Annotated in this window: 48 protein-coding genes; 4 read left to right on the top strand and 44 right to left on the bottom strand. The window is 35.1% G+C overall.

The genetic code is table 11. From position 1 onward, the window contains the following. Positions 1–46: 46 nt before the first annotated feature. Complete coding sequence (locus NEH75_RS04825) at positions 47–898, bottom strand: DegV family protein (RefSeq protein ID WP_055242824.1); 852 nt, start codon at positions 896–898, stop codon at positions 47–49. A gap of 27 nt (positions 899–925) precedes the next feature. Then, positions 926–1,792, bottom strand: coding sequence for a DegV family protein (locus NEH75_RS04820; RefSeq protein WP_055275168.1), 867 nt, complete (start codon positions 1,790–1,792; stop codon positions 926–928). Positions 1,793–2,126: 334 nt separating this feature from the next. Here NEH75_RS04820 and NEH75_RS04815 point away from each other — a divergent pair, with 334 nt between their 5' ends. Then, a complete protein-coding gene (locus tag NEH75_RS04815) occupies positions 2,127–2,768 on the top strand; it encodes a YigZ family protein (RefSeq protein WP_082411186.1) in 642 nt (213 codons plus the stop codon). A 39-nt stretch (positions 2,769–2,807) separates the two neighbouring features. Here NEH75_RS04815 and NEH75_RS04810 read toward each other — a convergent pair whose 3' ends face one another. The 26 genes from NEH75_RS04810 to NEH75_RS04685 form a co-directional block, all read right to left on the bottom strand. Next, positions 2,808–4,076, bottom strand: coding sequence for a replication-associated recombination protein A (locus NEH75_RS04810; protein ID WP_055242820.1), 1,269 nt, complete (start codon positions 4,074–4,076; stop codon positions 2,808–2,810). Between the two features lie 239 nt (positions 4,077–4,315). Beyond that, positions 4,316–5,311: a rod shape-determining protein MreB gene (mreB, locus tag NEH75_RS04805; protein WP_055242818.1), complete on the bottom strand. Its 996-nt coding sequence runs from the start codon at positions 5,309–5,311 to the stop codon at positions 4,316–4,318. 163 nt (positions 5,312–5,474) lie between these two features. Further along, positions 5,475–6,197, bottom strand: a complete 723-nt coding sequence (locus NEH75_RS04800; protein WP_055242815.1) for a M23 family metallopeptidase — start codon at positions 6,195–6,197, stop codon at positions 5,475–5,477. A 53-nt stretch (positions 6,198–6,250) separates the two neighbouring features. Next, a complete protein-coding gene (gene spoIID / locus NEH75_RS04795) occupies positions 6,251–7,231 on the bottom strand; it encodes a stage II sporulation protein D (protein WP_055242812.1) in 981 nt (326 codons plus the stop codon). Between the two features lie 72 nt (positions 7,232–7,303). Further along, positions 7,304–7,519, bottom strand: a complete 216-nt coding sequence (locus NEH75_RS04790) for a hypothetical protein (protein ID WP_055242809.1) — start codon at positions 7,517–7,519, stop codon at positions 7,304–7,306. A 394-nt stretch (positions 7,520–7,913) separates the two neighbouring features. Beyond that, positions 7,914–8,315: an ATP synthase F1 subunit epsilon gene (atpC, locus tag NEH75_RS04785; protein WP_237252482.1), complete on the bottom strand. Its 402-nt coding sequence runs from the start codon at positions 8,313–8,315 to the stop codon at positions 7,914–7,916. A 23-nt stretch (positions 8,316–8,338) separates the two neighbouring features. Then, positions 8,339–9,742, bottom strand: a complete 1,404-nt coding sequence (atpD, locus tag NEH75_RS04780) for a F0F1 ATP synthase subunit beta (RefSeq protein ID WP_055242805.1) — start codon at positions 9,740–9,742, stop codon at positions 8,339–8,341. A 16-nt stretch (positions 9,743–9,758) separates the two neighbouring features. Beyond that, entirely contained in the window at positions 9,759–10,616 is an 858-nt protein-coding gene (atpG, locus tag NEH75_RS04775) for an ATP synthase F1 subunit gamma (RefSeq protein ID WP_055242803.1), read from the bottom strand. Positions 10,617–10,636: 20 nt separating this feature from the next. Further along, on the bottom strand, positions 10,637–12,136 hold the full coding sequence (gene atpA / locus NEH75_RS04770; RefSeq protein ID WP_055242801.1) for a F0F1 ATP synthase subunit alpha: 1,500 nt from the start codon (positions 12,134–12,136) through the stop codon (positions 10,637–10,639). 17 nt (positions 12,137–12,153) lie between these two features. After that, positions 12,154–12,696: a F0F1 ATP synthase subunit delta gene (locus tag NEH75_RS04765; RefSeq protein ID WP_055242799.1), complete on the bottom strand. Its 543-nt coding sequence runs from the start codon at positions 12,694–12,696 to the stop codon at positions 12,154–12,156. Next, entirely contained in the window at positions 12,689–13,189 is a 501-nt protein-coding gene (atpF, locus tag NEH75_RS04760; protein ID WP_055242797.1) for a F0F1 ATP synthase subunit B, read from the bottom strand. The genes NEH75_RS04765 and atpF overlap by 8 nt, the downstream gene beginning before the upstream one ends. A gap of 68 nt (positions 13,190–13,257) precedes the next feature. Next, positions 13,258–13,542, bottom strand: a complete 285-nt coding sequence (gene atpE, locus NEH75_RS04755) for an ATP synthase F0 subunit C (protein ID WP_055242795.1) — start codon at positions 13,540–13,542, stop codon at positions 13,258–13,260. A 52-nt stretch (positions 13,543–13,594) separates the two neighbouring features. After that, the gene (atpB, locus tag NEH75_RS04750; protein WP_055242792.1) at positions 13,595–14,278 is read right to left on the bottom strand and encodes a F0F1 ATP synthase subunit A; all 684 of its coding nucleotides are present in this window, start codon (positions 14,276–14,278) and stop codon (positions 13,595–13,597) included. 132 nt (positions 14,279–14,410) lie between these two features. Beyond that, on the bottom strand, positions 14,411–14,815 hold the full coding sequence (locus tag NEH75_RS04745; RefSeq protein WP_055242790.1) for a hypothetical protein: 405 nt from the start codon (positions 14,813–14,815) through the stop codon (positions 14,411–14,413). Then, a complete protein-coding gene (locus NEH75_RS04740) occupies positions 14,812–15,006 on the bottom strand; it encodes an AtpZ/AtpI family protein (protein WP_262941193.1) in 195 nt (64 codons plus the stop codon). Before NEH75_RS04740 ends, NEH75_RS04745 begins: the two co-directional genes overlap by 4 nt. Positions 15,007–15,044: 38 nt before the next feature. After that, positions 15,045–15,674 carry a uracil phosphoribosyltransferase gene (gene upp / locus NEH75_RS04735; protein WP_055242786.1) on the bottom strand — a complete coding sequence of 210 codons (630 nt, stop codon included), beginning with the start codon at positions 15,672–15,674 and terminating at the stop codon, positions 15,045–15,047. A 212-nt stretch (positions 15,675–15,886) separates the two neighbouring features. Then, positions 15,887–16,327, bottom strand: coding sequence for a ribose 5-phosphate isomerase B (rpiB, locus tag NEH75_RS04730; RefSeq protein WP_055242784.1), 441 nt, complete (start codon positions 16,325–16,327; stop codon positions 15,887–15,889). 227 nt (positions 16,328–16,554) lie between these two features. Further along, positions 16,555–16,980: a hypothetical protein gene (locus NEH75_RS04725; protein WP_238581151.1), complete on the bottom strand. Its 426-nt coding sequence runs from the start codon at positions 16,978–16,980 to the stop codon at positions 16,555–16,557. A 99-nt stretch (positions 16,981–17,079) separates the two neighbouring features. Further along, entirely contained in the window at positions 17,080–17,775 is a 696-nt protein-coding gene (locus NEH75_RS04720; protein ID WP_055242877.1) for a stage II sporulation protein R, read from the bottom strand. A 76-nt stretch (positions 17,776–17,851) separates the two neighbouring features. After that, entirely contained in the window at positions 17,852–18,457 is a 606-nt protein-coding gene (locus NEH75_RS04715) for an L-threonylcarbamoyladenylate synthase (RefSeq protein ID WP_055242782.1), read from the bottom strand. A gap of 127 nt (positions 18,458–18,584) precedes the next feature. Next, positions 18,585–19,436: a peptide chain release factor N(5)-glutamine methyltransferase gene (prmC, locus tag NEH75_RS04710; protein WP_055242780.1), complete on the bottom strand. Its 852-nt coding sequence runs from the start codon at positions 19,434–19,436 to the stop codon at positions 18,585–18,587. 803 nt (positions 19,437–20,239) lie between these two features. After that, the gene (gene prfA, locus NEH75_RS04705) at positions 20,240–21,304 is read right to left on the bottom strand and encodes a peptide chain release factor 1 (RefSeq protein WP_055305540.1); all 1,065 of its coding nucleotides are present in this window, start codon (positions 21,302–21,304) and stop codon (positions 20,240–20,242) included. Positions 21,305–21,408: 104 nt separating this feature from the next. Then, the gene (gene dnaB / locus NEH75_RS04700) at positions 21,409–22,770 is read right to left on the bottom strand and encodes a replicative DNA helicase (RefSeq protein ID WP_055242773.1); all 1,362 of its coding nucleotides are present in this window, start codon (positions 22,768–22,770) and stop codon (positions 21,409–21,411) included. A 39-nt stretch (positions 22,771–22,809) separates the two neighbouring features. Continuing rightward, entirely contained in the window at positions 22,810–23,253 is a 444-nt protein-coding gene (gene rplI / locus NEH75_RS04695; protein WP_055242771.1) for a 50S ribosomal protein L9, read from the bottom strand. Next, positions 23,250–25,235: a DHH family phosphoesterase gene (locus NEH75_RS04690; protein WP_055305539.1), complete on the bottom strand. Its 1,986-nt coding sequence runs from the start codon at positions 25,233–25,235 to the stop codon at positions 23,250–23,252. Before NEH75_RS04690 ends, rplI begins: the two co-directional genes overlap by 4 nt. 19 nt (positions 25,236–25,254) lie before the next feature. Continuing rightward, a complete protein-coding gene (locus NEH75_RS04685) occupies positions 25,255–26,172 on the bottom strand; it encodes a DUF2232 domain-containing protein (protein WP_055305538.1) in 918 nt (305 codons plus the stop codon). A 2,116-nt stretch (positions 26,173–28,288) separates the two neighbouring features. On the opposite strand from NEH75_RS04685, the gene NEH75_RS04680 reads away from it, so the two are divergent. Beyond that, a complete protein-coding gene (locus tag NEH75_RS04680) occupies positions 28,289–28,456 on the top strand; it encodes a hypothetical protein (protein ID WP_172676274.1) in 168 nt (55 codons plus the stop codon). A gap of 707 nt (positions 28,457–29,163) precedes the next feature. Here NEH75_RS04680 and rpsR read toward each other — a convergent pair. The 4 genes from rpsR to ychF form a co-directional block, all read right to left on the bottom strand. Beyond that, on the bottom strand, positions 29,164–29,397 hold the full coding sequence (gene rpsR / locus NEH75_RS04675; RefSeq protein ID WP_006784586.1) for a 30S ribosomal protein S18: 234 nt from the start codon (positions 29,395–29,397) through the stop codon (positions 29,164–29,166). 53 nt (positions 29,398–29,450) lie between these two features. Next, the gene (locus NEH75_RS04670; RefSeq protein WP_055243504.1) at positions 29,451–30,017 is read right to left on the bottom strand and encodes a single-stranded DNA-binding protein; all 567 of its coding nucleotides are present in this window, start codon (positions 30,015–30,017) and stop codon (positions 29,451–29,453) included. Positions 30,018–30,048: 31 nt separating this feature from the next. Continuing rightward, the gene (rpsF, locus tag NEH75_RS04665; protein ID WP_055243505.1) at positions 30,049–30,336 is read right to left on the bottom strand and encodes a 30S ribosomal protein S6; all 288 of its coding nucleotides are present in this window, start codon (positions 30,334–30,336) and stop codon (positions 30,049–30,051) included. A 304-nt stretch (positions 30,337–30,640) separates the two neighbouring features. Continuing rightward, on the bottom strand, positions 30,641–31,741 hold the full coding sequence (gene ychF, locus NEH75_RS04660; protein WP_055243506.1) for a redox-regulated ATPase YchF: 1,101 nt from the start codon (positions 31,739–31,741) through the stop codon (positions 30,641–30,643). Positions 31,742–31,884: 143 nt separating this feature from the next. On the opposite strand from ychF, the gene NEH75_RS04655 reads away from it, so the two are divergent. Continuing rightward, on the top strand, positions 31,885–32,277 hold the full coding sequence (locus NEH75_RS04655) for an NUDIX hydrolase (protein ID WP_055305537.1): 393 nt from the start codon (positions 31,885–31,887) through the stop codon (positions 32,275–32,277). Positions 32,278–32,322: 45 nt separating this feature from the next. On the opposite strand, the gene NEH75_RS04650 is transcribed toward NEH75_RS04655, so the two are convergent. Further along, the gene (locus NEH75_RS04650; RefSeq protein WP_070099795.1) at positions 32,323–33,087 is read right to left on the bottom strand and encodes a prepilin peptidase; all 765 of its coding nucleotides are present in this window, start codon (positions 33,085–33,087) and stop codon (positions 32,323–32,325) included. A gap of 142 nt (positions 33,088–33,229) precedes the next feature. On the opposite strand from NEH75_RS04650, the gene NEH75_RS04645 reads away from it, so the two are divergent. After that, positions 33,230–35,242 carry a transglycosylase domain-containing protein gene (locus NEH75_RS04645; RefSeq protein ID WP_055305536.1) on the top strand — a complete coding sequence of 671 codons (2,013 nt, stop codon included), beginning with the start codon at positions 33,230–33,232 and terminating at the stop codon, positions 35,240–35,242. A 702-nt stretch (positions 35,243–35,944) separates the two neighbouring features. Here NEH75_RS04645 and NEH75_RS04640 read toward each other — a convergent pair. The 11 genes from NEH75_RS04640 to NEH75_RS04590 form a co-directional block, all read right to left on the bottom strand. Then, positions 35,945–37,105 carry a S1C family serine protease gene (locus NEH75_RS04640; RefSeq protein ID WP_238581291.1) on the bottom strand — a complete coding sequence of 387 codons (1,161 nt, stop codon included), beginning with the start codon at positions 37,103–37,105 and terminating at the stop codon, positions 35,945–35,947. 23 nt (positions 37,106–37,128) lie between these two features. After that, positions 37,129–37,896 carry a TatD family hydrolase gene (locus NEH75_RS04635; protein WP_055243509.1) on the bottom strand — a complete coding sequence of 256 codons (768 nt, stop codon included), beginning with the start codon at positions 37,894–37,896 and terminating at the stop codon, positions 37,129–37,131. Between the two features lie 294 nt (positions 37,897–38,190). After that, on the bottom strand, positions 38,191–38,436 hold the full coding sequence (locus NEH75_RS04630) for a hypothetical protein (RefSeq protein ID WP_055243510.1): 246 nt from the start codon (positions 38,434–38,436) through the stop codon (positions 38,191–38,193). 116 nt (positions 38,437–38,552) lie between these two features. Further along, complete coding sequence (locus NEH75_RS04625; protein WP_055305535.1) at positions 38,553–39,467, bottom strand: ABC transporter ATP-binding protein; 915 nt, start codon at positions 39,465–39,467, stop codon at positions 38,553–38,555. Further along, positions 39,467–40,543 carry an ABC transporter ATP-binding protein gene (locus tag NEH75_RS04620; protein ID WP_411158680.1) on the bottom strand — a complete coding sequence of 359 codons (1,077 nt, stop codon included), beginning with the start codon at positions 40,541–40,543 and terminating at the stop codon, positions 39,467–39,469. Before NEH75_RS04620 ends, NEH75_RS04625 begins: the two co-directional genes overlap by 1 nt. Positions 40,544–40,549: 6 nt before the next feature. Next, on the bottom strand, positions 40,550–41,560 hold the full coding sequence (opp3C, locus tag NEH75_RS04615; protein ID WP_262948598.1) for an oligopeptide ABC transporter permease: 1,011 nt from the start codon (positions 41,558–41,560) through the stop codon (positions 40,550–40,552). After that, positions 41,550–42,500, bottom strand: a complete 951-nt coding sequence (locus NEH75_RS04610) for an ABC transporter permease (protein WP_262948597.1) — start codon at positions 42,498–42,500, stop codon at positions 41,550–41,552. Before NEH75_RS04610 ends, opp3C begins: the two co-directional genes overlap by 11 nt. A 52-nt stretch (positions 42,501–42,552) precedes the next feature. Continuing rightward, positions 42,553–44,175 carry a peptide ABC transporter substrate-binding protein gene (locus NEH75_RS04605; RefSeq protein WP_262948596.1) on the bottom strand — a complete coding sequence of 541 codons (1,623 nt, stop codon included), beginning with the start codon at positions 44,173–44,175 and terminating at the stop codon, positions 42,553–42,555. A gap of 624 nt (positions 44,176–44,799) precedes the next feature. After that, positions 44,800–45,516, bottom strand: coding sequence for a hypothetical protein (locus NEH75_RS04600; protein ID WP_262948595.1), 717 nt, complete (start codon positions 45,514–45,516; stop codon positions 44,800–44,802). After that, positions 45,513–47,372, bottom strand: a complete 1,860-nt coding sequence (gene pglZ, locus NEH75_RS04595; RefSeq protein WP_262948594.1) for a BREX-3 system phosphatase PglZ — start codon at positions 47,370–47,372, stop codon at positions 45,513–45,515. Before pglZ ends, NEH75_RS04600 begins: the two co-directional genes overlap by 4 nt. 3 nt (positions 47,373–47,375) lie before the next feature. Beyond that, the gene (locus tag NEH75_RS04590) at positions 47,376–48,551 is read right to left on the bottom strand and encodes a hypothetical protein (protein ID WP_262948593.1); all 1,176 of its coding nucleotides are present in this window, start codon (positions 48,549–48,551) and stop codon (positions 47,376–47,378) included. Positions 48,552–48,641 lie beyond the last annotated feature (90 nt).

The raw sequence follows: 48,641 nt of genomic DNA, 5'->3' as shown, positions 1-48,641 counted from the left end.
GCCGGGCGCACATAAAAAATGGAATGCAAATTGCATTCCATTTCTATTATTTATGTTTTACCCATCCAATGGCAACAGCACCTGGTCCACCATGAACCGCAACAACTAATGAAATTGGATAAATCTTAACTTCGTGATTTGGGTAAACTTCTTGTAATTCAGCTTGGACTGTTTTAGCTCCTTCTTCATTACCAATATGCATAACAACTAATTGATAATCATCCGTTAATTTTGCTTCTTTTCCAATTTCAATTAATCGTTTTAATGACTTTTTAAAGGTACGAATTTTCTCAATTGCTTGTAATGTCCCATCCGGTTGCATTTGACAAATTGGCTTAATTTGCAATAAGCTTCCTAAAGCAGCTTCCACATTTGATAAACGTCCACCTTTACGTAAATTCGTTAAATCATTGATGGCAGCATAGAATTGATTATTTTCACGCATCATTTCTAAATAATCAAGAATTTCTTGTACTGAAGCACCTTCTTGTGCTTTTTTAGCCGCATAGACAGCAAACATCCCTTGTGTATAAGTAACTGTGCGTGAATCAAACACATGAATATGTTCTGGATTAACCATTTCTGCGCATGTTTTAGCTGTTTGATGACTTCCACTTAATTGGCTTGAAATATTGATATGAATAATATCCTCATATCCTTGTGCAAATAATGATTCATATAATTCCATCGTTGACCCTGGTGACGGTTGTGATGTCGTTGGTAATCCACTATAGTTTTCACAACGCTCCATAAATTCTTCTGGTGTCATATCAATAAATTCACGGTAAGACTCTGTTCCAAATACAATTGAAATATAGTTTACATGAATATCTAACGCTTTTAATTCTTCAGCAGGAATACATCCTGTGCTATCAGATACGATCGCTATTTTTGCCATATCCTTTTACCTCCCAAATGATGACTATTAAATGTTATATTGATCCGGCATCCAGCAAGCTCCAACTCCACCACGTCCAAAGTGAATCGCCATAACTGGTCCGATTTCATTTCCTACATGTACCTCAACTTGATCTTTACATGCCTCTTCCATTAACGCTTTTAATTCATTTGCACCTTCAACGGCATTCACATGTGTAATACGAACAATTTGCTTTCCTGATTTTGAAACATCTTCACGTAAACGTTCAACAATCCATTTAAAGACACGCTTTTTTGTACGAACTTTATCAAAGACATCTAATTTACCATCTGATAATCCGATAATCGGCTTAATATTTAATAAATTTCCGATACTTGCTGCTGCTTTTGATAAACGCCCTGTACGTACTAATGTATTTAAATCGTCTACATATAAATACATTGGTCCATGAGTTTTATAGAATTCAACTACTTTAATAAGCTCTTCAACGTCTTTCCCTTCTTCTAAAAGTTGGCATACACGTAAAAGAACATTTTCTACTCCTATCGATGCTGTATTCGTATCAATCACTGTAATACGTCCTTCAGCACCTTCTACCATCGTACTAGCAATACGTGCTGAATTAACTGTACCACTCACATGATTTGTACAGAATAACCCTAAAATATAATCATAGTCTTGAAGTAATTTTGTATATAATTGAACAAATTCTTCTGGTGCAGGTTGCGATGTTGAATAGGTAGCTCCTTCATCAATCATACGAAATAATTCTTTATTATTAATTTCCTTTTGTTCAGCATATGCTTTATCATTTACGATAACATTTAGATACCCGTAATAAACATCTGGATAACGGTCTAAATCAGCTGCTGTTAAATTTGTAAGACTGTCTGTTACAATAGCGACTTTCATAATCCACCTCATTATTTTATCTATCAATATTATAGCACATCTTTAATTCACCAAAATGCATGACTTATAAATATCTATCAAAATTAGTTTCAATTTCAAACCTTCTTTATATTTTAATGGAAAAAAGAAAAATGTCAACTTGTTCACCTAGATTCTCTTGATTATAAGTGGTAGGATTCTTTTACATCAAACACCTTTACCTCTTCGTCAATCTGAATATCATTTTAAGAGTTAAATTCAATCATAATCATCTCTACCTCTTTAGACATGAAGTTTTAGAAAAGATGCTTAATTTTTATGTTATAATTAATTCAAACTAGTTGAGGTGATACATTTGGAACGTTATTTAATGGTTGCACAAGATGGTGAACATGAAATCGTTGTTGATAAGTCACGTTTTATTTGTCATGTCAAACGTGTTTATAACGATCAAGACGCTATGGAATTTATTAAAGAAATTAAAAAAATTCATTGGAATGCTACACATAACTGTTCAGCTTATCAAGTCGGAGATTTCAATGAAATTCAAAAAGCCAATGATGACGGTGAGCCAAGTGGAACAGCCGGTGTCCCGATGCTTGAAGTATTAAGAAAACAAGGCATTAAAAACTGTGTGGTAGTTGTAACGCGCTACTTTGGTGGCATTAAATTAGGTGCTGGTGGTTTAATCCGTACTTATGGAAAAGCCGTCTCTGAAGCGATTAAAGAACTTGGAGTCATTGAACGAAAAACAATGAAAACCATGTTTGTCAATGCAGACTACAACTTACTAGGAACAATACAAAGTCGTTTAGAAGGAACGGACTATTTAATCAGTCAAGTCCACTACACGGATAAAGTGTCAGTTGAAGTCTTAATCGATGTTGATTCAGAAGAGACATTTACCTCTTGGATTATTGATATGACAAATGGTAAAGTCGATGTTGTCCCTGGAGAAACATCATTTAAAGAAGTCCCTTATCATCGTGAAGCATAAGAAAAACCATTATCCACAAAAAAGATGGATAATGGTTTTTTATTGACTATTATTTTTAATGAAGTTTTGATACGCAACAAATCCTTGTTCAATTTTATTAGGAACAGGTTTATAATAAGTTTTATTTTTTAAACGATTCGGTAAATACTGTTGTTTAACATAATGATTAGGATAATCATGTGGAAACTTATATTCGATGCCATGACCTAATTTCTTTGCTCCTCCATAATGCGCATCCTTTAAGTGCTTTGGTATTTCACCAACGTTACCTACCTTTAAGTCGGCTAAGGCTTCATCAATGGCCGAAATTGCTGAATTTGATTTTGGACTATTCGCAAGTAAAATAACGGCTTGCGCAAGTGGAATACGAGCTTCAGGAAAACCGAGTTGCATCGCTGCATCTGTACAACTTTTAACGATAGAAATCGCTTGTGGATAGGCAAGTCCAATATCCTCAGCTGCAATCACTAACAGACGACGACAAATAGAGGTTAAGTCACCGGCTTGAATTAAACGTGCTAAATAATGAATGGCTGCATCTGGATCACTTCCGCGGATTGATTTTTGAAACGCACTTAAAGTGTCATAATGCTGGTCACCAAATCGATCATAAGAAAAGCCCGCTGTCACCGTACATTCACGGGCAACCTCCATGGTTAAAACGAATCCTTCTGTACGACAGTTTGGATAAAGTGCAATTTCTAATGCATTAAGCGCACGACGCAAATCTCCGTTAGCGACATTAGCAATATAATGTAATGCTTCTTCCTCATAAGTCAGTGGATAGAGATAAAACTCTGACTCTACAAGCTCGACTGCACGTTTGAGTCCCTCTACAATCTCTTCTGGTGTCAAAGGCTTAAATTCTAAAATAGTAGACCGACTTAAAATGGCGCTAAAGATAGTAAAATAAGGATTTTCTGTTGTACTCGTAATCAGGGTAATCTGCCCAGTTTCAATATATTTAAGCAACGTCTGCTGTTGCTTCTTATTAAAGTTCTGAATCTCATCTAAATACAAGAAAATACCATTCATTCCTTCTAGCGTATTTAAACTTTGAATAATCTGCTTAATATCTTCCGTCTTTGCATCGGTTGCATTCAACTTATAGATTTTCTTATTTGAAAGACTCGCAATAATATTCGCAATCGTTGTCTTCCCTGTCCCACTCGGTCCATAAAAAATAAGATTGGGGATATGATTAACTTCAATTAATTTTCTTAAAATTTGATTTTCACCAATTAAATGTTGTTGCCCAACAACCTCATCTAACGTTCTCGGACGAATTAAATCAGCTAATGGCTTCATGCATTCTCACCCCTTTATAAATAGCATCGGATATTTATTGTATCACTTAGTTTCATGAAATAAAACTAAACACTTGAATACACATTAGCTCATGTATTCATCACTTCTTGCTTACTCATCATTTCTTTGAAACTATTTTTTAATGTTGGTAAAATCTAATATTTTGTTGATAACCGACGCACTAACTTTCAAAGTTATTAAAAAAGCTTCAGACAAATGTCTGAAGCTTTTTATCTGTCTTAACGACGGCGGATTTTATCGATATGATCAAGCATGATTCCTGTTCCGATAACAACACAATGTAATGGATTGTCTGCTACAAAGACAGGAACATGTAATTCGTCTGCTAATAAACGGTCTAATCCGTGTAATAATGCTCCCCCACCAGTTAACACGATACCTTTGTTCATGATATCAGCTGATAATTCTGGAGGAGTTTGTTCAAGTACATTTTTAGCTGCATGAACAATGATGCGTACTGATTCACGTAATGACTCTTCAACTTCTGTTGATGAAATTGTAATTGTGCGTGGTAACCCTGATACTAAGTCACGTCCACGAACTTGTAATTCTTCTTCGCGACCTTCTGGATAAACAGTTGCAACACTAATTTTAATTTCTTCTGCTGTACGATCCCCAATTAATAATTTATAATTTGTTTTGATATAATCTACAATATCTTGGTCAAAACGGTTACCGGCAATTTTAATTGATGCTGATGTAACAATATCTCCTAATGATAAAACGGCGATATCTGCTGTTCCACCACCAACATCGATAACCATGTTTCCTGATGGTTTAGAAATATCCATTCCAGCCCCTAATGCTGCAATTTTTGGTTCTTCTTCAATGAAAACTTCACGCGCTCCACATTTTTCCGCTGCTTCACGAATTGCATTTTTTTCAACTAATGTAATATTAGTTGGACAGCAAATCATGATACGTGGCTGTGAAAGCATTCCTTTAATATTTAATGAGTTGATAAAATGTTTTAACATCATTTCAGTTGCTGCGATATCAGCAATAACCCCATCTTTCATTGGGCGTACAACTTCAATCTTTCCAGGTGTACGTCCAAGCATTTGACGAGCTTCTTCACCAGCAGCGATCATTCGTCCTGTTTGTGCATCCATTGAAACGACAGATGGTTCCTCTAGAACAATTCCTTTACCTTTTTCATATATTAATACGTTAGCAGTACCTAAGTCAATTCCAATATCTTTAGAAAATAGCATACTTTCCTTCCTCCAAACTAATTTTTCAGTATTAGTATGTCTAAATAATTCATCACTATTTTATATTTTATCACAATTATATAGGTACGACTATATCTTTTCAAAGCGAAAAAATATTTTTCAACAAAAAAAGGCACTAATTTACATTAGTGCTTTTTTATTATTATAAATCACCTAATTTTTTATCAATGACAGTTTCAGGATTTACTTTAACATTATCTTTTAACACTTCAAAGTGGACAACGTTTCCTGAATCCGGTTCAAGTTGTGAAAGTCCTGTTTTACCGATTACATCACCTTGTTCGATTTCAGCTCCCGCTTCAACAGCTACATCATAAACACCTGTATAGACTGTTTTAACACCATTTTGATGTTCGATTGTCACAACTGTTCCTTTTAGAACTTCATCTTTAACAGTAAGAACTTTTCCTGATAAAGCGGCTACAACGCTAACTTCTTCATTATTAGAGTTTTTTAAGCTCACACCTTTAGATTCACGAGTATATACTGTTTCTCCTACTTTGTAGTTGAATAAACTTTTTACTTGGATCGATGTGTCAGCTGTTTGGTCATAATACGATTTAGCTACTACAACATCCTCACCTTCAAGTGGCGATTTAATAACTTCTTGTAATAGAGCAACTGTTTTAGCATCTGTTGTTTTATTGACAGTTGTTGTTCCATCACCATTTGTATAAACAACATCATTATCACCATTTGCTGGATTAGATACTGTTTGATTTCCGTTCATTCCAGTTAACCATAATTGAACGCCTGCAAATGTAGCAGATGCTCCTAGAAGTACAACTAATGCGAAGCTAATTGGATCGATTTTTTTGAATAATTTTTTGTTTTTTAGATTTGACATTCTTTCTTTGAATTTCATATGATCATCACCTCACCGTTATGATGACCACATTTTTCCTATCTTATTCAAAATTAGTAATTTTTTTCAATTATATTAACATTTTGGTAATAATGATTGATGATATCTCGATAGTTTTTCCCCTGTTTCGCTAATTCATTAGCTCCATATTGGCTCATTCCGACTCCATGTCCATACCCATATGTCGTAATAATCACCTTATTGTCATTAAATGTTAGTGAAAAATCCGCTGATCTTAAACCGAGAATTTCTCGAAATTCACGTCCTGAGTAAACTTTATCACCGACTAAAATTTCATTCACATTCTTTCCTTCTGTTTTATTTAAGATCACAAAGCTATCTTTTGTTAAACTTTTATTATTAAATTTATTTCTTAACTCATCTAATGTAAATTCTGTTTGAACTTCATAGTTAGGTGCAGTTTTATCCCATTCACTATTGACGCTTTTTAAATAGGGATACGATGTTGACCAGTAATCTTCTGAATTTTCTGTATAGCCATTACTAATCGAGAAATAAAATGGCTTAATTAATTCATCTTGATATGTAATAATCTCTCCTGCTGTCTCCTGAACAGCTTGTGAAACTTTTCCATAATACTCATCAAATTTATCCTGCCACTTCTCTTTGAGTTGTTCATTGTCTAAGTAAACTTGATGCTTGACCGTATCATGAATAGCATCTTGTGATTCTAATAATTGAATCGTATAAGTTCTAGCCGCTACGGCCTGCGCCTTAAGTGCCTCAAGATCATATAAAGCTGGCATTTCACCTGAAACAACTCCAATTAAATATGTTTCTAAAGGAAGTTCAATGGATTCATTTTTTGCTTCCCTAAAAACAGTCACTATCTGTTCATTCGTCCCCTCTTCTTCTTGATTTTCTTCTTCGTTTTGTTCTTTTGTAATAGCCAAAGATTGAGGGGGATTAAAATCCGTTTCTGGACTTTGTGCTTGGTAAATGACTTGAAATGAAAGTGGAATACAAATCAAAGTTACGATAAAGATTACAAATCCTACTGCAATTTTTTTCACGATATCACCTATCTTTTCTAAAAATACATCCTATTCAAAGGTATGCACAAGATAAAGTGATATGACTATTAACTAAAAGATTTGTTTAATTAAAGAAAAGATATCGGTAAAATATCCTAAAAACAGCTTACTAATACTAACTGTTAAAATCATATATAAAAGAATGATTTCCTGACGACCTGTTCCTTTTTTAAAAAGTTGTTCTAATCTTAACGACATTAAAACTTTAAACACAATAGGTAACATTAAAATATACCAAATAATCATGAAATACGCTTGAATATTCATTGTCATCCCTCCTAAAAAATAAAACCTATAAATCATTCATAGGTTTTATTTTACACGGATTTATTTATTATTTGAATAAGTTAAGTAGATTTTCTGAAGCAACTTCTGGTTCTGATCTCCAAGAATATCATTTTCAACAGCTACTCCAATTTCCGTACGAACTTGACTCATAGAGTATTTATCTGTAAAGAAAGCTGGCGTATAGTAATAAGCACCTTCTTGTGCTGGTCATGAAATCTTTGTTGTATCTTTGTTAGATAAAAATAAGAAATAGGTAACATTATAAAATAAGAGGTATTTTTGTTTTTGATACAATAGGTGACAAGACACCTTTGATAACAAATAAGAAAATAATAAGAATTCCTATAAAAAAAGAGGCCATATCGGCCTCTTTTTATTCAGAGATTCTTTTTTCACCAACTCGTATTTGGTTGAGAAGTTTCGCAATTTCCATTTCAGATTTAATTAAATCTTCACGGGTTTTAGCGTTTTGTTTTTGACGTTCACTACGCTCAAGCTCCATTTTAGCACGTGCAACATCAATGTCTTCAGCCATCATTGCATCATTTGATAAAACGTTAATGTGGTTATTTGAAACCTCAAAAATTCCATTATCAACAGCAATGTATGAGCTTTCCCCATTCATATCGATACGTAACTCTCCAACACCTAATGGTGTCATCATTGGAATATGATTGTGTAAAACAGCAAAATCTCCGTCAATCCCACGAGCGAAGACGCGTTCTGCTTCTCCATCGAATACAAGTTTATCTGGTGTTACTACGCGAATAGTCATCACTGACACGGTACCACCTCACACTATTTCATCTTATTAGCTTTTTCGATAGCTTGTTCGATTGTTCCAACTAAGCGGAATGCTTCTTCTGGTAAATCATCATGTTTTCCATCAAGGATTTCTTTGAATGCACGAACTGTTTCAGCAACTGGTACGTAAGCACCTTTTAATCCTGTGAACTGTTCTGCAACGTGGAAACTTTGTGATAAGAATAATTGGATACGACGAGCACGGTGTACTACTTTTTTATCTTCGTCACTTAACTCATCCATACCTAAGATAGCGATGATATCTTGTAATTCACGGTAACGTTGTAACATCATTTGGACACGACGAGCTACATCGTAGTGTTCTTGTCCAACGATATCTGGTGATAACGCACGTGATGTTGATGCTAATGGGTCTACTGCTGGATAGATACCCATTGCCGCAATACGACGCTCTAAGTTTGTTGTTGCATCTAAGTGGGCGAATGTTGTAGCTGGTGCAGGGTCAGTATAGTCATCTGCAGGTACGTATACAGCTTGGATTGATGTGATTGATCCTTGCTTAGTCGAAGTAATACGTTCCTGTAACTGTCCCATCTCAGTTGCTAATGTTGGTTGGTACCCTACCGCTGATGGCATACGTCCTAATAAGGCAGAAACCTCAGAACCTGCTTGAGTGAAACGGAAAATATTATCAATAAATAATAATACGTCTTGTTTCATTTCATCACGGAAGTATTCAGCCATCGTTAAACCTGTTAAGGCAACACGTAAACGTGCACCAGGTGGCTCGTTCATTTGTCCGAATACCATGGCAGTTTTGTTAATTACTCCTGATTCAGTCATTTCATGGTATAAGTCGTTCCCTTCACGAGTACGTTCCCCTACACCGGCGAATACCGAAATCCCACCATGCTCTTGAGCGATGTTGTTGATTAACTCTTGGATTAATACAGTTTTACCTACTCCGGCACCACCGAATAAACCGATCTTACCACCTTTGATATAAGGTGCTAATAAGTCTACGACTTTGATTCCTGTTTCAAGAATTTCAACTGTGGTAGATAATTCATCGAACTTAGGAGCTTCTTTATGAATTCCTTCATGAGGAGCGTCAGCTGATACTGCTCCTTTGTTATCTACTGGTTGACCTAATACGTTAAAAATACGTCCTAAAGTTACCTCTCCTACTGGAACGCTAATTGCGCTTCCTGTATCGACAACTTCTAATCCGCGGACTAACCCATCTGTTGCATCCATTGCGACAGTACGTACAACACCATCACCAAGTTGCACTGCAACTTCAAGTGTTAATGATTTACGTTCCCCACCAACTTCATAATCAACAGTTAAGGCATTGTAAATAGCAGGAAGATGATCTAAGTCAAACTTCACGTCTACTACTGGTCCGATTACGGCTACAATATGACCTGTTGCCATTTATGATGACCTCCTTTTATTCTAAGGCTGAAGCTCCACCAACAATCTCTGTGATTTCTTGCGTAATTGCTGCTTGCCTTGCTCTATTGTAAACTAACTGTAAGTCTTGAATAATTTCTAATGCATTATCTGTTGCATTTTGCATCGCATTCATACGAGATGCATGTTCTGAAAGCTTAGCTGTAATTGCTACCCCATAAATTGTACCTTCTAAGTATTTAGGTAAAATAGCATTAATTACATCTTCCTCTTTAGGTTCAAATGAATACTGAGCCGTTGCCTTTTCAGCTTTCTTTGGTACTAAAGGTAAAATTTGTTTTGTAGTCGGTTCTTGAGCGATTTTAGAGATATAGTTATTATAAATAATAACTACTTCACTTAAAGCACCATCCATATAATCACCGATTACTTTATCAACAACAGGTTTAATGTCTTGATATATGATGTCATCTGGAACAAAAACAAATTCATTTTCAATCGTTAAATCAGCACGTTTTGCATAATCAAATCCTTTACTACCGATCATATAAATTTTATATTGATCTTTCGTTAGAGAGTTAACTTCATGCTGTAATAACTTTAAAACATTTCCGTTATAGCCACCTGCTAAACCACGATCAGATGTGATAACTAAGTATCCTGTACATTTTGATTCGCGTTTTGATTTGAAGAATGGATGGTGTCCCATACTAGATGTACTAGAAATGTTACGAACCATATCTTCAAGTGTTTGCATATAATGGTGATAGTTTTTAGTTTTAGCTTCAGATTTTGTTAATTTTGCAGCTGAAACCATTTGCATGGCTTTTGTAATTTGACTCGTACTTTGAGTCGAAGTAATTTTATCTTTAATGTCGCGCATTGACTGAGCCATACTTGTTCACCGCCCTTCTATTAGTTAAAAACGGCTTTAAAGCTCTCAAGTGCTTCGTTTAATAAGTCAGTGTCTGGTAAATCTTTTGTATCACGAATGTGAGATAAGATTTGTGGACGTTCATTTTCTAAGAATGTATATAATTCTTTTTCAAAACGACTAATATCAGATAATTCAATACTATCTAAGAATCCGTTAACTAAAGCATAAAGGATACATACTTGTTTCTCAACAGCGATTGGTTGATGAACACCTTGTTTTAATACTTCAATTGTACGTTCCCCACGAGCAAGTTTAGCACGAGTTGCTTCATCTAAATCAGATCCGAATTGAGCGAATGCTTGTAACTCGTAGTAAGAAGCTAAATCAAGACGTAATGTCCCCGCAACTTTTTTCATTGCTTTGATTTGAGCAGATCCCCCTACACGTGATACTGATAATCCGGCGTCAACTGCTGGACGGATACCAGAGTGGAAGTAATCTGATTTTAAGAAGATTTGTCCATCTGTGATTGAAATTACGTTTGTTGCAACGTATGCAGATAAGTCACCTGCTTGAGTTTCAATGAATGGTAACGCAGTAATTGATCCTGCTCCTAATTCATCGTTTAACTTCGCTGCACGCTCTAATAAGCGTGAATGTAAGTAGAATACATCCCCTGGATATGCTTCACGACCTGGTGGGCGGCGTAATAATAATGATAATTCACGGTAAGCAGCTGCTTGTTTTGATAAATCATCATAGACAATTAATACGTGTTTTCCTTGGTACATGAATTCCTCTGCCATTGTTACACCTGAATATGGGGCAATATATAACATTGGAGATGGAGAAGATGCTGCTGCAGATACAACGATTGTATAATCCATCGCATCATGTTTCTTTAACGTTTCAACTACTGAGTTAACAGTAGATTCTTTTTGTCCAATTGCAACGTAAATACAGATAACATCTTTACCTTTTTGGTTTAAGATTGTATCAACGGCGATTGCAGTTTTACCTGTTTGACGGTCACCGATAATTAACTCACGTTGACCACGTCCGATTGGTACTAAAGCATCAATCGCTTTGATACCTGTTTGTAATGGTTCATGTACAGATTTACGAGCCATTACTCCTGTTGCTTTTACTTCTGTTGGACGGAATTTATCTGTTTCGATTGGTCCTAAACCATCGATTGGATTTCCTAAGGCATCAACAACACGTCCAATTAAAGCGTCCCCAACTGGAACTGACATGATGCGTCCTGTACGTTTAACTTCGTCACCTTCACTGATTGAACGGTACTCACCTAAGATGATAACCCCAACGTTATCTTCTTCAAGGTTTTGTGCCATCCCTACAGCACCTGAGGCGAATTCAATAATTTCACCAGACATAACATTTTGAAGTCCGTGAACACGAGCGATTCCGTCCCCAACTGTTAAAACTGTCCCAGTTTCAGTTACATCTAATACTTGCTCATAGTTTTTAATTTGATCGCGCAAAATTGCACTAATTTCTTCTGGTCTGATGGCCACCAATGCTCACCTCTATTCTATTTTAACTCAACATTTAATAAGTTATTTTTTAAGTTCTTTAATTGTAATTTGATTGAGTTATCATATACAACATTACCTAAATTAACTTTATATCCACCTAATAATGATGGATCAATTTCAACATTAAGTTTAACTTTTTGATTTAACTTTTTCGTGAATGCATACGTTAACTCTGTTAACTGACCTTCACTTAAAGCAACTGCGCTATATACAGTTCCTTCAAGAATGCCAAAATGTTGATTCACTAATTCGTTATAAGCAATCATAATTTCAGTTAATAAATTAATACGATCTTTATCAATTAAAACCATTAAAAAATTAACTAAAATTTGTGATGCATCTTTAGAGAAAATTGTTTTAATTAACTCTTTTTTATCATTTTTATCTAATTTAGGAAGCGTTAAAATCTCCATAAATTGTGGCTGCTCTTTCATAACAGAGCGAATAACATTGAAATCATTTTTAATGTCTTCTAAAACATTTGACTCAAGCGCTGCATCAAATAATGCTTGAGCATAAGTAGAAGCGATTTTACTCATGGCTTCCACCTACTTTAGCAATGAATTGATCAAATAATTCGTTATGAACATTAGCATCGATTTCTTTTTCAATCATTTTCTCAGCTGAAGATACAGCTAATTCTACGATATCTGAACGAATTTGAGCATAAACTGCTTTGCGTTCTTGCTCAATATCTGCTGCTGCTTTAGATAATTTTTGTTGAGCTTCTTTACGAGCATTAGACACGATTTCATCATGCATATGTTGTGCTTGTTTTTTAGAGTTTTCAACAATCTCACGTGCTTCGTCGCGTGCAACTTGCACTTGTGCTTCAGCAGACTGTTTTAAAGCCATCGCATCAGCTTTTAACATTTCTGCATGGTTAATCTCTTGAGAAACTAATTCTTGACGCTTACGTAAGAATTCTTTCATAGGAGCCCATGCAAAACGTTTAATCACTAAGAATAAGACTAAAGTCGATAAAATTTGTAACGTAAAATTGACTAAGTCTGGCATGATATAGATTTGCAAGTAGGTTGCCCCCTTTCTTATCTGTCTTTAATATAACTACGTATAATAACTGCTTACAGTACTACGAATTATAATGAGCTAACAAGTGGGTTGATGAATAATAAGATGATGGCAACTACGAATCCGTAGATCGCTGATGTTTCGGCGATCGCTTGCCCTAAGATCATCATTTGCATTACGTCACCTTTTGCTTCTGGTTGACGACCTACTGCTGCTGCAGCTTGACCAGCCGCGTTACCTTGCCCGATCCCTGTACCGATACCTGAACATACCGCTAATCCAGCACCAACTGCTGACATACCTAATACGAATGCTTCACTTGAAATTGAAGATGCAACTGTTTGTAAAAACATAATTTAATTCCTCCTGATTTAACATTTATTTTCCTTAGTTTTTTGTTGTTAACTACTCCATTGCTCCTTGAGACCAAATCATAGTTAACATGATGAAGATTAATGTTTGGATAACACCAGAGAAGATATCGAAATATCCATGTAAAGCCGGTGCGATCAATGGCGAGAACCATCCAAGCGCTTGATAAATAAGCGACATAATGATACCACCACTTAAAATATTACCGAATAAACGGAAAGATAACGAGATTGGTTTCGCAAGCTCTCCGGTAATATTTAAAGGTAATAAGAATGGGAAGTCTCCAAGGTACGTATCGTATAAGTACCCTCCGATTCCTTTTGCTTTAATCCCTGATCCGATCATGACAACAATCGTAATAACCGCTAAGGCTAATGTAACGTTGTAATCAGATGTTGGTGCACTTAATCCTAGTAACCCTAATAAGTTGGCACAGATTAAATATGCTGTTAATGTCCCAATGAATGGTGCAAAATTTAAGTGCTTAACACCCATTGTTTGCTCAACTAATCCTTCAATACCTGTCACTAAAATCTCTAGGAACAAGACAATACCTTTTGATGGTTTAGATGGATCAGCCTTTTTAACGGCATTCCCACAAATAATAAAGAACACACATAGCACAAGAACTAAAACAACCGAGTTAAACACCGTTGGGTTAACAATTGTGTTTCCCTCTTTATCTCCTATGAAGATATTCATCAGTAGTGGACTCATTCTTAACCTCCTTTCTTAGAGATTCCTTTGCTGAAGGTGACTCCATATTTTCTTGTTAATCCGATTATGATAATCGGTGGCTAAAATAGATCGAATCATACGTTCTAATTAGCTATATATATTCAACGACGATTACTTTTTGTTTTTTCCATAACCAAACGTAAAGAAACCATCAGTTTGAATCGCAAATCTTACCATCGAAATACCGATGAAGGCTGCAACGAATGCTGGTGTTCCTAATAAAAGAACTGTTGCAACAAGAGCTCCGGCATAAATCACTAAACGAAGCAATAAGTTTGTCTTCATCGTTGATTTAGCACCTTTTTCTTGTTGTTCAAGAGCATTCTTTGTTCCGATAACAATAAGTCGGAAGTTAATTAAATTTACTACAACTCCTAACCAATATCCAATTAAAACATTAACTATTGGTAATTTGAATACCATTGTAATCACGGCAATAAAAAACGTAAATACTAATGCTAACTGAATTACTCGTTTAGGAATGACACGAATTGGATCATTTTGTAATTGACTCAAGACTTATCCCTCTTATCTATTTTAATTATTAACAGATAGACACTTTTAATGCCACTAAAAACTCCGATAAATACAAATAACAGTAAAAATAACGGAGATGTGTTTAACCATTGATCGAGATACTTTCCAATAAATAATCCAACAAATATATTGGCAATCATGGTGATCCCTATTTGAGAAAGAAGTGACATCCACTTCATGGCTTTAACAACTTTATGTGGCTGACTCATTATTTTGTTCCAAAGATACGGTCACCAGCATCTCCTAAACCTGGAACGATATAACCTTTTTCATTTAATTTTTCATCTAATGATGCTAAGTAAACTGTTACATCGGGATGAGCTTCATTAATTGCTTTAACTCCTTCAGGAGCTCCTACTAAGCAAACTAGCTTAATATTTTTAGCGCCACGTTGTTTAATTGAATTGATAGCAGCAATAGCAGATCCCCCTGTTGCTAACATCGGGTCAACGATAAAAATATCACGTTGATCTAATTCTTCTGGGAACTTAGCAAAGTATTCAACAGGTTGTAATGTTTCCTCATCACGGAAGATTCCAATGTGTCCAATACGAGCTGAAGGAATCATTTGTAAGATACCATCAACCATTCCTAATCCTGCACGTAAAATTGGAACAACAACCATTTTCTTACCTGCAATTACATTTGCTTTTGTTTTAGCAACTGGTGTTTCAATTTCGATTTGTTCTAATGGTAAATCGCGTGTAATTTCATACACCATTAATCCACCAATCTCATTAATCATTTGACGAAATTGCGTCGTAGATGTATCTTTCTGACGAATTTGTGTCAACTTATGCTGAATTAATGGATGATCTAAAATATTAACTTTAACCACATCGGTCACCTCATACACCTTATATTTTTATATAATTCAATTAGTAATTCTACAACTTTTTTACTTTCATTTCAATGTATACTCCGCAGAAAAAATACCAAGAACTTCAAGAGTCTAAAAATAAAAACATCACTTTTATTTTCACACACTTTAATTATTTACTTTTTTCAAGTATCTATGAAATAAAAAAGAAATCCTAAGCACAGGATCCCTTAAGCGTTTTCATACTTCGAGATTTTTTCGATACGAGCAGTGTGGTGTGCCCCCATAAACTCAGTCGTTAACCAAACTGATACAATCTCACGTGCTAATCCTGGACCAATGACACGTCCACCCATAGCTAAAACATTTGAATCATTATGCTCTCTTGTTGCTTTTGCAGAGAATAAGTCATGAACTAATGCACAACGAATCCCTTTTACTTTGTTGGCAGCAATACTAATTCCAATTCCAGTTCCGCAGATTAAAATACCGCGATCAAATTGCCCCGCGGCTACAGACTCTGATACTTTAAATGCATAATCTGGATAATCAACTGCACAACTATCATAACTTCCGAAATCTTCGAATTCAACATTCATGTCTTTGAGTAAACCTAAGATTTCTTGTTTTAATTCAAATCCACCATGGTCACATGCAATAGCTACTTTCATGAATAACGCTCCTTTTATTCTGTAAAATAATTCTATCTTTTTTATTATAACATATTTTTTTCTAAACTTTTGCATTAAAGGTGTAAAAAAATCCCATGTAATTTCTCATCTATTAACTTTACTCCAAATTTTAAATAAAAAAAGAACTAATTATCGGTAATTAAAACCAATTTTAGTTCTTCCTTATATAAAACAATCTATATTTTACCAAAATTTATTATCTACTATTAAAATTTGATACTCATCAGTTGAACATCCTCTAATTTTAATAACTCTGGAATATTTAGATTGGATGTTTTCTTCATTTCCACAAATCCTAGTAATCCAAATAATTGACGCGCATATGGATGAGAAGTGATAGCGACTAATTGATTAATCTCTTTTTCTTTAGCTGATCGATACAATTCAAAAAACATATTCACTAATAAATCTGGAACAATGTTTTGGTCATAAATAAAATAACGAATAATCCCAACTTGATCAAAAGCCTCAAATGAGACCATTCCTGATACTTTATCAAACTGTTTAATGAGGATGGATTGCTCAATAATCTGTGGATTAACTGTTTCAAGTGTCGTCACTTTCTTCATAAATTCTAGAACAAGGTCATAATCAATTGCTTCATAACGTTTTACTTCTTTATCAGTCATCATAAAAATCCCCCTTCAACGTCATGTATATGTTAAAGGGGAATAAAATATGATTATAAGATTTTAAAATAAAAGGACGGAAAGGAGGATGGTGATGACTAATTAATACTCATCCTCATATAAATACCAATTTGATTTTGCTAAATCATCTGATATTACATAAGCTTCTGTTTCTTTTGTACCAAACAAAGTATCTACAACTTCACCAATATACGATTTGAATTTTTTTTCTTGGAACGCTTCTTGTGTACTTTCCATTGCATTATATTGTGCGTTCCACTCACTTGAATCTTCTGATTCATTAGATGTTGCACTTGGTCCTAAACAAAGATCTGGATTCATAAAGCACCACCAGTTATTCCCCATTCCTTCACCAATTGTGATAACTAAGCTCTCATAATATCCCGCTTCATATGTTTCACCATTGTATTGTTTTTCTGGGAATAAATGCGCCCCATAGCTCACTTCAAAACCTGTCTCATAATTAATCGTATCTAAGACATGTGCGACTGTATCTTCAATTTCACCGATATTTTGCATAATAAATTCACGAGTTGAATTAATCGTTTCAAAAGCAGATTTATTAGCTGCTAAATATTCATCGATTGCATAACGAACCATTTTCTTAGCTTGTTGATCTTCATATTTATTTGAATTTGGAATAATACGAATACGAATGGCTGTATCATTCACAACGACTTGTGCCTGATCTGATTGAGGTTCTGCTTTCCCGATTTGATAAACTGTTACCATCATAATTAATGTTAATACTACGATAATTGTTGATTTCTGATTCATTCTAAACACCATCCCTTTCACCTGATACCTCATTATGGACAGTTTCCAAAAAATTATACGTAGTATTTCACAAAAATTATTTTTTATGTAAAACTTTTTGAATTTCTTCTAATGAAATAGCTCCTTCTCGTAAAATTTTAAATTCACTCGTCGTGCAATCTAAAATAGTTGAGGGAATTTGTGCTTTCGTTTCTCCATCATCAAAGACATAATCCACACGATGAATAACTGGATTATCCACATCTACCCTTGTTGGGCTTACTTCACCTGAAACATTGGCACTTGTTGTTGCCAATGGACCTAATTCACTTAATAACTTTAAAGCTAATGGATGATCAGGAATTCTAACTCCAATTGTCTGTTTTCCACGCGTAATCTCATTAGATAAAGGCATATAACAATTTAAGATTAACGTTAATCCTCCAGGTAAAAACGCATCAATCAACTTTTTAACTTCTACTGATAACGGACCTACAATTTTCTCTAACTGTTCTTCATTTGCGCATAAAACAATTAAAGACTTTTCTGTTGGGCGATTTTTAATTTCAAAAATTTTATCTAAAGCATTTGGTGAATGAATACTAGCTCCTATTCCATAGACTGTATCCGTTGGAAAAACAATCACATCTTCTTGGGTAATCATCGCTAATGCTTCACTTAATTGATGACTTTGATAAATCATGCATTTACAAATCCTTTCTATAAAAAGAAGGATGTCATAGGACATCCCCTTTCTCTTATCCTTCCCTAAAAGGAAATTAATTTTCTATATAGAAACCCAAATGTATTTCACATTTCTAGGCTAAATCTTAGTTATTAATGATAATAGTCATACGATCTTTTCCATTTAAGTCTTTTAATGTTTCAAACTTAGAGTTAGGGAAATGTTGCTTCACTAATTCCGCCATTGCTTCTTTATGGTTATATGCATGTTCAAATGCAATAATATTTTTCTCATTTACAACTTTATGAGCATCTTTTAAAATTTGACGATAGAATTTTAATCCATCTTCTCCACCAAATAACGCTAAGTGTGGTTCATTATCTTTAACAAGTGGATCGACATTTTCAGTTAATGGAATGTATGGAGGATTTGATACTAGGATATCAAACTTTAATCCGCGTTCAATTAATGGTTGTAACATATCTCCTTGATAGAATGTTACATTTGCTCCTAAATTAGAAGCATTTTGTTTCGCAACTTCTAAAGCGGCCTCTGATAATTCAGTCACCGTTACTTCCATATTCGATTCTTCAACTGCTAAAGTAACACCAATCGCTCCACTTCCTGTTCCTACATCGACGACCTTAACAGGGGCACCATCAAATACATCATCATAAGTTGATAAGACATTAGCCACTAATTCTTCTGTTTCAAAGCGTGGGATTAAGACATCATCATTGACAATAAATTTATGTCCAAAGAATGTTTCGTATCCCATAATGTGTTGAACAGGAATATTTTGTTCAACGTATGTTTTAACACAGCGCTCAAATTCTTCAACTTGTTCCGCTGGTACTTGCATATTCATATCGGCTAAAATTTCATAACTTTCTTTCCCAGTTACATGCATTAATAATAATTTAACAGCCGAATCTTCTTTTCCATTTTCAAGGGCGTAATCTTCAGCCCATTTTAACAATTCACGCATTGTTTTCATCTTTATCACCGTCTTCTTAAAATCAACCATCATTTTACTCTAAAATGCTAAAACATGCAAATAAAATTTTTTACAACTTATCTTGGATTATTAGATATGAAAGCATACACTCACTCTGAAGAATATGAATCCTAATGATATAACTCTCTCCTATAATAAAGATGCACCTTCATTCTATTATGGAAGATATCCAATCTTTCATGGAACCATTTAGGATATGATACATATATTAGAATTAGATGTAGCAAGGAAATCAGTAGTTAAGTGTAAAACTCACACCACAATTTAGTTCATACGACTTTTATAATAAATAATCTTAACTTTTTTACATAAATTACGTTTAAAATTCATAGTACTGGTTCATAATATAATTGTCCGTAAGACGAGAACTTACGGGCATACTCTTCCCCCCCATATAAAACTTTATTTCATTACTCATTTCTCTCCCCAATTTTTAAAGTTTTATTTTTCATACTCTCTCCTTATAATTCTCTCCCAAAGTATTTAATACTTTAATCCCTCGATTATGGCAAAGACTTTTTCTGAGCCTACTCTCATCCCCCCAAAAAGAGAGACTCGAGGGAAGATGACAGTTCAATCCCCCCATTGAATTGTCATCACAATTAAGGCTGTAAAGGTTCCCCCCCTTTACAGTTTCTCCTAATTTTTAAAAAAGCGCCCCTCCCCCCGGGCGCTTTTTTCTATTTCTAGACTTATATAAATGAATTTTAGGATAACCATAAAGTAGAGAATAAATAAAAAATCTAACTTCAAAATGAAGTTAGATTTTTTATTTAATGTCATTAATCTTGAGCAGCTAATTTACGTTTTTGTTCTTCTGTAATTAAAGCTTCAACAACTGGCTCTAATTTACCTTCCATAACGCGGTCTAACTGTTGGATAGTGAATCCAATACGGTGGTCAGTGACACGGTTTTGTGGATAGTTGTAAGTACGGATTTTTTCTGAACGTTCACCTGTTCCGATTTTAGAACGACGTTCTTCACCTTCAGCCTCTAAACGCTCTTGTAAGATTGAATCATAGATACGAGCTTTTAATACTTTTAAGGCATTGGCTTTATTTTCGTGTTGTGATTTTCCGTCCTGACATGATACAACGATTCCAGTTGGAACGTGAGTTAAACGTACCGCTGATTTAGTTGTATTTACTGACTGTCCTCCAGGTCCTGATGAACAGAAAGTATCAACACGGATATCATTCATACTTACTTCGATATCTACATCTTCAGCCTCTGGCATAACTAAAACAGTTGCTGTTGATGTGTGGATACGTCCTTGAGATTCAGTGGCAGGGACACGCTGTACACGGTGTGCTCCTGATTCATATTTCATGTGAGAGTATACACTTTCACCCGAGATCATGAACTCAACTTGTGACATCCCTCCAGATTCAGAGTAGTCCACGTTCATGACTTGAATTTTCCATCCTTTTACCTCAGCATATTTTGTATACATACGGTATAAGTCTGATGCGAAGATATTTGCTTCATCTCCACCCGCAGCTCCACGGATCTCAACGATTACGTTTTTCTCATCGTTTGGATCTTTAGGAATTAATAAGATTTCTAAACGCTCTTCTAATTCTGGAAGGCGTGGTTTTAACTCTTCTAATTCCATTTCAGCCATTTCACTAATTTCTGGATCAGAGTCTTTTGCCATTTCTTTTAAATCTTCAATTGAAGCTGCAATTTCTTTATATTCAGTATACACATTAACTGTCTCTTCAAGACCACGTTGTTCTTTTGATAATTCAGTTAATTTTTTAATATCAGTAACGATTGCAGGATCAGCCATCATTTCGTTAATTTTTTCATAACGCTCTAAGATTGCCTCTAAACGTTCAAACATAGTCGAATCCTCCTCTAATTGTTCATTCCTAATTATAATATAAGTCAAACGTATCGTCAAAATGTGTTTTATGTAAAACGCATCTTAAACTTAGATGTTTTTTACTAAACGTCTGGGATGTGAGCTGACTCTGGAACATTAACCAGATTTTCGAATCGGCTGATTTCTTTTCTAAAGGCTAACTTAACTGTCCCGACAGCCCCACTACGGTGCTTCGCGAAAATAACTTCAACGATATTATCGTTTAATTCCGGATCCTTTTTATAGTAATCTTCACGATATAAGAAAGTAACGATATCCGCATCCTGCTCGATACTTCCCGATTCACGTAAATCTGACATCATTGGTCGCTTATCTTCACGATTTTCAACCTGACGTGATAACTGTGATAAAGCAATAACCGGGATTTTCAACTCACGTGCCATCTCTTTTAACATACGTGAAATTTCAGAGACTTCTTGTTGACGATTCCCACCGTTAGCCTTGCTACCAGAAAGTAACTGTAAGTAGTCGATCATTACTAATCCAAGACCTTTTTGTTGATGAAGTTGTCGACATTTTGCTCGTAATTCTCCAACACGAATACCAGGTGTATCATCGATATAAATGCCTAGATTACTTAATACATCGGTGGCAATTTTCAATGAACGCCAATCCGCCCCTTCTAAATTCCCAGTTTTTAAACGATGCGCTTCAATTCGTCCTTCGGCACTAACTAAACGGGATACGAGCTGATCGGCCCCCATCTCTAAGCTGAAAATGGCAACATTCACATGATTTAGCTTGGCCACGTTTTGCGCAATATTTAAGGCAAATGCGGTTTTCCCCATCGCAGGACGGGCAGCAACGATAATTAAGTCGTTATTTTGAAGACCCGAAGTCATATTATCAAGTGCGGTAAATCCAGTTGTTAATCCAGTTACTTCACCTGTTGATTGAGATAAACGCTCAACGTTTTTAATAAAGTCAATGATGACATTATCGATTTGTTTAAAATCAGACCCTTGATTTAATCGAGCTAAGCCTGAGAATTGTTGCTCAGCCGTATCAATTAAATCTTGAGTTGATGTCTCTGGATCATATCCTTGCTCAATTAGACTTTGAGCACGATTAATGATTAAACGTGAAATTGATTTTTCTAAAACAATCTCGACATAATGCTCTGTATGTGCTGTCGTTGCGACACTTTCGTAAATCGTTAAGATGTACTCCACACCACCAATTTCAGCAATACGTTTATGATCTTGAAGATACGCTGTAACTGTTGTCACATCGACCCCAATATTTTGGTCCAATAGGATCAGCATCGTTTCATAAATAATGCGATGACGATGATGATAAAAATCATCTGGCTGTAATTTGAGTTTGACATCCTCACACACCTTTTCATCGAGCAACATGGCCCCAAGAATAGCTTGTTCAGCATCGGTGCTATGAGGCATCTGACGATTTGGCGATTCTAACATGGGATACCCAACTTTCTAACGTTAATCTATCATAACCTCTTATTTTTCTTTGATTTGAACTGAAATAGTTGCGACTACTTCTGGATGTAAATGAATTGGAACACGTGCCATTCCTAATCCACGGATTGGTTCTTCTAAATCCATTTTACGTTTATCTAATTTGATTCCGAATTGTTTTTGGAACTCTTCAGCAATTGCTTTTGTGCTAACTGAACCAAACACACGCCCGTTATCTCCTGATTTTACTTTAACAATCACTGTTTTTTGTTCTAAATCAGCTTTTAACTTTTTGGCTTCTTCTAAGCGTAACTCGGCTTGTTTTTCTTCTTCCGCTTGTTGAGCTTTTAATTTATTCATATTTCCTGGCGTTGCATCCATCGCTTTATTTTGTTTAATTAAGAAGTTCGCAAAACCATTTGGAAAATCTTTAACTTCACCTTTTTTACCTTTACCTTTAACATCTTCTAACATAATTACTTTCATTTAGACTCACCACTTTCTTCTAACTCTTTAACAATAACTTCTTTTAATTGTAAAACAGCATCTTGTGTACTGCTACTACGCATTTGTGTTGCTGCATTATTTAAATGCCCACCACCACCCAGTTGTTCCATTAACACTTGAACATTCACATCACCTAGTGAACGAGCACTAATTCCAATGTACTGCTCATCAATACGTGAGATTACGAATGAAGCCTTAATATTTTGAACATTTAACAACTCGTCGGCTGTTTGAGCAATTTGAACTTTTTCAAGCACCATCTCATCATCTGCACAAGCAATAATAAACTCATCTTTAAAGATTTCTGCTCGTTCAATGAGATGTGCCTTACTATAATAATTCTCAAGCGGCGTTCGGAGCAATTGCTGAACTAACTTCTCTTCCGCTCCTTTTTGTTTTAAAATAGCGGCCGTTTCATACGTTCGTCGTCCCGTATGATACGAGAATCGACGCGTATCAACAATAATTCCCGCTAACATAATCGAAGCTTCTAATGGCGTCATTTTAATTTTCTGTGAATAGTAATCGAACATATCCACAACTAATTCGACCGTTGATGAGGCATAAGGCTCCGCAAACGAAAGCACCGAATCAATCACATCAACGCCTCGTCGATGATGATCAAAGACAGCGACTTTCTTAGCACGCGGTAAAAGTGCTGGCTCTATCACCATTTTTGGATCCTGCGTATCCGCAACTACTAGTAACGTATTTTTGGTCATTAATTCAATCGCTGCTTCACTTGAAATGAAATACTTTTTCAACTTTTCATCTTTTAAAATTTCATCAACAAAATTTTTAGCTGTTTTATCTAGCTCCTCCTGCTTTAAAACAATGTAAGCTTCTTTCTTTGAAGCAATTCCCATTCGTAATAATCCGATACTGGCTCCAATCGCATCCACATCCGGATAACGATGTCCCATAATAATGACACGTTCACTATCACGAACTAAACGCTCATAAGCTTGTGCATTCACACGCGCACGAACACGATTACGTTTCTCAACTGGATTTGTTTTTCCACCGTAGAATAAAAACTTATCATCACTTGCGATTTTAATCGCTACTTGATCCCCCCCACGGCTTAGTGCTAAATCTAACATATAATTCGCACGTTGTCCAAGTTCAGAAAAACTATCGTATCCAGTTGCTAACCCGATACTAATCGTTAACATAATATCTTTTTCTTTAGCTGCTTCGCGAACCTTATCAATAATCGTAAATTTCGTCTCGCGAAGTTGCTGTAACACCTCGTACGGCATCATTAAAACAAAACGGTCACTAGCTGTCGTCCGAATATAGATTTTATGCTGATCAGCCCACTGCATAATAATCGAAATGATTTTTCCATAGAATTCACTTTTTTCTTGTTCATTTAAATTATGAAAGACCTCGTCATAATTATCCATCACAAGAACTCCAACAACCGGCTGTTCATTGACATATTTTCGTGATAACTCTGTATACTCTGTATAATCTGTAAAATACATCAATCGTTCATCTTTCATATGTAACACTTGATACGTCTGTTGATTAACAGTTATCTTAAATGATTCCTCATCACCAAGCGATCGATTATAGAGTTGTTCACTTAAATCCTTTAACACTTTATCATGTAAATCTTGATTAAAAACCCGCTTTAAATACGCATTAAACCAAACAATTTCATAAGCTTCATCATAAAGTAAAATCCCCATCGGTAATTGATTAAACGCCGTTTCCCCTGCATGCTTGACACGATATGAAATGGATTCAATCTTCTTTAGCGTATCGGCTTTATAGTGAAAATAAGCATTCACACGATAGATAGCATCTCCTACAAAATATAAGAAGATGATTAGAGAGATCACATCAGATTGATAATAAGCATAAATTCCAGTCACTACTAAAGAAACAATAGAAATCACCAGATATCCAAGATGATCTTGATATTCTTCTAACCATTTCCTAATCTTTTTCACCATTACCACCTACCTTTCATTATGATTTTTTAACAGCAAATCGCTCACGGTAATCGAACAACGCATCCATCACCCCGAGCACTGAAATAAACATTGAGAAGCTAGACATTAACGCAAAAATAATAATAAAAGTTCCAAATCCTCTCTTATTACAAGATCTAAAATAAGACATTGCCACCACAATCCCCTGTAATAAGAATAACGTGTTTAAAAGCATAATGACATTCATTAATACAACATTTAATGCATGATTTGGAATAAATACAATCGCCACTTGACTAATTAACAAAGTCACTGCTAATTTCGCACCTAATTGGAAACGGTGAATACTTCCACGTCTAGTAACTTCATAATTCATACGTTTAAGAACGCTAGTTGCAACCGTATCACTTAAAAACGCTGAAGCTAATCCCATTAAAATAAGAATCGTTGGTAATAACGTCGTCATCATTGTACTAACCATATTTTGAACTGGCAACAGCATCTCAGCGCTATTCGCTGGTAAAAAAGCTGACATAGATTCAAGCATCCCATTCATTTCATCCGCCATTTGTGCCATGGATTCTTGGAGATTTAATCCTGTAACCACATAAGTTAAAATCGGAAACGAAATGACTGATACAATTGCTGCATTTAAAAGACGTTGCCAATACGGCCATTTCTTTATAATCCCAATACCAATCAGAGCACCCATCAACCCATAATTCAAGGTTGTAACTAGTCCATAAACTGAGCCAAATAAAAATGTTCCAATAAAGCACCCAATCAATAACCATAACACATCTCGAACTCGATTTGTCGTGACTGAATAAACAATGAGTGGAATAGGTAATAAAATCGACATGATTGTCGGCAAAACTCCAATATTATATAAAACAAAAAAGACCATATAAACGGCTAGCATAATTGCCGCGTTAACAAGCGACTTCGTCTTCATCTAAAAGCCCCCCTTCATAAATGCCAATTAACGTCTCTATTATACCACAATTTGAGCTGAATATATATTCACTTATATAGGGGCACAGCCACATTTTCATTTTAAATGGACGTCTATAAAAATTTTTATCTTTTTCTAACAACTATTCCTTTTGCTCATTCAAAAAAGATTCATCTGAATAAACTATTATTGAAATGAGGGTTCAATAAACAAATCTTCATTTCACCTGTTAGATTCTAAACTAAAAATCAAATCCTTCATCACCATATAAATCCAAACCAACATACACAATCAAATCTAACAGTTTCTTGATCAGACCATTAACTAATCCCACAATAATATAACAAATCCTCCATCTTATTGTTTTCTGTCATCATTCCTTTATCACATAACTTATTTCATAAAACATCATCAAATTAACATTCCTCCATTCATAACTTCATCATCACTCATTTATCTCATCTATCACCTTTAACATTCATACGTTTGATCAAGACATCTGAATATTTGAAACTTAATACACTCTTCTTATTATAGCCCATTCACTGCTACACTAAACAACACACCTTCCGAGCAAAATGAACTTCACTCATCATTATAACACCACACTACTTGTTTACGTCAGCTTTTAACCACTACTCATTCACACAATCCAGCCACACCTATACTAATACATCAACCTTTAAACTAATACCACCATCCACTATCACAATACATTTATACTCATCCTTCCCCCACACTCCATACATTCAAACGACAATCCCTACTAACTAGCCAATTTTATATCCACCACATCTTATACTAAAAAATAAACTTATCTCTAATAGTACATTTAGCTACATCCTTACTTCAAACTTGTAAATTCAAACCATATTTCATGCCAATTAACTAGTTTTACATCCACCACAATTATCCCAAAACAAAATCCCTTTCTAACCATATACTCATACACATACCTACTACATCATCCGTATATTCAAACCACATTTTGTACTAACCCACCAGTTTTACATACAGCACACTTACACTAAAAAACATATTCATTTTTACCTCAAAATTCACACATTCAAACTAAATATCCTCCTAATCACTCAGTTTTAAACACATCACATCTAAAACAAAATCCCCAAAAGCATTCAGTACATTTAAAGCATAGGATTTCTAATATAATCATGACTCACTCCAACCAAAAACACAGTCCTTATCATAACAGTATAAAACCACACTTGTACTCACTCTTACCATTCACTATGAAACATGATAAAACTATAGCCTAGTATATAAAGCAAAAACACATTAAGGATCGAACTAATAATTGTACATTTAATCTATTAAAAACTCTTCTAACATTTATCATACACTCACTCTCCTCATCCAACTAATCCGCAGAATCTTCATTCCTTAAACTCATCTATCTGTTGAAACACTGTATCCTCATTATCATTACAATCACTCTATTAACATTGCAAATCTCTATCATCATCTTAGCAACCATTACATCTACACACTTACTTATCACTCATCCTCACCATTTAATTACTAGCATTCAAATTAATTAATATAGCTCTGTATTCGGTACAATCTCATCACAATCTAACTTCAAATATTCAGATTTATTAAATTATTTATCTCTGAATTCTTCATTTAACTTCAACCTCCAATACCATTTAAAAAGATAAAATTCTCCTATTTATCTTCTAACCTCAACTAGTGATCATCATCTCATCCTCAATACCGAGATAAATAACGATTCATTTAAATTATACGATCCACTTTTATAACAAAAGAGGACCTCTTTCAGGTCCTCTTTCCTATTTTAACGTTAAAATTAACTTCACTTCTTGTTCTTCCTCACCTGTCGATAAATATTTAAATCCTATACTCTCATATAAATACTCCGCTACCGTAAGTCGTCACTAAAGAAGTTACATTCTACTGCTTTTTTTACCCATAAAATAAAACTTCCTTACCCTATCTATTTCCTTGATAGGCCTCATCGATGATAATTTCCCCAAATTTTAAATTTCCTTATAAAAAACACTTAATTTTTTTAGGTATAGGTATATAATTAGAAGTGTAGTTATTTCATTATAATGTTTTATGAGGAGTGAAGAAGATGGAAAAAAACAATTCTTATAACCCATTTCGTTTATTAAGTGATGCCCACTTAACAGAAGACATGAGTTGCTGTACAGATACTTACTTATTAGATCGCTCAACAATGAAAGTTGAACCATGTGAAGTAATTGCTAATGCTGAGCAAGCAAAAGAAGAAGAAAAATAATTAACAAGAACAGGACACTCATCCTGTTCTTTTTTTATCCACCTTATAGAATTGTAGAAAGAATCATAAACACCTAGCGTAAGCTTTATAGCAAGCTATCTCAGCATTGAAATGTACACCCCAATGAATAGCTGACTGTCAAAATCAAGACATTTATATCGTATGTACATCCTAATTTACAGCTGACTGTCTTTTCGCTCCTAACAAAAAGGAATATTTTCGAGCTCTCTCAATTACTAAGCATATAACATCTTTTTTCATCATAAATTACAATATGAATCATTATCATAAGAGTAGTAATAGTTAAATCCTAACTACCAAACTATAAATAGTGTCACTTTTATCATCACCTACAGTATCCACATTAACTTCTTGGGCCAAAGGAGTAAAAGAACTATTACGCATATCTTTAAATTTAGTTTATTCCTAAAATATCGCTTCGACTCTCACCTCAGATAAAAAAGATAGCTCATCAAAGCCATTAAAGATGGCTAGATGAGCGACAAAAAAACCACCTTCTATTGAAGGTGGCGTTAAAACTTGAATATTTTTAATAATTGGGCCCTGATGCAAATATCTCTGTTGCGAGATTCGCCAGAAGAAACGAATGTTTCTTTTACATCGTCTGACGAATAATAAAGGTTAGCTTATGTTTTATAAAAAAATGGCGCGAAAGTCCGCGCCACTCTGTAAACAATGTGTTATTACTATTCAGCAGAGAATGGTAATAATGCCATGTGACGAGCACGTTTAATAGCAACTGTTAATTCACGTTGGTATTTAGCGCTTGTTCCTGTTACACGACGAGGTAAGATTTTTCCACGATCAGATACGAAACGTTTTAATAAATCTACATCTTTGTAGTCGATTTTCGTAATTTTGTTTGTAGTGAAATAGCAAACTTTACGACGACGACGTCCTCCACGACGGAATTGAGCCATGATAGTTCCTCCTAACATCTTTTAAAATTATTTTTTTATATGTTATTTAAAAATTAAAATGGTAAATCATCATCAGAAATATTAATAGTTGAGCTGAAATCTGGCTCATTATTAAATGATTGCGATGGATTTCCGAAGCCTTGATCCATACTTGGTGCTCCTCCGAAAGGATTTCCACCAAAGCCATTTGATGCTGGCGCTTGTTGTTGGAATGATGGCGTACCACCGTATCCACCTCCAAAGCCTCCACCAAAGTCTTGCGATGGTTGAGCTCCAAAGTTTCCTCGATCAGCAGATGCAGAGCGTGGTTCTAAGAACTGTACGCTATCGCACACCACATCTGTTGTATAACGCATTGATCCATCCTGAGCCTGATAGCTACCTGTTTCAATACGTCCTTCCACTCCAATAAGAGATCCTTTACGTAAAAACTTCGCCATATTCTCAGCTTGGCCGCGCCATGCAACACAGTTAATGAAATCTGCTTGGCGTTCTCCATTTTGACTAGTGAAAGTGCGATTAACCGCAATACTGAATCGCAAGTTTGCGATCCCATTAGTTGTATACTTTAGTTCTGGATCACGAGTTAATCGCCCTACTAAAACAACGCGATTAATCATTTATACCACCCTCACTTAGTACATTAAAATCTTATTCTTCTTCTTTGATAGCGATGTAACGGATAACATCTTCGCTGATTCCAGCTAAACGATCGAATTCGTTTTTAGCTTCGATTGAAGAGTTAACTGTCATTACTACGTAGTAACCTTTTGTGAAATCTTCGATAGCGTATGCTAAATCACGCATACCCCACTCTTTAGTTTCAACGATTTCCGCACCCATGTTAGTGAACATGTTTTGGAAGTTAGCGATTACTGCTTTGCGTCCTTCTTCTTCTAAGTTAGGACGAACGATGTACATAATTTCGTATTTTCTCATTATATTGCACCTCCTCTTGGTCTAGACGGCCCATATGCGGGCAAGGAGTAATAGTCTTATTACTCACAGTCATATATTATAGCACAGGTATATCTACTATAGCAAGTTAAAAAAAAGATGTTATAATTTAATAATACATCCACTTTTTAAAATTAAATCGGCACGCCAAGTAGCGTGCCGATTTTTTGATTCACCACTAGAATCTAGTTGTAGGTATCATGACAAGTTTTAGTAGCTACCTAATGACGAATCATATATAGTATGATTTAATTAACCAAAATTTATTCAATTTAAATGAATTTTTTTATACATTGAAACGGAATAACATAACATCTCCATCTTGAACGATGTATTGTTTTCCTTCTAAACGATAACGTCCCGCTTCACGAGCTGCTTGCTCTGAACCGTATTTTACTAAATCATCGTAAGAAACAGTTTCCGCGCGGATAAATCCACGTTCGAAATCACTATGAATGATTCCTGCACATTGAGGAGCTGTCATTCCTTTAATGAATGTCCAAGCGCGAACCTCTTGCACCCCAGCTGTGAAGTAAGTTGCTAATCCTAATAAATCATAAGCTTCGCGAATTAATTGATCTAATCCACTTTCTTTGATTCCTAATTCTTCTAAGAATGCCGCTTTTTCTTCATCTTCTAATTGAGAGATTTCTTCTTCGATACGTGCACATACTTTAATGACTTTTGCACCTTCACGATCAGCATACTCTTGTAATGCTTTCACGTATTCATTATCTTCTCCAGCCATTAAGTCATCTTCACCAACGTTAGCCACATATAAAATTGGTTTTAACGTTAATAATTGTAAATGTTTAATGGCTTGGATATCATCTTCATCTAATTCTAAAGCACGAGCAGGTAATTCTTGATCGAATCCAGCTTTTACTTTTTCTAAAACAGCTTGCTCAGCTTTAGCAGCTTTATCTCCTGATTTTGCTTGTTTTGCTAAACGTCCTAAACGACGATCGACTTGCTCCATATCCGCTAAAATTAACTCTAAGTTAATAACTTCAACGTCACGAATTGGATCAACTGAACCTTCAACGTGAATGATGTTTCCATCTTCGAAACAACGAACCACTTGAGTGATCGCATCTACTTCACGAATGTTAGCTAAGAATTTGTTTCCTAACCCTTCTCCATTACTTGCCCCACGCACTAATCCAGCGATATCTGTAAATTCAAAAGTTGTTGGAACAGTCTTTTTAGGACTAACTAATTCTGTTAATTTATTTAAACGCTCATCCGGAACTTCAACCACACCTACGTTTGGGTCGATTGTCGCGAATGGATAATTAGCTGCTTCAATTCCAGCTTGAGTAATTGCATTGAATAAAGTTGATTTCCCGACGTTTGGTAAACCAACGATTCCAGCTGTTAATGCCAATGTCTTCACGTCCTTTTTATCGTATAATATCGTTACTATTTTACACTATTTTTATCACTTTAGCAAAACGAACTCACATTCTGACATCTTTTTCTCTTAAACTTCATATAATGATTATAAATCAAGTGAAAGGATGTGGACACATGACACAAATTAATTTCTCAGTCAAAGGCTTAATTGTACGGAATCATGAATTTTTAGCCCTCCATAAAGTCAGTTCGCGCTGTGAATACTTTGATCTTCCAGGAGGAAAAATGAAACAAAATGAAAGTGCCGAAGAAACGTTGCGTCGAGAAATATTAGAAGAAACCTCCCTCTTAGTCAGACCCATCCGATTACTACATCAATGGGACTTTATAAACGATGATTACCTTATTATGGGCGTCATTTACTTATGTGAAATTCTCGAAGGTGAGATTAAGCTATCTAACGAGCACGACTACTATGAATGGTTACCCTTAAATGAAGATTCTATTCCATTATTAACGCCATCATTAGCACAGTCCATCTCTCATTTAAATTTTGAAAAAATCTAAAAACTCCCAAACGATGTCGGGAGTTTTTTTAGATAGCGCCTTTAATTAAAATAAATTAAAATACCAATTTAACAACGATGAACCATAAAATAAACAAAGATAAGACGCAATCGCAATAAAAGGTCCGAAGCCCAGTGGCTTCGTCTTATCTTCCATAAACATTAACATATAAATTAAAGCAAAAACTGCTGCTAAAAATAATGATAGGAATGTGCTAGAAATCCCTAAGACAAATCCAATAACAGCGTATAACTTAATATCTCCACCACCAAGCGCCTCTTTCCTAAACAGAAATTGTCCCAATAAACCAACAGCATATAACGTCAGAAAACCAACGCCCCCTCCTATTAAACCTGATACTAAATCATACTGTGGATAAATAATATAAAGGATAAGAAGCACCGCACTGAAAAATAGAAGCACTTTGTCTAAAATCAACTGATAATAAATGTCCGATACGGTGATGATGATGAGCATCGATAAAAACGCCCACGCCACATAACTTTCACCCGTAGTGAATCCTTCAAAACCATAGAACCAAACAGGAAACACAAATAAAAGTCCAGCAAAAATCTCCGATAATAAATAAATCGGCTTAATCTTCATGCCACAGGAACGACATTTCCCACCTTGTAACACATAAGAAAGCACTGGCATTAATTCATAAAATGTGAGTTCATGACAACACCCTGGGCAGCGGGAGCGATCACTCACCCAATTCTCTCCAATCGGCATCCGATATCCAACCACGTGATAAAAAGAACCTAAAGTAGATCCGAGAAAAAAAATTAATATATATATTATTAACATTTGACACTCTCCTCTCTGTATATCTTCATATACGCTATCTAACATTAATTTCATTTTTAATTGATTCCTATATTTAATTTTTTTACCTCTTTTTGTAAATATTATTTAAATTTGTGGATAAACTAAATCTCGAGGTGAAGTTATGAGATTATGTGAGATGTTATCCACTTTTTTTAGATCTAAATATACGCGTGTGACCACGATTATTTGTGTTGAACTGGTCGCAATTCTTTGTTTAACAGTTTATCAATATTTCAAGTATTTGCCTGCTCCAGACATTAATGTAAATACAGCGATTACGTTTTATGATGCGGATGGTGAAGTCTTTTTAGAGAAGACGTATCCGAAAGATCAACACTGGGTTAGCCTAAATGAGATTTCTCCGTATGTGATTAATGGTTTCATTGCAACTGAGGATCGGAACTTTTATGACCATTTCGGATTCGACCCGCTTCGAATAGCCAAAGCTTTGGTAACCAATATCACGTCAGGAACCCGTTCACAAGGTGCATCAACGATTACTCAACAATACGCTCGTAACCTTTATTTAAGCTTTGAAAAAACATGGTCTCGTAAAATTAAGGAAGCTTTTTATACGCTTCGGCTTGAGTTAAGTTACGATAAAGACACGATTTTAGAAGGTTATTTAAACACCATTAACTTTGGCCACGGGAATTATGGCATTGAAGATGCTTCACTTTATTACTTTGGAAAGCATGCCAGTGAGCTCACATTGGCTGAAGCCTCCGTTTTAGTTGGAATTCCAAAAGGACCTAGCTACTACTCCCCAATTAGTCATCCTGAAAATTCAGCCAAACGTCAAAAAATCGTCTTAAATTCGATGCTGGCCGAAAATTATATTAATCAAGAAGAATATGATGAGGCCATGAATACTGAAACAGTCGTCATCGGTGAATACCCAGAAGACATTGATTACGATGCGCCATACTACGTAGATGCGGTGTTAACCGAAGTGGACAAACTCTTAGTTGGTCAAACAAGCTCTTACCGTAACTTAAATATTTACACCACATTAGACCGTGATATTCAAACCTATGTGAACGAAGCCATTCAAGAGAATGTGACAGATCAAGAGGTTCAAACTGCCGTTATTGTCATCGAACCTTCCACCGGGTACGTTAAAGCTCTGAGTGGAGGTAATGATTATGAGACCTCTCAGTATAATCGAGCCCTTTATAGTGAACGTCAGATTGGTTCCTTAATGAAACCTTTCCTTTACTATGAGGCTTTAGAATATGGATTCAATCCATCCACCACCTTTATGAATGAGCCGACTACCTTCCCTTATAATGATGGAAAAGATACTTATACCCCAAATAATTATTCCAATGCTTATGCGTATTCTAACATTCCGATGGCCAATGCACTTGCCGTTTCAGATAATATTTATGCGGTTAAAACTCATACCTTTTTAGGGCTCAATGTTCTTCCCGAAACAACGAAACGTTTTGGAATTACAGCTGATATTCCTGAACTTCCATCGGCTGCACTTGGAGTCGAGCCGGTCAACATTATGGAAATGGCAGAGGCTTACAGTGTTTTTGCTAATAATGGGAAGTCTGTTGAACGAAAATTTATTACACAAATTACAGATGATCGTGGATTTTTAGTTTATTCCGATAAACCAACGGAAGGTGAGCAAATCTTAGATCCAACCAAGACCTATGTGATGAATGAAATGATGACAGGAATGTTTAATATGCAACAAAATAATCACCTTTCAGTCACAGGACTCTCCATTATTCCAAATTTAACCCATCAATACGCTGGAAAAAGTGGATCAACTAACACTGATTCATGGATGATTGGTTATACCCCAGAAATTGTAACAACGGTTTGGACCGGTTACGATCAAGGCCGGACACTAGATGGTGTTGAGGTCAATCGTTATGCTAAAAATATATGGTCACAAGTCATGGAAAACTCACTCAAAGAATCAGGGTCACAGTGGTTTGAAACTCCTAAAGATGTCGTTGCGGTTAAAGTTGATCCAACGACCGGTTATTTAGCTTCAGAGAACTGTCAGAAAAAGGTCACACTCTATTATGAAACAACTAATGTTCCAAGCACCGCTTGTATCGGACACCACCATGAAAGTGCCCTTGTGGATCATGAAGAATTGAGTAATGACTAATAGATATAAATCTTCAAGATAGACAAAAAGAAGCACCTTGAACAAGGATGCCTCTAACCTTCTAGATATCTTTCACATTTTAGAATCAAGCTTAGTTATTAAAAGAATTCAATACGACGACATCCTATAGTCCAGATAAAATTTTTTACAATGTAAAAAATTTATCTGGACTTATATATTTTGAAGATTTTTTATTCTTCTGAACTACTTTTATTAGTAGTTCCCTCTTAAATAAACACCTTTTTCTAATTGCTTTAATGCGTCTTCGATTCCCCCTTTATCTGATTTTGAAACCTCACTTAAGTGAAATAACTTCTCCGTTACGTTCTAAGATTAATGGGTTCACCATTCGTGATTTCAGTTTTCTTTTAATCGTGTAGTTAGTTTCATCTTCGATTAGCTTGGCATTAGGGTGAAGCTTTTCTAATTGTTTGATAATACCTTCTTCTAATGCTCGTTTTAATAATTACAATAAATTGGAATTCTAATTACTGTGATTAATACCAACAATAATCCCTCTACGTTGACAATTCCGTATAATAACTTTTGATTTTTATCATTTTAATGTCATTCACTAACAATCTATGAATGATACTTCATATTAAATGAATCCTAACTATAGTTTAAATACCAACTGAAATCAGAAAAGCCAGAGGAGTTGTCCTCTGGCTTTTAAATGTTATTCAATACATTCCTTATTCATTAAAGGCTATTTCCGTCTGCGGGTTGAATAGTTTCTGATAGTGTTTTGGTTTGACCATCTTGAATAACTGTTAATTCAAGCTTATCTCCCTCGCGCATTAAATATAATTTCTTTCTAAATGCCATTGTATCTTCAACTTCTTCGCCATTAATAGCTGTGATAATATCTCCAGCTTTAAGCCCCATTTTTTCAGCAAGTCCACCTTCAAAGACTTCATAGATAAACACACCTGTTTTTTGGTCAGTTGGAATCTTTAACATTTCTTTTAAACGATCTGGAATCATACTCATTTCTTGAATATAAACCCCTAATTGTGGACGACGAACTTCACCGTATGTTTCTAAATCTGTAATAATCGGAATTGCTACATAGGTTGGAATTGAGAATGACATTCCTTCAACTGAGCTTGTCGCAATTTTCATTGAGTTAATTCCAACGACTTTTCCATCTAAGTTAATTAAAGCTCCACCACTATTCCCTGGGTTAATCGCTGTATCAGTTTGTAAAACTGTCATTTCCCAATCGTCACGGTTATCCCCATTTAAATCAACGGCAATGACACGATCTTGCCCTGAAACAATTCCTGATGTGGCAGATCCAGCGAAATCTAATCCTAACGGGTTCCCGATAGCAATAACAGTTTGTCCAACTTTTAAATCTTCAGTGTTTCCGAATTCAGCTACTGCCTCAACCTCAACACCACTTACTTTTAAAACAGCTAAATCTGTATAAATATCGCTACCAACTAAAGTGGCCTCAGCACGTTCTCCATTTGAGAAAACAACTTCAAAATAATCACCACTGTCAATAACATGTTGATTAGTTACGATATAAGCATCATTACCATCTGTTTTATAAATAATTCCTGATCCTTCACCTTGAGTCGTATTACGAGCAAAGTTAACAACCCCAACAATCGCTGGTGATACTTTATTAATTGCATCGATTCGTGCCTCTTCTTGTGTTACGACTTCACGCTCAACGACATTTTGCACAATTTGAGTATTCCCCTGTGAATCAGTAGTTTGAGTAAATCCAGAGTTTACATTTTGATTATCACTCTTATCATGATAATAATTAGCAATAAAGAAGACACTCCAAGCTGTGACTAATACAACTAGTAATGTATAAATCACTTTACCCATATTAAAGTTTTTCATTTCATCATCAACCTTTCAAAATTTTATGTCATCTTAAATAAGGTACAAGCATTTGCTGTCGTCTGTTCACAGACCCTTTCATATGGTAAATCCTTTAGTTCTGCAATTTTCTTTGCCACTAATGAGACATAAAACGGCTCATTACGTGTTCCACGATGCGGATGCGGTGTTAAATATGGAGCATCGGTTTCCACTAATAAATGTTCTAATGGAATTTCAGTTGCAACTGCCTGTGGACGACGACCATTCGTAAATGTGACAGGCCCCCCAAGTGAAATCTTGAAATTTAAGTCAATAAATTGACGTGCCATTTCTACACTTCCACTATAACAGTGCATCACCCCACCTACCGTGTGAGCATCATGAGCTTTTAAAATTTCTAACGTATCTGCAATAGATTCACGCGTATGAATAACCAATGGCTTATTCACTTCTTGAGCTAATTTAATTTGTCGAATGAACACTTCTTTTTGTAAATCAACCGGTGACGTATCCCAATGATAATCAAGTCCGCATTCACCAACAGCCACGACTTTCGGATGTTTGACCTGTTCAACTAATTCCGCAAACAATTCTTCCGTTAAATAGATAGAATCCACTGGATGCCATCCAACAGCGGCGTAAATGAAGTCATATTGTTCCGCTAATTCAATGGCGCGTCGATTAGAGCGCTGATCATATCCAACAACAAGCATGCGTGTCACGCCCTCATTCTTCGCGCGTTCCATGACTTCTAGTAAGTCTTGGGCATATTTCTTATCATTTAAATGTACATGAGTATCAAAAAGCACGTTATCACCTATCTTTAAAAGTAATCACTCATTATATTTTCCGCCATTTCCAATTTTATCATACATCAAAATATCGGACATTTTATGATATTGATTTAGAAATCTTGTGGAAAAATAAGTGTTATTTTCATTATAACAAAATCATCCTAAAATCAGGATAAATTAACAAGAAAAGTATTTAAATCTCCAAAAATAGACATGTCCTCCTATCTACTAGTTAAACACCTCTTACTTAAATTAACCTTAAATCAAATAACCTGAACAACTAAAATAAAAAAGCTCGGATTGAGGTTTTCATTTTAATTGTTTTCCACAATACGGACAAACCTTAACCCCTAACGACCCTTGTAAAGGTAAAAATTTTCGACAACTCGGGCAGCGCCAAAAAATAAATAAAATAACCATCGCGGTAAAAAAGACCGCCATGCCTATCCATGAACAAACTTGAATATATTTCTGCACTGACAATCTCAATAAAAATAACACAATAGCAATAATAAGGAACACATAACCAACTACTCTCGCTTTCAACGGTGACACTAAAATCCCCCTCTTCTTATTTCCATTATATGAATGAAAAAAAGACATTATCCACAAGGATAATATCTTTTCTCTGTTTCAAATATGTTACCTTTCTTATCTCAAGATTAACATATTTAATCTTCAATCCAACATGCTAATTCTTCAGGTGTCGCTAAAACTGAGTGGGTCTCACTGAGTTGATGGCGCACCCCTTTTGAATAATCCACATCCGATGAATCATAGATTAAAATTTCTCGAGATTTTTCATAAATCGGATCAGGATTTGGAATCGCTGATAATAAAGATTTTGTATACGGATGGACTGGGTTATTGAAAATTTCATCACGTGTTCCCACTTCAACTAAGTACCCTAAATGCATGACTCCAATACGATTGGAGATATATTTAACCATCGATAAATCATGCGCAATAAATAAATAGGCAATCCCTGTTTCCTTTTGAATTCGTTTCATTAAATTCACAACTTGTGCTTGAATCGAAACATCAAGTGCACTAATGGCTTCATCCGCGATGATTAGTTTGGGATTCATAATTAACGCACGGGCAATTCCAATCCGTTGACGTTGTCCTCCAGAAAATTGGTGCGGATAACGGTACGCATGGTCACGAGATAACCCAACGCGTTCTAACATTTTAAACACCATTTCATCACGTTCTTCTTTAGATTGATACAGCTTGTGGACATCTAATCCTTGTGCAATTAAATCTAATACTTTTTTACGCGGATTGAGTGATGCCATCGGATCTTGAAAAATCATTTGCATATTTGTTCGTAAGTGACGCTCTGTTTCTTTATTTAATTTTCCTGAGATATCCACACCATCAAATAAAATAGTTCCATCTGTTGGTTCATATAAACGAATAATCGAACGTCCTGTTGTGGATTTTCCAGACCCACTTTCCCCAACTAACCCAAACGTTTCCCCAGGATAAATCTCAAAATCTAAACCATTGACAGCTTTTACGGTGTAATTTTTATTTATTTTAAAATGTTGTGTTAAATTCTCAACCTTTAATAATGGCTCCATTAGAAACAACCTCCTTTCTTCATCTTCTCAATTCGACGTTTCAAGGCTTCTGGCATTTCCACCTTTGGCGCTCTCGCATCAGCCAACCAAGTGGATACCCGATGTTTTCCCCCAACATTATACATGGGTGGGTCTAAGCGATAATCAATATTTAAAGCAAACTCATTACGGGGTGCAAAAGCATCCCCTTCGACTTGATACAATAAATTCGGTGGCGTTCCCGGAATGGTGTATAAATACTCATCATCGGATTCTAAATCCGGAATCGAAGATAAAAGTCCCCACGTATAAGGATGTCTTGGATCATAGAAAATCTCTTCTACCGATCCTTTTTCGATAATTTTACCTGCATACATCACGGCTACATAATCCGCAATATTAGCAACGACACCTAAGTCATGCGTAATAAAGATAATTGCTACATTTGTTTTTTGTTGAATCTCTTTTAATAAACGTAAAATTTTTGCTTGAATCGTCACATCAAGTGCCGTCGTTGGTTCATCACAGATTAAAACTTCGGGTTCACACGCTAACGCAATCGCAATCACGACACGTTGACGCATCCCCCCTGAAAGTTGGTGTGGATATTGTTTAAATCGTTTCTCAGGATCGGTAATTTCAACAAGCTCTAACAATTCAATCGCCTTTTCCTTCGCTTCATGAAATGACGTATGATAATGCTCCTGCATCCCTTCAATAATTTGACGCCCAATCGTCATTGTTGGATCAAGTGACGTCATTGGGTCTTGAAATACCATCGCAATCCGTTTTCCACGAATATGACGTTGCATCTCTTGGTCACTTAACTTCGTTAAATCACGCGTCACTTCTTCTCCATCACGTTCATAAGTAAACTGAATACTGCCTTTTTCAATCTTCCCATTCTCACTTAAAATCCCTAAAATAGCTTTCGTCGTCACAGACTTACCGGAACCACTTTCCCCAACGATTGCAAGTGTCTCTCCCTCATATAAATCAAGTCGAACGCCACGAATCGCACTGACACTACCTGATGACGTCGCAAATGAAATTTCTAAGTCACGAACTGATAAAACTTTTCGTCTTCCCATAAACATCACCTCCTACATCTCTTTCATCTTCGGATCAAACGCATCACGAAGTCCATCTGCTAACAAATTAAAACTTAACATCAAAATTGCTAAAACCACAACTGGGAATAGTAGCATATGTGGATAAGCAAGTAACGACTTAAATCCATCACTAATTAATACCCCAAGTGATGCCATCGGTGGCTGTAAGCCAAGCCCGATAAACGCTAAAAATGATTCATAAAAAATCGCATTTGGAATCGAGAACATCGACATAATAATCACTTGTCCGAAAATATTAGGTAAAATATCCTGCTTAATAATCCCTGGTGTTTTAACTCCGAGTGTTCGAGAGGCTAAAATGTAATCAAGTTCCTTTAACTTCAAGACTTGTGATCTAACCACACGACTCATCCCAATCCATCCCGTAATTAACAAGGCAATCGTAATTGACATAATCCCCGGTTTCATCACAATAACCAGTAGCGTCACGATAACTAAATTCGGAATTCCACTTAGTATTTCAATAAAACGTTGCATATAAATATCCACACGCCCGCCAAGATAACCAGAAATCATCCCGTATGTCATCCCAAACACCATATCAATGACTACGGCTAACGCCGCAATATATAATGAAACTCGAGTTCCCACCCAAACACGCGTCCAAATATCACGACCAAGCGTATCTGTTCCAAAAAAGTAATATACATCATCTAGTCCACGTTGTTCATAAATATTGACTCCATTATGAGTTCCATTAAAAATTCCTAACTTTTCAAGCCCCGGAATACGAGGTGGTAAATTAACGTGATCCATCATAACTGAATCATAGCCATGAGAACTTAGCATTGGAGCAAAAATGGCCATTAATAATAAGAAAGCTATCATAATAAATCCAAATAAAGCCCCTTTATTTTGAATGAATCGATGCCAAACATCTTTCCAAAATGATTGACCTTGATAGATAACATCAGTTTTTAAACTTTCATCTTGAAATACACGTTCAAAATCATTTTGTAAAAAATCCTGATTAAGACTCATGATTTCCACCCTCTTTCGCTAAACGAATTCGAGGATCAATCACTCCATATAAAATATCCACAAGTAACATAACCCCGATAAATAAAACACTATAAATAAAGGAAAGCGCAATAATCACATTATAATCATTAACTTGAATCGCTGTAACCAGTAAACTACCCATACCAGGAATCGCGAAGATTTTCTCTACCACTAAACTTCCCGTCATTAAACTAACCATTAACGGTGCAACAACTGTAATAACTGGAATCAGTGCATTTCGCATCGCATGTTTTAAAATTAAATTTTTCTTTCTAACCCCTTTGGCTTTCACCAGTAACATAAAATCAGACTGTAACACCTCAATCATTTCTGATCGTAAAAAACGCGCCACGTTCGCAATGACGAACATCGAAAGGGCAATGGTCGGTAAGATTGTGGATAAAATTGGTTTATCTAAACTATATGTAATTGGAAACCATTTAAATTTATACCCAAGGAAAAAGCATAATCCTAATGCAAACACATATGAAGGGACACTTACTCCAATCACGGAAATCACAGTTGCCCCCGTATCTAACCACGTATTACGACGAAGAGCTGCTACTAATCCTAGTAATAGTCCAATAATTGTTCCCAGTAAAACGGCTTGTAACCCAATACGAATCGTTATCCACACTCGTCCACTAATTAATGTACTAACCGGCATATCCTTTTGGATGGCATATGATACCCCAAAATCACCCTCAAAAATCGCTAATTTTAAATAATTAAAAAATCGTGTAAGCGGTGATGCATCTAATCCATACTTCGCATCTAATAAAGCACGTTGTGCCTCTGTTAATTTTTCATCATTAAATGGTGTTCCTGGCATTAATTCAAGCATTAAAAATAGGAAAAATAAAATCAAAAAAATCGTAACGACTGAAATCATAACCCGCTTCATGACATATTTCCACATACCCCCACCTCCAAATATAAAAATATTACAGGGGTTATCCCCCTGTAATAGCCTACTCTTCGATTGTTACATTTTTATAAATAAATGGAACACCAACTGAGTGAGTTTCAATTCCTTTAACTTGTTGATCAATTAAGTACGTATTTCCTTGTTGATACATTGGTAAAGCAGCAGCATCTCGAGCGATTAATAATTCTTCAGCTTCTTTCATCGCTTCCCAACGAGCTTCAATATCGTAAACTAAATCTCCTTTACCAATACGATTCATTAATGCATCATACTCTTCATTTGAATAATTTGGATAGTTATTTGAGCTACCTGTAATAAACATATCTAGATAAGTTGTTGGATCAGCATAGTCTGGTCCCCAACGTGTAATTCCTAATTGATAATCACCAGCACGCATTAACTCTAAACGATTTTTCTTAGGTTGTGATTTTAATTCAATCGTTAATCCCGGTAAATTTGTTTGAAGTTCAGATTGAATAAATTCAGCACATTTTTTCATTGAATCTGTATCTTCAAATAATAATTCTAATGTTAATGTTTCAATTCCTAATTCTGCTTTTGCTTTTTCCCAATACTCTTGTGCCACTTCTACATCATACGTCATATAATCATTTGCTGATGTTTCACGGAAATCTTTTCCGTCAGGTCCTGTTGCTAAAGTAACTGGCACAATAAAATTAGCCACTGTTGAACCATCATTTAATACGGTTTCTGTTAATTGCTCTTTATTCACAGCACGTCCTAATGCTTGGCGTAAATTCACATTTTGTAATTCTTCTACTTCTTCATTAGGCGCAATATACCATAAATATCCTTCATGGATTAACGTAAACGCCTCATTTTCTTTATATAAATCAACGATTTCTCCCGTTAAACGAACAACATCTAAGTTTCCTGATTCAAACTCAAGTGCTGCTGTTTGAGCATCTTTCATAATTTTGTACTCGATTCCATCAATATTCACATTATCTTTATCGTAATATGAATCATTTTTCTCAACTTTGAAGCTATGCCCTTGTGTCCACTCTGTCATTTTGAATGGTCCATTCGCAAGTAACCCTTCAGGAGTTTGTGCGTAATCTGCTCCTTTTTCCGTAACGAATGCTTCATTCATTGGAAAAAATGAAGGGAAAGTCATTAACTGTAAGAAAAATGGAACTGGTAATGCTAATGTTACCTCTAACGTATAGTCATCCACAGCATTAACCCCTAACTCTTCAAGTGAAGCTTCCCCTGCATTAACAGAAGCAGCATTAACAACTCCCGCTACATCCATAATAAATGCATATTCACTCGCCGTATTCGGATCAACTAAGCGTCGCCAGGCATAAACAAAATCATTAGCCGTTACAGGTTCTCCATTACTCCATTTTGCATCTTCACGTAAATGGAATGTATAAACTAATCCATCTTCAGATACATCATAACTTTTTGCAATAGCTGGAATCGCATTTCCATCTGCGTCTAATGTGTATAACCCCTCGATGGTAGCAGCAATGACCTCAAACGATAAACCGTCTGTTGCAATATGCTGATCCATAGATGCCAATTCCACATCTTTTGCTACTTTAAGGACTTTCCCGCTTGATTCAGAATCACCGGAACAAGCCGTCAAGGTCACGACAGAAAACACAAAAATCATCAAGAATTTTGCATATCTCTTCATGATAATCCCCCCTTTAATCAAAATAACTTCATGATTATGACAAAACACATCACAACTCACTTCTTTGAAGTTTAATAAATCTTATGTATAAATTATAGATCACATACCATGAAAGCGGATATAAAAATAAGAATTGTAAAGAATATTAAGAAATAAACAAAGAAGGTTAAACAATTTGTGTTATGGTGACACCCCATCTCCACCATAATATTCACGTCCGCAATATTTACAATAAAAAATAGTTATCTTATGTTAGTAGTTTACTAATCTGAGATAACTATTTTTTTATTTCACTTTAAGATTACTTTATTAATTTCATTTTTTTCGAAAGACAAGGAATTACCATATTAGTGAAAGAGGATAGCTATGACCCTTTTCTATGAAAAAGTCACATAAAGTAGGGGATCCCTCCGTAACTGTTGCAGAAAATTTAACCAAAATAAAAAGATTAAGATTTAAACTTGTACCTATAAGCTAGACAAAAAATGTATCCTATTCATCTCAATGAGAACATTTCATTGGGAACTGCGAATAATACTTCCTTTATTCTCCCCTTCCTTAAAAAATTAGTCCAGTGCCCTTTAGAGGAACTGGACTAATTTTATTAGAAATAACATATTATAATCAGATTGCTTTAACTTCAACAATTAAGTTATCTATACCTTGTTGATGAAAATTCAACTCTTTTTTCTGACGTAGTTCAAATAAATCAAAATCATATTGAAACGGGAAAAAGATTATATGATTTTGAAGTACCTCAATAGGTAACGCTTCGTGATTAAGTACTTTTAGTAACACTTCAATGATAAATCTCTGCATATGTGGATTGTTAATCGCAATTTTATCTGCTAACTTTAATTCATTTTGTTTCACACTAATTATTAGTCCCCAAACTTTTAAGGTGGTTAATACCGCTGAAACAGCTACATCTACTCGTCTTCGATCCCCATAATCTTCTTTTATTCTCTTTTTTATAGTAGTTGTTGAAACCGTATCTTGAAGTTTAAACGCTCTTCCAAATTCTAAAATTACATCTTTGAAAAAGGGATATGCTAATAGAAGCATTCCGAAGTGAGCAAGCAAACGTTCCTCTTGAGTTAGATTATCAAACTCATCTAAAATAAAATCGCGAAGTGGAACATGTTCATCTTCAACTAGATACCAACTTTTTAATAAAATCGTTATGACATTTTTACGTGCTTTGACACCTGTCACATCATTTCTAATAAACCCATCTAGTAATTCATACATTTCTTTTCGATTATGAGTTCTTACATTTTTTGCAGTAAAATCTAGCTGCGTCAACAAGATTTTCTGGTCAAACCCTACTGGTTTCGTCAATTAGGACCGCCTCCAATCACCTTAATAAAAGGTACAATAACTTCTTCAATGTTAATTCCACCATGGGTTAAAATCTCAACTCCTGGGGTAGTAAATGCTTCACCATCTTTTGAAAAGATTACATAAAATGATTCAGGTAGTCCAACTCCGTTCCAGACAATTCCTTTATCCTTAACCTTTGAATGTTCAAATAGAATGTTATTTTCATAAATACGAACTCTTTCACCTTGAACATCAGTCAATACGCCTTCTGAAAAACGGCCAATACCAGTCGCAGTCGTATTTCCATGATCAGAAGTTAGATATACCTCAAAACCAGCTTGCATCAAGTCATTAATTAAATTGATCAAGAATCCACGTTTCAACCAAATATTTAAACTTAACTCCAAGCTTTCTTGGCCGAGAATATTTCCATGCAATAATTGATCAATGGTATCAATGACTGCTCCATAAATTTTAATTGAACTTTTTTTCAAGCCAATAATATCTTCACGATTGTAATTATTAGTGCCTAATCCTTTTTGGTACGAAACATATTGTTTAGCAATACCATTCTCTGACCAAAAGTTTTTCCATTGTTTTTCTTCAGATACTGTTGTCATAATAGTATCACCAAACTTCAATGGAATCTTCCCGGAAAAAATGGCTTGCCTTGACACAGAGGTCAAAGAAGGAACCCAAGCAAAAACCCCATTCTCTTCCAAATAAAACCCCATCTCTTTTAAGCCAGTACGAATCTGCTTCCAATTATAGAAGCTCATACCGTCAAGTACAAGTAAAGCCGTTTTTTCTTTATGTCTTGACTTTAAAAAATCGGGAATATGATGTACCATTTTGGGTTTTGGATAAGGTGGTAAACTTACAATCATCCCGTAATTTTCCAGCATCCAGTATTGAAATTTTTCATTAATATTTTTTAAAATTTCATTGTCCTGAATTTCCGATGCTAATTGAATTAATTCAATCCAATCTTTGTATCCTTTAGCTTTTATAAATAACTCAGCTATCTTATTTTTTAAAGTATTAATCTCAACTATAGAGGTTTCTCCCCCATATTCAATGCCCGCATTCATCCAACTGGGAATACTCAAGGAATTAGGCTTTTTTGCTTTTTTTAGAGTTCCATCTAAAAATAAATCATTGACTAATGCCCAAACGTCTTTATTTATAAAAGGATAGTCTTCTGAATCAATACTTTCTTCAACAATTTCACCATCATACGTACTAACAAATTCAGACCATTGGCCATTTAAGTAGTTATAAAATGATGCAGATGACTCCAACAAAGTTTTTAAAGGTAAGCCTTTGACCTGCACCATATCAATTAAAAAATTCCGTATGGGTATTGGTAGTGAATCTCGTCTGTAATAGACAGAAATTAATGCTTTAAAAATTTCTGCCTTACTACTCATTAATCCTACTGGTATCTTATAATACTGCTCTACTAAAAAACTTAATGTTTCTTGGCGGGAAGAATCACCATGATATCGCCCATGAAGTACGAATAAAGCATCCAAATCCAATTCTCCAAGACTTTTAAGAAGGGTGGTAGAAAATTTGGGAAATAATTGGGATAGGTCTATAGTTAACGTAATGGCTTGCTTTTTAAACTCATATGGAAATTCAACTAAATTATTTGATATTACTACTAAGTTTAAAGGTTTATCTCGATAATTTCGCTCATAAAGATATCGAAAAGTAATACTATCATCATAGTGCAATACATCAAAATCAGCTGTTTTTAACTCATTCAAAATCTGAATATCACCAAATAGATAATCCGGATCATGGACCAAAAATAATCTATTGTCTTGAATCTTGAATGGTTTTAATACTTCATTTCGCCAATTACTCATACTTTACAACCCTAATCGGATACAAGCATTATCATAATACATTAACAACTTATCATCCTCTTGGATAACACTTGCTGGTAATCTATCACCAATTTTTACGATTTTCTCAAAATTCTTTTCTGAATAAGCTTTTTTAAATCCAACTCGAATCGCCTCTGTTCTAAACTGTTTCAATTTTTTCTTCGAGCTTTCGAGTTCAGTAATATAACCTTCAAACTCACGAAGAAGTGATTTTTCACGTAACTTTTCTAAATCTGCTTGTTTATTTGGATTCGGAACATACCAACGATTCATCGCTTTTTGGATTAATATAGGGTCATTTTCTTCGAGTCCACGAAGATTCTGATAATTTGCACGCAAATAAGATAAGATTTGATTTGGGACCTGCCCATCTCCTTCATAACGGAGGAAGTTTTGCTGCAATAAATCATCTAGCTCGGGTAACAACTCATGCTTAGCAATATGTTGTATTTCTTTCATATAATGAGGATGTAAATCCTGTCTTGTTTGAGGTTTTTTCATCAATTGTTGACGTATCCATTCAATAGCACTGTTCTCATCAGAAACAAATAAACTCATTTGGGTAAATTCTTTAACAAGTGTGCGTTTTTGATCATATTCTGCTACTTGAGATTCCAAGAATGCCATTCCATCTCGAATTGGAAAACGATTGACTATACCAGTTTGAAATTCTGAAGATGAGATTGGTACATTTAAACCATTCTGTACATGATAAGCAACCATTCTATCAAAAAGTATACGAGGTGTACGTTCTGAAATTATTTGTGCTTCACCTTTTACACCCCTAAATACTGGGAGTTGTTCTAAATGTTGATTTACAAAAATCCAGGCCGATTCTTCAGAATTTTGTAATTCGACCATTTTCGCTATATTTTCTACTTTAGGTTTATAAGCTGAGATTACTAAATCTTGTTTGACAGCCGTCGTAGTTGTGACCGCTTTAAAACTTCCTTGTTTTTTATCTAGGGCTGATACTTCTGCAATAATAAAACCTGCTTTTTGTATCGCTTCTTGTATCACGTTCCAAATACTCGCTTTTGAATTACTAAATACTACAGTCATCCATTTATCAGGCTTTAAAATTTTATAATAAGTTTTAAAACTTTCAAACATTAAAGTATTATATTCTTCAATACCTTTTTCTTGTGTTTTGTTCATTATAGCTTCTGAGGTATTATTAGTAAAAATACCTAACCACGCTTCCCATATAAAATTCAATTCTGAATACGTAACTATTCAGCCACCAAG

The organism is Turicibacter sp. T129 (genome assembly GCF_025594975.1).
Taxonomy (GTDB): Bacteria; Bacillota_I; Bacilli_A; order MOL361; family Turicibacteraceae; genus Turicibacter; species Turicibacter bilis.
The sequence above is the reverse complement of the archived record's forward strand: the minus strand, read 5'-3'. Positions and strand labels throughout refer to the sequence as shown.

Bases quoted from the DNA above. Each gene is read 5' to 3' on its own strand.
- NEH75_RS04825 (WP_055242824.1), bottom strand. From the start codon at position 898: ATGGCAAAAATAGCGATCGTATCTGATAGCACAGGATGTATTCCTGCT.
- NEH75_RS04820 (WP_055275168.1), bottom strand. From the start codon at position 1,792: ATGAAAGTCGCTATTGTAACAGACAGTCTTACAAATTTAACAGCAGCT.
- NEH75_RS04810 (WP_055242820.1), bottom strand. From the start codon at position 4,076: ATGAAGCCATTAGCTGATTTAATTCGTCCGAGAACGTTAGATGAGGTT.
- mreB (WP_055242818.1), bottom strand. From the start codon at position 5,311: ATGCTATTTTCTAAAGATATTGGAATTGACTTAGGTACTGCTAACGTA.
- NEH75_RS04800 (WP_055242815.1), bottom strand. From the start codon at position 6,197: ATGAAATTCAAAGAAAGAATGTCAAATCTAAAAAACAAAAAATTATTC.
- NEH75_RS04790 (WP_055242809.1), bottom strand. From the start codon at position 7,519: ATGAATATTCAAGCGTATTTCATGATTATTTGGTATATTTTAATGTTA.
- atpC (WP_237252482.1), bottom strand. From the start codon at position 8,315: ATGACTATTCGCGTAGTAACACCAGATAAACTTGTATTCGATGGAGAA.
- atpD (WP_055242805.1), bottom strand. From the start codon at position 9,742: ATGGCAACAGGTCATATTGTAGCCGTAATCGGACCAGTAGTAGACGTG.
- atpG (WP_055242803.1), bottom strand. From the start codon at position 10,616: ATGGCTCAGTCAATGCGCGACATTAAAGATAAAATTACTTCGACTCAA.
- NEH75_RS04765 (WP_055242799.1), bottom strand. From the start codon at position 12,696: ATGAGTAAAATCGCTTCTACTTATGCTCAAGCATTATTTGATGCAGCG.
- atpE (WP_055242795.1), bottom strand. From the start codon at position 13,542: ATGTTTTTACAAACAGTTGCATCTTCAATTTCAAGTGAAGCATTCGTA.
- atpB (WP_055242792.1), bottom strand. From the start codon at position 14,278: ATGAGTCCACTACTGATGAATATCTTCATAGGAGATAAAGAGGGAAAC.
- NEH75_RS04740 (WP_262941193.1), bottom strand. From the start codon at position 15,006: ATGTCACTTCTTTCTCAAATAGGGATCACCATGATTGCCAATATATTT.
- rpiB (WP_055242784.1), bottom strand. From the start codon at position 16,327: ATGAAAGTAGCTATTGCATGTGACCATGGTGGATTTGAATTAAAACAA.
- NEH75_RS04725 (WP_238581151.1), bottom strand. From the start codon at position 16,980: ATGATGACTGATAAAGAAGTAAAACGTTATGAAGCAATTGATTATGAC.
- NEH75_RS04720 (WP_055242877.1), bottom strand. From the start codon at position 17,775: ATGAATCAGAAATCAACAATTATCGTAGTATTAACATTAATTATGATG.
- NEH75_RS04715 (WP_055242782.1), bottom strand. From the start codon at position 18,457: ATGATTTATCAAAGTCATCAATTAAGTGAAGCATTAGCGATGATTACC.
- prmC (WP_055242780.1), bottom strand. From the start codon at position 19,436: ATGAAAACAATGCGTGAATTGTTAAAATGGGCTGAAGATTACGCCCTT.
- prfA (WP_055305540.1), bottom strand. From the start codon at position 21,304: ATGTTTGAACGTTTAGAGGCAATCTTAGAGCGTTATGAAAAAATTAAC.
- dnaB (WP_055242773.1), bottom strand. From the start codon at position 22,770: ATGTTAGAATCGCCAAATCGTCAGATGCCTCATAGCACCGATGCTGAA.
- rplI (WP_055242771.1), bottom strand. From the start codon at position 23,253: ATGAAAGTAATTATGTTAGAAGATGTTAAAGGTAAAGGTAAAAAAGGT.
- NEH75_RS04685 (WP_055305538.1), bottom strand. From the start codon at position 26,172: ATGAAGACGAAGTCGCTTGTTAACGCGGCAATTATGCTAGCCGTTTAT.
- NEH75_RS04680 (WP_172676274.1), top strand. From the start codon at position 28,289: ATGGAAAAAAACAATTCTTATAACCCATTTCGTTTATTAAGTGATGCC.
- rpsR (WP_006784586.1), bottom strand. From the start codon at position 29,397: ATGGCTCAATTCCGTCGTGGAGGACGTCGTCGTCGTAAAGTTTGCTAT.
- NEH75_RS04670 (WP_055243504.1), bottom strand. From the start codon at position 30,017: ATGATTAATCGCGTTGTTTTAGTAGGGCGATTAACTCGTGATCCAGAA.
- rpsF (WP_055243505.1), bottom strand. From the start codon at position 30,336: ATGAGAAAATACGAAATTATGTACATCGTTCGTCCTAACTTAGAAGAA.
- NEH75_RS04655 (WP_055305537.1), top strand. From the start codon at position 31,885: ATGACACAAATTAATTTCTCAGTCAAAGGCTTAATTGTACGGAATCAT.
- NEH75_RS04650 (WP_070099795.1), bottom strand. From the start codon at position 33,087: ATGTTAATAATATATATATTAATTTTTTTTCTCGGATCTACTTTAGGT.
- NEH75_RS04645 (WP_055305536.1), top strand. From the start codon at position 33,230: ATGAGATTATGTGAGATGTTATCCACTTTTTTTAGATCTAAATATACG.
- NEH75_RS04640 (WP_238581291.1), bottom strand. From the start codon at position 37,105: ATGAAAAACTTTAATATGGGTAAAGTGATTTATACATTACTAGTTGTA.
- NEH75_RS04625 (WP_055305535.1), bottom strand. From the start codon at position 39,467: ATGGAGCCATTATTAAAGGTTGAGAATTTAACACAACATTTTAAAATA.
- NEH75_RS04620 (WP_411158680.1), bottom strand. From the start codon at position 40,543: ATGTTTATGGGAAGACGAAAAGTTTTATCAGTTCGTGACTTAGAAATT.
- opp3C (WP_262948598.1), bottom strand. From the start codon at position 41,560: ATGAGTCTTAATCAGGATTTTTTACAAAATGATTTTGAACGTGTATTT.
- NEH75_RS04610 (WP_262948597.1), bottom strand. From the start codon at position 42,500: ATGTGGAAATATGTCATGAAGCGGGTTATGATTTCAGTCGTTACGATT.
- NEH75_RS04605 (WP_262948596.1), bottom strand. From the start codon at position 44,175: ATGAAGAGATATGCAAAATTCTTGATGATTTTTGTGTTTTCTGTCGTG.
- pglZ (WP_262948594.1), bottom strand. From the start codon at position 47,372: ATGAGTAATTGGCGAAATGAAGTATTAAAACCATTCAAGATTCAAGAC.
- NEH75_RS04590 (WP_262948593.1), bottom strand. From the start codon at position 48,551: ATGAACAAAACACAAGAAAAAGGTATTGAAGAATATAATACTTTAATG.